The sequence below is a fragment of the uncultured Alcanivorax sp. genome, assembly GCF_947258575.1.
Lineage (GTDB): Bacteria > Pseudomonadota > Gammaproteobacteria > Pseudomonadales > Alcanivoracaceae > Alcanivorax.
This window is the reverse complement of record NZ_CAMYIV010000003.1, coordinates 113,569-171,239: the sequence shown is the minus strand read 5'-3', so window position 1 is coordinate 171,239 and position 57,671 is coordinate 113,569. Positions and strand designations below refer to the sequence as shown.

General features: G+C 57.7%; 46 protein-coding genes and 4 tRNA genes (2 of these 50 only partly in view). 26 read left to right on the top strand and 24 right to left on the bottom strand.

Annotated elements, in window-relative coordinates; all coding sequences use genetic code 11:
* Positions 1-1,940: the 3' portion of a DUF3488 and transglutaminase-like domain-containing protein gene (locus Q0Y02_RS03035; protein WP_297764232.1), read on the top strand. 103 nt of this gene lie to the left of the window's left edge; only the last 1,940 of its 2,043 coding nucleotides appear in the window; the start codon falls outside the window, past its left edge; its stop codon occupies positions 1,938-1,940.
* Between the two features lie 68 nt (positions 1,941-2,008).
* Positions 2,009-2,743: an iron-containing redox enzyme family protein gene (locus Q0Y02_RS03030; RefSeq protein WP_297764228.1), complete on the top strand. Its 735-nt coding sequence runs from the start codon at positions 2,009-2,011 to the stop codon at positions 2,741-2,743.
* A gap of 97 nt (positions 2,744-2,840) precedes the next feature.
* Here the strand turns inward: Q0Y02_RS03030 and Q0Y02_RS03025 are convergent, their stop codons facing one another.
* Complete coding sequence (locus tag Q0Y02_RS03025) at positions 2,841-3,407, bottom strand: hypothetical protein (RefSeq protein WP_297764225.1); 567 nt, start codon at positions 3,405-3,407, stop codon at positions 2,841-2,843.
* A 104-nt stretch (positions 3,408-3,511) separates the two neighbouring features.
* Here Q0Y02_RS03025 and hrpB point away from each other — a divergent pair, with 104 nt between their 5' ends.
* The gene (gene hrpB / locus Q0Y02_RS03020) at positions 3,512-5,998 is read left to right on the top strand and encodes an ATP-dependent helicase HrpB (RefSeq protein WP_297764222.1); all 2,487 of its coding nucleotides are present in this window, start codon (positions 3,512-3,514) and stop codon (positions 5,996-5,998) included.
* A gap of 89 nt (positions 5,999-6,087) precedes the next feature.
* Here the strand turns inward: hrpB and acnB are convergent, their stop codons facing one another.
* A complete protein-coding gene (gene acnB / locus Q0Y02_RS03015; protein WP_297764219.1) occupies positions 6,088-8,688 on the bottom strand; it encodes a bifunctional aconitate hydratase 2/2-methylisocitrate dehydratase in 2,601 nt (866 codons plus the stop codon).
* Positions 8,689-8,860: 172 nt separating this feature from the next.
* Complete coding sequence (locus tag Q0Y02_RS03010; RefSeq protein WP_297764216.1) at positions 8,861-9,769, bottom strand: lysophospholipid acyltransferase family protein; 909 nt, start codon at positions 9,767-9,769, stop codon at positions 8,861-8,863.
* Positions 9,770-9,898: 129 nt separating this feature from the next.
* Here Q0Y02_RS03010 and Q0Y02_RS03005 point away from each other — a divergent pair, with 129 nt between their 5' ends.
* Positions 9,899-10,519 carry a tRNA-(ms[2]io[6]A)-hydroxylase gene (locus tag Q0Y02_RS03005; RefSeq protein ID WP_297764213.1) on the top strand — a complete coding sequence of 207 codons (621 nt, stop codon included), beginning with the start codon at positions 9,899-9,901 and terminating at the stop codon, positions 10,517-10,519.
* A 122-nt stretch (positions 10,520-10,641) separates the two neighbouring features.
* On the opposite strand, the gene Q0Y02_RS03000 is transcribed toward Q0Y02_RS03005, so the two are convergent.
* Genes Q0Y02_RS03000 through Q0Y02_RS02990 form a run of 3 tightly spaced genes read right to left on the bottom strand, consistent with a single transcriptional unit; the run spans position 10,642 to position 12,474 of the window.
* Positions 10,642-11,373 carry a UDP-2,3-diacylglucosamine diphosphatase gene (locus Q0Y02_RS03000; RefSeq protein WP_297764210.1) on the bottom strand — a complete coding sequence of 244 codons (732 nt, stop codon included), beginning with the start codon at positions 11,371-11,373 and terminating at the stop codon, positions 10,642-10,644.
* 2 nt (positions 11,374-11,375) lie between these two features.
* Complete coding sequence (locus Q0Y02_RS02995; protein WP_297764208.1) at positions 11,376-11,972, bottom strand: peptidylprolyl isomerase; 597 nt, start codon at positions 11,970-11,972, stop codon at positions 11,376-11,378.
* 4 nt (positions 11,973-11,976) lie between these two features.
* A complete protein-coding gene (locus tag Q0Y02_RS02990; protein ID WP_297764205.1) occupies positions 11,977-12,474 on the bottom strand; it encodes a peptidylprolyl isomerase in 498 nt (165 codons plus the stop codon).
* A 161-nt stretch (positions 12,475-12,635) separates the two neighbouring features.
* Here Q0Y02_RS02990 and Q0Y02_RS02985 point away from each other — a divergent pair, with 161 nt between their 5' ends.
* Positions 12,636-14,318: a glutamine--tRNA ligase/YqeY domain fusion protein gene (locus Q0Y02_RS02985; protein ID WP_297764202.1), complete on the top strand. Its 1,683-nt coding sequence runs from the start codon at positions 12,636-12,638 to the stop codon at positions 14,316-14,318.
* Positions 14,319-14,559: 241 nt separating this feature from the next.
* Here the strand turns inward: Q0Y02_RS02985 and folD are convergent, their stop codons facing one another.
* The gene (folD, locus tag Q0Y02_RS02980; protein WP_297764199.1) at positions 14,560-15,405 is read right to left on the bottom strand and encodes a bifunctional methylenetetrahydrofolate dehydrogenase/methenyltetrahydrofolate cyclohydrolase FolD; all 846 of its coding nucleotides are present in this window, start codon (positions 15,403-15,405) and stop codon (positions 14,560-14,562) included.
* 243 nt (positions 15,406-15,648) lie between these two features.
* Between folD and Q0Y02_RS02975 the strand changes: the two genes are divergently transcribed.
* The 10 genes from Q0Y02_RS02975 (at position 15,649) to Q0Y02_RS02930 (ending at position 24,842) form a co-directional block, all read left to right on the top strand.
* A tRNA-Pro gene (locus Q0Y02_RS02975) sits at positions 15,649-15,725 on the top strand.
* Positions 15,726-15,751: 26 nt separating this feature from the next.
* Positions 15,752-15,828, top strand: a tRNA-Arg gene (locus tag Q0Y02_RS02970).
* A gap of 28 nt (positions 15,829-15,856) precedes the next feature.
* Positions 15,857-15,932, top strand: a tRNA-His gene (locus Q0Y02_RS02965).
* A 179-nt stretch (positions 15,933-16,111) separates the two neighbouring features.
* Positions 16,112-17,425 (top strand): trigger factor, encoded by a 1,314-nt coding sequence (tig, locus tag Q0Y02_RS02960; RefSeq protein ID WP_297764196.1) that lies wholly within the window; start codon positions 16,112-16,114, stop codon positions 17,423-17,425.
* A 280-nt stretch (positions 17,426-17,705) separates the two neighbouring features.
* On the top strand, positions 17,706-18,362 hold the full coding sequence (gene clpP, locus Q0Y02_RS02955; protein WP_297764193.1) for an ATP-dependent Clp endopeptidase proteolytic subunit ClpP: 657 nt from the start codon (positions 17,706-17,708) through the stop codon (positions 18,360-18,362).
* A 131-nt stretch (positions 18,363-18,493) separates the two neighbouring features.
* Positions 18,494-19,774, top strand: coding sequence for an ATP-dependent Clp protease ATP-binding subunit ClpX (gene clpX / locus Q0Y02_RS02950; protein WP_035244193.1), 1,281 nt, complete (start codon positions 18,494-18,496; stop codon positions 19,772-19,774).
* Between the two features lie 28 nt (positions 19,775-19,802).
* Positions 19,803-22,199, top strand: a complete 2,397-nt coding sequence (lon, locus tag Q0Y02_RS02945; RefSeq protein WP_297764187.1) for an endopeptidase La — start codon at positions 19,803-19,805, stop codon at positions 22,197-22,199.
* Between the two features lie 185 nt (positions 22,200-22,384).
* Positions 22,385-22,657 (top strand): HU family DNA-binding protein, encoded by a 273-nt coding sequence (locus Q0Y02_RS02940; RefSeq protein ID WP_035244197.1) that lies wholly within the window; start codon positions 22,385-22,387, stop codon positions 22,655-22,657.
* Between the two features lie 10 nt (positions 22,658-22,667).
* Positions 22,668-22,744, top strand: a tRNA-Asp gene (locus tag Q0Y02_RS02935).
* Positions 22,745-22,910: 166 nt separating this feature from the next.
* Complete coding sequence (locus tag Q0Y02_RS02930; RefSeq protein ID WP_297764179.1) at positions 22,911-24,842, top strand: SurA N-terminal domain-containing protein; 1,932 nt, start codon at positions 22,911-22,913, stop codon at positions 24,840-24,842.
* Positions 24,843-24,926: 84 nt separating this feature from the next.
* On the opposite strand, the gene Q0Y02_RS02925 is transcribed toward Q0Y02_RS02930, so the two are convergent.
* From Q0Y02_RS02925 to gloB, 8 genes are all read right to left on the bottom strand, one after another.
* Entirely contained in the window at positions 24,927-25,727 is an 801-nt protein-coding gene (locus Q0Y02_RS02925; RefSeq protein ID WP_366516901.1) for an enoyl-ACP reductase, read from the bottom strand.
* Positions 25,728-25,862: 135 nt separating this feature from the next.
* A complete protein-coding gene (locus Q0Y02_RS02920) occupies positions 25,863-27,437 on the bottom strand; it encodes a dipeptide ABC transporter ATP-binding protein (RefSeq protein ID WP_297764174.1) in 1,575 nt (524 codons plus the stop codon).
* On the bottom strand, positions 27,434-28,477 hold the full coding sequence (locus Q0Y02_RS02915; RefSeq protein WP_297764171.1) for an ABC transporter permease: 1,044 nt from the start codon (positions 28,475-28,477) through the stop codon (positions 27,434-27,436). Before Q0Y02_RS02915 ends, Q0Y02_RS02920 begins: the two co-directional genes overlap by 4 nt.
* Positions 28,477-29,553, bottom strand: a complete 1,077-nt coding sequence (locus tag Q0Y02_RS02910; RefSeq protein WP_366516902.1) for a microcin C ABC transporter permease YejB — start codon at positions 29,551-29,553, stop codon at positions 28,477-28,479. Before Q0Y02_RS02910 ends, Q0Y02_RS02915 begins: the two co-directional genes overlap by 1 nt.
* The gene (locus Q0Y02_RS02905; RefSeq protein WP_297764165.1) at positions 29,553-31,370 is read right to left on the bottom strand and encodes an extracellular solute-binding protein; all 1,818 of its coding nucleotides are present in this window, start codon (positions 31,368-31,370) and stop codon (positions 29,553-29,555) included. Before Q0Y02_RS02905 ends, Q0Y02_RS02910 begins: the two co-directional genes overlap by 1 nt.
* A 163-nt stretch (positions 31,371-31,533) precedes the next feature.
* Positions 31,534-33,312 carry an extracellular solute-binding protein gene (locus Q0Y02_RS02900; protein ID WP_297764163.1) on the bottom strand — a complete coding sequence of 593 codons (1,779 nt, stop codon included), beginning with the start codon at positions 33,310-33,312 and terminating at the stop codon, positions 31,534-31,536.
* A 34-nt stretch (positions 33,313-33,346) separates the two neighbouring features.
* Positions 33,347-34,948, bottom strand: a complete 1,602-nt coding sequence (locus Q0Y02_RS02895; protein WP_297764160.1) for a LysM peptidoglycan-binding domain-containing protein — start codon at positions 34,946-34,948, stop codon at positions 33,347-33,349.
* A gap of 69 nt (positions 34,949-35,017) precedes the next feature.
* The gene (gene gloB / locus Q0Y02_RS02890) at positions 35,018-35,791 is read right to left on the bottom strand and encodes a hydroxyacylglutathione hydrolase (RefSeq protein ID WP_297764157.1); all 774 of its coding nucleotides are present in this window, start codon (positions 35,789-35,791) and stop codon (positions 35,018-35,020) included.
* A gap of 57 nt (positions 35,792-35,848) precedes the next feature.
* Between gloB and Q0Y02_RS02885 the strand changes: the two genes are divergently transcribed.
* From Q0Y02_RS02885 to dnaQ, 3 genes are read left to right on the top strand one after another with little or no spacing between them, the layout of a single operon-like run.
* Positions 35,849-36,625: a methyltransferase domain-containing protein gene (locus tag Q0Y02_RS02885; protein WP_297764154.1), complete on the top strand. Its 777-nt coding sequence runs from the start codon at positions 35,849-35,851 to the stop codon at positions 36,623-36,625.
* 4 nt (positions 36,626-36,629) lie between these two features.
* The gene (gene rnhA / locus Q0Y02_RS02880; protein ID WP_297764151.1) at positions 36,630-37,085 is read left to right on the top strand and encodes a ribonuclease HI; all 456 of its coding nucleotides are present in this window, start codon (positions 36,630-36,632) and stop codon (positions 37,083-37,085) included.
* Positions 37,085-37,822: a DNA polymerase III subunit epsilon gene (gene dnaQ / locus Q0Y02_RS02875; RefSeq protein WP_297764148.1), complete on the top strand. Its 738-nt coding sequence runs from the start codon at positions 37,085-37,087 to the stop codon at positions 37,820-37,822. Before rnhA ends, dnaQ begins: the two co-directional genes overlap by 1 nt.
* Positions 37,823-37,904: 82 nt before the next feature.
* Here the strand turns inward: dnaQ and nhaB are convergent, their stop codons facing one another.
* A complete protein-coding gene (nhaB, locus tag Q0Y02_RS02870; RefSeq protein WP_297764145.1) occupies positions 37,905-39,494 on the bottom strand; it encodes a sodium/proton antiporter NhaB in 1,590 nt (529 codons plus the stop codon).
* A 515-nt stretch (positions 39,495-40,009) separates the two neighbouring features.
* Between nhaB and Q0Y02_RS02865 the strand changes: the two genes are divergently transcribed.
* The 6 genes from Q0Y02_RS02865 to Q0Y02_RS02840 all read left to right on the top strand — a co-directional run bounded on the left by Q0Y02_RS02865 (position 40,010) and on the right by Q0Y02_RS02840 (position 46,622).
* A complete protein-coding gene (locus Q0Y02_RS02865) occupies positions 40,010-41,689 on the top strand; it encodes a hypothetical protein (protein WP_297764142.1) in 1,680 nt (559 codons plus the stop codon).
* The gene (gene nudC / locus Q0Y02_RS02860) at positions 41,689-42,495 is read left to right on the top strand and encodes an NAD(+) diphosphatase (protein WP_297764139.1); all 807 of its coding nucleotides are present in this window, start codon (positions 41,689-41,691) and stop codon (positions 42,493-42,495) included. The genes Q0Y02_RS02865 and nudC overlap by 1 nt, the downstream gene beginning before the upstream one ends.
* A gap of 12 nt (positions 42,496-42,507) precedes the next feature.
* Entirely contained in the window at positions 42,508-43,155 is a 648-nt protein-coding gene (locus tag Q0Y02_RS02855) for a hypothetical protein (RefSeq protein WP_273009575.1), read from the top strand.
* Positions 43,156-43,294: 139 nt separating this feature from the next.
* Complete coding sequence (gene sohB, locus Q0Y02_RS02850; RefSeq protein ID WP_272979932.1) at positions 43,295-44,347, top strand: protease SohB; 1,053 nt, start codon at positions 43,295-43,297, stop codon at positions 44,345-44,347.
* 189 nt (positions 44,348-44,536) lie between these two features.
* Complete coding sequence (locus Q0Y02_RS02845) at positions 44,537-45,526, top strand: YhdH/YhfP family quinone oxidoreductase (protein ID WP_297764134.1); 990 nt, start codon at positions 44,537-44,539, stop codon at positions 45,524-45,526.
* A gap of 139 nt (positions 45,527-45,665) precedes the next feature.
* Entirely contained in the window at positions 45,666-46,622 is a 957-nt protein-coding gene (locus Q0Y02_RS02840; RefSeq protein WP_297764132.1) for a zinc transporter ZntB, read from the top strand.
* Between the two features lie 42 nt (positions 46,623-46,664).
* On the opposite strand, the gene Q0Y02_RS02835 is transcribed toward Q0Y02_RS02840, so the two are convergent.
* From Q0Y02_RS02835 to Q0Y02_RS02825, 3 genes are all read right to left on the bottom strand, one after another.
* Complete coding sequence (locus Q0Y02_RS02835; RefSeq protein ID WP_297764130.1) at positions 46,665-47,156, bottom strand: DUF934 domain-containing protein; 492 nt, start codon at positions 47,154-47,156, stop codon at positions 46,665-46,667.
* Positions 47,149-48,795: a nitrite/sulfite reductase gene (locus Q0Y02_RS02830; RefSeq protein WP_297764127.1), complete on the bottom strand. Its 1,647-nt coding sequence runs from the start codon at positions 48,793-48,795 to the stop codon at positions 47,149-47,151. The genes Q0Y02_RS02835 and Q0Y02_RS02830 overlap by 8 nt, the downstream gene beginning before the upstream one ends.
* Positions 48,796-48,964: 169 nt before the next feature.
* On the bottom strand, positions 48,965-49,198 hold the full coding sequence (locus Q0Y02_RS02825; RefSeq protein ID WP_297764124.1) for a DUF2970 domain-containing protein: 234 nt from the start codon (positions 49,196-49,198) through the stop codon (positions 48,965-48,967).
* A 200-nt stretch (positions 49,199-49,398) separates the two neighbouring features.
* On the opposite strand from Q0Y02_RS02825, the gene nfuA reads away from it, so the two are divergent.
* Positions 49,399-49,995, top strand: coding sequence for a Fe-S biogenesis protein NfuA (nfuA, locus tag Q0Y02_RS02820; protein WP_290538542.1), 597 nt, complete (start codon positions 49,399-49,401; stop codon positions 49,993-49,995).
* Positions 49,996-50,155: 160 nt separating this feature from the next.
* Here the strand turns inward: nfuA and Q0Y02_RS02815 are convergent, their stop codons facing one another.
* Genes Q0Y02_RS02815 through Q0Y02_RS02805 form a run of 3 tightly spaced genes read right to left on the bottom strand, consistent with a single transcriptional unit; the run spans position 50,156 to position 54,031 of the window.
* Positions 50,156-50,947, bottom strand: a complete 792-nt coding sequence (locus tag Q0Y02_RS02815) for a M48 family metallopeptidase (RefSeq protein WP_297764119.1) — start codon at positions 50,945-50,947, stop codon at positions 50,156-50,158.
* Between the two features lie 7 nt (positions 50,948-50,954).
* Positions 50,955-52,616, bottom strand: coding sequence for an AarF/UbiB family protein (locus Q0Y02_RS02810; RefSeq protein ID WP_297764117.1), 1,662 nt, complete (start codon positions 52,614-52,616; stop codon positions 50,955-50,957).
* Positions 52,613-54,031, bottom strand: a complete 1,419-nt coding sequence (locus Q0Y02_RS02805) for a haloalkane dehalogenase (RefSeq protein WP_297764114.1) — start codon at positions 54,029-54,031, stop codon at positions 52,613-52,615. Before Q0Y02_RS02805 ends, Q0Y02_RS02810 begins: the two co-directional genes overlap by 4 nt.
* A gap of 89 nt (positions 54,032-54,120) precedes the next feature.
* Between Q0Y02_RS02805 and Q0Y02_RS02800 the strand changes: the two genes are divergently transcribed.
* Positions 54,121-54,444, top strand: a complete 324-nt coding sequence (locus Q0Y02_RS02800; RefSeq protein WP_297764112.1) for an SET domain-containing protein — start codon at positions 54,121-54,123, stop codon at positions 54,442-54,444.
* A gap of 96 nt (positions 54,445-54,540) precedes the next feature.
* Here the strand turns inward: Q0Y02_RS02800 and Q0Y02_RS02795 are convergent, their stop codons facing one another.
* Together Q0Y02_RS02795 and lon (Q0Y02_RS02790) are read right to left on the bottom strand one after the other, a co-directional pair.
* On the bottom strand, positions 54,541-55,218 hold the full coding sequence (locus tag Q0Y02_RS02795; protein WP_297764109.1) for a pseudouridine synthase: 678 nt from the start codon (positions 55,216-55,218) through the stop codon (positions 54,541-54,543).
* 91 nt (positions 55,219-55,309) lie between these two features.
* A protein-coding gene (gene lon / locus Q0Y02_RS02790) for an endopeptidase La (protein ID WP_297764107.1) crosses the window boundary here: on the bottom strand, positions 55,310-57,671 show its 3' portion. Its footprint extends 11 nt past the window's final position; the window shows 2,362 of its 2,373 coding nt (coding positions 12-2,373); its start codon lies beyond the right edge, outside the window — the gene reads right to left on this strand; its stop codon occupies positions 55,310-55,312.

Here is a 57,671-nt window from a genome sequence, read left to right as displayed (position 1 = left end):
CCGGGTTATTGGTGCTGGTGATTCTGATTCGCTGGTTGGTGGAGCAGCAGCGTCTGACGTTGCCGGGTCGCATGGTTCGTTCGTTGCTGTTGATTGGCGCTGTTGCGCTGACCTTTTATAGCTTTGGTAGATTGTACGGCCCTGAAGCAGGCGTTGCCTTGCTCGTCAGCCTGTTTGCGCTCAAGTATCTGGAAGTGGTGCAGCAACGCGATGCCTATGTAGTGATTGTTCTGGGGTATTTCGTTTGTGGAACGGCGCTGCTGTTTTCCCAGACACCAGGAATGTTTCTCTATGTGGTCCTTTGCATGACGGTCCTTACTTCCTGTCTGGTGGGGATTAATCACAGTGATACCCGTGCCAGTGGCTTTCTGCATGGCAAGCGAGCGTTGGTGATTACCTTGCAGAGCATCCCCCTGATGATGGTGTTGTTCCTGTTGGTGCCTCGTGTGGCGCCGCTGTGGAATATGCAGGTAGGGGGGGACAAGGCAAGGACTGGCATGAGCGACAGTATGTCGCCGGGCCAGATTAGCGAGTTGTCAGAATCCGCAGAGCTAGCTTTTCGGGTGGACTTTCAGGGTGATGTGCCGCCTCGGGCCCAGCGCTATTGGCGGGGGCTGACACTGAGCCACTATGACGGGCGTACCTGGCAGCAGGCAGTACCTAAGGGGCAGTTGGAATCGGAATATCTGTACCGACGAGGAACCGAAAAACCGGACTGGTACCGAAAGCTTGAGAGTCGCCGCTCTTACGAGCAAGAACGTTATCTTTACGAGGTAATTGCCGAACCCTCTCAGCGACGATGGCTGTTCAGTCTGGCTGTTCCCTTCCCGCTGGATGGTGATATGGCACTGGCCAAGGATATGCGTTTGGTGGCCAATCAACCAGTATCCCAGCGCTTGGCCTATCGGGTGGAAAGTGTTCCAGCTATCAATGAAGTTATCGGTCTGACGCCGCAAGAACGGCAATTAATGCTGTCATTACCGCAAAACGCGGGGAAAAAAGCCCGTGGTTTGGCGCACCAATGGCGTAAGGAAAGCAGTTCAGCCCGCGATATTTCCCAACGGGCGTTACGATATTTTCGCGATCAGCCCTTTCATTACACCTTGCGCCCGCCCCGGCTCACAGCGGATCCGGTGGATGACTTTCTGTTTCGGACCCGGCGGGGTTTCTGCGAGCACTATGCTTCTAGCTTTACCTTCCTGATGCGTGCGGCCGGTGTGCCGGCCAGGGTTGTGGTGGGGTATCAGGGTGGTGAGCAGAATGATATGGGTACTCATTTTTTAGTGCGCCAGTATGATGCCCATGCTTGGAGTGAAATCTGGCTGGAAGGGGAGGGATGGACCCGTGTTGATCCCACCGGCGCGGTTGCTCCTGATCGTATTGAGCTTGGACTCAGAGAAGCCCTTGAGAACAGCGAAGACGGCAGAGATTTGCTGGCTGATTTGGGCTTGCGGCGCTTCTCGGATGGCGGGTTATTCGCGAAAGTAAGCCAATGGATCGACTACGTTGATTTCCGCTGGCAGACCTGGGTGCTGGGCTACGATAGAGCCTTTCAGTCCGATTTTCTAGAAAGCCTGCTCGGAGCCGTTACGCCAGCGCGCATTGCCATTGCCCTTATCATCGCCGTTGCCATTTTGATGGGGTTCTATGCTTTTTTTCTATTGTGGCAGACCGGGAATGAAAAGCTGACCCTGATGGAACGGGAATACTGGCGGCTGCATCAGCGTGCCAGTGAACGGGGGCGGCCTCTGGTGGCGGGTCTTACTCCCATGCAACTGTGTCAGGCGATCAGTGAACAGTGGCCCCAGGCGGCGGTTGCTGCCGAGAACTGGGCTAAATACTATCAGAAGCTCCACTATGATCCGCTTTCACCGCCGGATAAACAGCAAAAGCGCCATTTACGCAGCCTGAGAAATCGCTTATACAAATTATTGGACTAGTGTGCTATCACTAGATCATGGCCCACCGGCCACGAGCTGCGATAACCGGTTGTTATGGAGAACGACAAATGCGCGCCGCAAATTACAAGAAAGGGCTCGAACTCACTGACCACAGCCCCTGGGCACAGGCCTTCTGGGACGATCTGGTACCGTTGAAAAACCGGGTGGTAGAGCATCCGGTGTTTGTGGAAATGGGGGCCGGGACACTCAGCCTGCCTCGTTTTCGCAGTGCCTTGCTGAATTTCTACCCGTTGGTTGAGAATTTCCCCAAATACATGGGCCTGAATCTGGCCAAGACCCAGCCGGGCCGTTACCCGGGGCACGAAGAAAGCAAGAATTGGTTGATCAGCAATATCAAGGTCGAACAGCGTCATGCCTACTGGTACCAGGACTGGGCCATGGGCTTTGGCATCACCCTGCAAGAGCTTGAGTTCGTCGCACCGCCGGCAGCCATGGACGCGGTCAATCATTACCTCTGGCATATGGGCCGACAGGCCAGCCTGGAGGAGGGATTGGCCGCTACCAATCTGGCCATTGAATGGGCCACCGGGGAATGGAGCCAGAGTGTGGTCAAGGGCATGCAGGCCTACCAGGAAAATGGAGTGGCCACCATCAACCGCCATTCCATGGCCTGGTTGCGGGCCCACGCCTCCTACGATGATGCGCATCCCCATGAGGCCATGGAGTTGATCAAGCTCACCTGTGCTGATGAAGCAAGCCGAGAGAGGGCTTTCAAAGCAGCGGCCAAAGGGCTCGAATACTACATTTTGGCATTGGACCACTGTTACTCAGCGTCGGACTGAGGCGACGGCTCACGCCTACAAAGCCGGGGAAACAGCCTGTTTGGCCTTGGTGGCTCTTCCCGGTTGTAAACTATTCACTATTAATTATTCACTGCCTCTACATATACACCTTCAGCTTTTCGCGAATGACCCGCTGGATTGCCTTGACCTCCATGGGTGAGCGGTCTGACAGCTTGGATGGCTGGATCCTGTGCAAGTGAAGCGAGGGAGAGTCCTTACGGAAGGCCCGCAGGTCTCCTTTGGTGATGACGGGGAGAAACGGTACCTCCTCGGTTTCCTTTTTCATCAGCGCCCATAAACCCACTTTCAGAGGCACCGGCTTGATGACCTTTTCATTGCCCTTGAGCAGTCGAAGGGTCAGAAAAAGCCCCTCTTTGTTGAAAAACTCGCCGGGCAAAATATGCATGCCGGTGGGGTGTACGCTATGTTCCCCGATATTGTTAAACGTATCGTGGTAGGCATAAGGGTTGGGCAGAATCACCAGCGAGCGATCATCGTCCGGCGGTATGGAAATATCGTAGTTTGTATAGAGCTGTTCCACCGGCGCACTGTAGACGCACAGCGTATCTTGGAACTGTTTGATAAAATTGACTGCCCGTTGGTGGTTGTCAAAGTCATTCAGTTTCCAGATGAGGTGCTCAGGAATCCCCAAGTCGTTCATCATAAATCACTATATCGAGTAGTTATTAATTCTTAGTTGGTGATGTTCAGAATATAGCATAGGTACCCTCTATCACCAGCGGTATTGCCAGATCAGCATGACCAAGAGTGACTACCGTCACTCTGCCGGAGCAATGGACAGAACAAATGCAGAAAGAATTTCCCGTTGATGATGTTGTCGTGCCATTGCGTGACGCCTTGCTGGATGTGGGCTGTGCGATTCTGGAAGCGCCGCCCGGCGCCGGAAAATCCACCCGGGTGCCGCTACGGCTGCTGGACAGTTTCGGCTCTGGCCAGGGCCGTATTCTGATGTTGGAGCCACGTAGGGTGGCGGCCCGTTCCGTGGCCAGCTTTATGGCCTCCCAGCTTGGCGAGCCAGTCGGGCAAACCGTTGGTTACCGGACTCGCACGGATACCCGTGTTAGTGCCGCTACCCGGTTGGAAGTGGTCACTGAAGGGGTGCTAACACGCATGGCATTGAGTGATCCGGAGTTGCAGGGCATCACACTGGTAATCTTTGATGAGTTCCATGAACGCTCCCTGAATGCGGATCTGGGATTGGCGCTGGTCAGGGAAATCCGCGAGGCATTCCGGCCTGATCTGGGGCTGCTGGTAATGTCCGCCACCCTTGATTGCGGACCGCTGGTGACCCTGCTGGATGCTCCGGTGATTCGCAGTGAAGGGCGCAGTTTTCCGGTCGATGTGATCTATCGACCGCCGGCCCCCCGTCAGGATTGGCGTGATCACTGCGTCCAGCAAATTCGCTCTGTGGTCGGTGATGCCCAGGTGGTACTGGTGTTTCTGCCCGGCCGAGGGGATATCCAGCGGGTGGCTCGGGGTCTGTCTGAATCCGGACTCAGCTTGCCGATTGCCGAGTTGCATGGAGGTCTGCCGCTGGCCCAGCAACAGCAGGTGCTGGAGTCAGCCAGAAACGGCGATGCCCTGATTGTGCTGACCACCAATGTGGCGGAAACCAGTCTCACCATCGAGGGGGTCACCCACGTGATTGATAGTGGCCTGGCCCGGGAACCGGCCTATGATCCGGCCCGCCACCGTAGCCGGTTGGTAACGCGTCGGATCAGTGAGGCCAGCGCCCGCCAGCGCAGCGGGCGGGCGGGGCGATTAGGGCCCGGTTGCTGTCTGCGGTTATGGTCCGAGTCCGAGGTCATGGCCAGTCATCAGAAGCCGGAAATAGCCCGAGTAGCGCTGGATCAGCTGGTGCTCGATCTGGCCCGCTGGGGATGCCGAGAGCCGCAGCAGATGCACTGGCTGGACCAACCGCCAGCGCCGGCCTGGCAGAGCGCGGTGGCCAGGCTTCGCGATGGTGGGGCGCTGGATGTGCATGGCGGACTGACAGAGCATGGTGCAGCCATCGCCCGCCTGGGAATCGAGCCGGCACTGGCCATGCTGATACTGGCAGGCAGAGAGCAGGGTCTGCCGGTGGCCGCCGCGCGAGTCGCTGCCTTGTTGTCCGAGCGGGGCATCCTCAATGGTCAGGGCGTGGATTTACGTCGTCGCCTGCGGGCACTGGAAACCAACCCTGACCGTCACAGACTGCTACTGGCTGAAGCGCAGCGACTAGTGCCAGGCAAACCGCGCGATAGCACTGACTGGCGGAATGGTCTGGGTGAACTGCTGGCCCGGGTCTACCCACGACAGGTGGCTCGCCTGCGTCAGGCGCAGGGCAATCGATACCAGATGATGGATGGCCCCGGTGTACAGCTGCCACCGGGAGACAGTCTGGCTGGCACACAATGGCTGTTGATTCTGGACACGGATGGCCAGCCCCGGGATGCCCGCATCCGACTCGCCATGCCGCTGGAAGAGGCAGATCTGCAAGCAGTCATGGCACAGCAGGGACAGTGGCATGAGAAGATTGGCTGGGATAGAGAGCGCCAGCGGGTAACCGGTTGGCGCCAACATAGCCTGGGCGCCATTGTCCTGCAGAGCCAGCCCATGGAATCGTTGAGCGCGGATCAACAGATTGAGGGTCTGCTGGAGGGGTTGCGTGCGGAGGGTTTGAAGCTGTTGCCTTTGTCTGAGGGCAGGCGGCAGTGGCAGGCGAGGGTGAAAAAACTGGCGGCTGTGGACGAAGACGGCTGGCCGGATGTCAGTGATGCGGCCTTGCTTGAAAATCTGGAAAGCTGGCTGGCGCCGTTTCTGGTCGGCATGCGCACGTTGCAGGACCTGCAGAAGGTAGCAGTGCGTGACGCCCTCAATGTGTTGCTGACGGCAGACCAGCACAAGCGTCTGCAACGCTGTATGCCTGAGACTGTCGCCATTCCCACCGGGCGGCGGGTGCAACTCGATTACACGGGGGATACGGTGGTGCTGGCCGCCAAGCTTCAGGAGCTGTTCGGGCTCTCCCAACTACCGGTCATTGCTGAGGGCAGGCTGGCTATCAGTGCCCATCTGTTGACCCCGGCAGGACGGCCGGCAGCGATTACCGATAACCTGGAACGGTTCTGGCGAGAAAACTACCAGGCGGTTCGCAAGGACTTGCGTGGCCGGTACCCCAAACATCCCTGGCCAGAAGACCCTCTTGCGGCAGAGGCTACGGTGCTAACCAAGCGCCGCCTCAATGCTGGCCAGTAACGAGCTTGAGTATCGTTAACGCTTCCGCCACAACCAAAAACGCCCGGCATGAGCCGGGCGTTTTTGGTTCGTGAAGCGATCAGTCAATCTTAAACAGATTGAGCAACCGGGATCTTCACGGTATCTGCCACGTCCTGGTACTCCGCCATCTGGTCGAAGTTCAGGTAGCGGTAGATCTCGGAGGACATGGAATCGATGGTGTTCGCGTATTCCATATACTCTTCGGTGGTGGGCAGCTTGCCGAGGATAGACGCCACAGACGCCAGCTCAGCCGATGCCAGGTACACATCCGCACCCTGACCCAGACGGTTCGGGAAGTTACGGGTGGAGGTGGATACCGCAGTGGACTTCGGCGCGATGCGAGCCTGGTTCCCCATGCACAGGGAGCAGCCCGGCATCTCGGTGCGCGCACCGGCACTGCCGAAGATGTTGTAGTAGCCTTCTTCGGTGAGCTGGTGTTGATCCATCTTGGTCGGCGGAGCGATCCACAGACGGGTCGGCATGGTGCCGCTTTCCACTTTCTGCAGCAGTTTACCGGCGGCACGGAAGTGACCGATGTTGGTCATGCAGGAACCGATGAACACTTCGTCGATCTTGGCGCCAGCCACGTCGGACAGGGTCTTGGCATCGTCCGGGTCGTTCGGGCAGCACAGTACCGGTTCGTTGATCTGGTCCATGTCGATTTCGATGACGGTGTGGTACTCGGCATCGGCGTCGGCACGCATCAGGCTCGGGTTGGCCAGCCACTCTTCCATGCCCTGGATACGACGCTCAATGGTGCGGGCATCGCCGTAGCCATTGGAGATCATCCACTTGAGCATGGTGATGTTGGACTTCAGGTACTCGGTCACGCTGTCTTCCGACAGGGTGATGGTACAGCCGGCAGCGGAACGCTCGGCGGATGCATCGGACAGCTCGAATGCCTGCTCGACGGTCAGGTCGTCGAGACCTTCGATTTCCAGGACGCGACCGGAGAACACGTTGACCTTGCCGGCTTTGGCAACGGTCAGGTGGCCGTCTTTGATGGCCTGCAGTGGAATCGCGTGTACCAGGTCACGCAGGGTGATGCCCGGCTGGCGTTTGCCCTTGAAGCGAACCAGAACCGATTCCGGCATGTCCAGCGGCATAACGCCGGTAGCGGCAGCAAAGGCTACCAGGCCAGAGCCCGCGGGGAAGGAGATGCCCATGGGGAAACGGGTATGGGAGTCACCACCGGTGCCGACAGTGTCTGGCAGCAGCATGCGGTTCAGCCAGGAGTGGATGATGCCGTCGCCCGGACGCAGGGAGACACCGCCACGGTTCATGATGAAGTCGGGCAGGGTGTGCTGGGTTTCCACGTCAACCGGCTTGGGGTAAGCAGCGGTGTGACAGAAAGACTGCATCACCAGGTCTGCCTGGAAACCCAGGCAAGCGAGATCTTTCAGTTCATCACGGGTCATCGGGCCAGTGGTGTCCTGGGAACCCACGGTGGTCATCTTCGGCTCGCAGTACATGCCGGGGCGAACGCCGTCCAGGCCGCAGGCCTTGCCGACCATCTTCTGTGCCAGGGTGAAGCCCTTGTTGGAGTCGCCCGGTTGTTCCGGCTTGCGGAACAGTTCGGAAGGTGCCAGACCCAGGGCTTCGCGAGCCTTTGTGGTCAGGCCGCGGCCGATGATCAGGTTGATACGGCCGCCAGCGCGAACTTCGTCCAGCAGTACCTGGGAGCGTAGGTCGAATTCGGCAATCACTTCGCCGTTCTTTTCTACCTTGCCAGCGAACGGGTAAACGTCGATCTGGTCACCGGTTTCCATTTTGGAAACATCGCACTCGAAGGGCAGGGCGCCGGAGTCTTCCATGGTGTTGAAGAAGATGGGCGCGATCTTGCCACCGATGCAGACGCCGCCGGCGCGCTTGTTCGGTACGAACGGAATGTCGTCACCAAAGTGCCACAGCACGGAGTTGGTGGCGGACTTACGGGAGGAACCGGTACCCACAACGTCGCCCACGTAGGCAACGGGGAGGCCTTTGGCCTTCAGTTCTTCCATTTGCTTGAGCGGGCCGATTTCGCCGTCTTTTTCCGGGTGAATGCCTTCACGGGCATTCTTCAGCATGGCGTTGCCGTGCAGCGGGATATCCGGGCGGCTCCAGGCGTCCTGGGCCGGGGACAGGTCATCGGTGTTGGTTTCGCCGGTTACCTTGAAGACGGTCAGAGACATTTTCTCTGCCAGGTCTGCGCGATTGGTGAACCACTCGCCTTCAGCCCAGGACTCAATGACTTCCTTGGCCTTGGCGTTGCCGGCTTTCATCTTGTCTTCCACATCGTGGAAAGCATCGAAGACAAGCAGGGTGTGCTTGAGTTCGTCAGCAGCGATTTCTGCCAGTTCGGCATCATCCAGCGCTGAAACCAGCGTGGCCACATTATAGCCACCCTGCATGGTGCCCAGCAGCTGTACGGCACGTTTACGGTCGATCAGGGGAGAGCTGGCTTCACCGTTAACAATCGCGGTCAGGAAGGCGGCCTTCACGTAGGCGGCCTGGTCCACGCCCGGCGGTACGCGGTTAACGAACAGGTCCTGAATGAATTCTTCTTCGCCGGCCGGCGGGGTTTTCAGTAGTTCGACCAGCTCGGCAACTTGCTGCTCGTTCAACGGCTTGGGCGGCACACCGTCAGCGGCGCGCTCTTCAACATGTTTGCGATAGGCTTCTAGCACAGCGTTTCCCTCTTTACTCGAATTGGCTGATTTCTTTTGGAAATCAGTCTTTTAGGGTGTTACTGGGGGTTGGAATTGCGCGCGGAGTATAGCCGAAATGCCATCAACTGTTAAGCCAAACCGTGGTTACAGCCATTCATGTGATGAATACTCGCAATCACTGAAGGCGTGGTCAGTAGGGGGCTTTGTGGCCAGCGGGCGGTCGTCTGAAGCGTTTGTAGCTCCACAGGTACTGGGCGGGCTCTTCGTCGATCAGTCCTGCGATGGAGCGGTTCATGGCCTGGAGGGCGGTATCCAGATCTTCATCGGCGACTTGAGGGTCCGCCTGGCGCACGCGAATTTCGAAACCATGACCCTCAGGGAGTCGGCGAGCCCAGGCCATGAAGGTCACCGCGCCGGTCTGACGGATCAGCTTGCAGGCCAGTGTGCCCGTGTACGTGGGCTGGCCATAAAAGGGAGCGTGCCGGCCACTGCGGCGATCCGGCACCTGATCGGGCAGGATGGCAGTAAGCGCACCTTTCTTCATGGCGCGCACCAGACCGGCCACCCCTCGTGCAGTAGTCGGGTACATGGTGGACCCAAAGTGTTCGCGGCCGGAACGTATCAGATCATCCACTTCCGGCAGTCCCGAGGGGGCAAACATGGCATGCAGCCCGAATTCGGTGGCCAACCAGAAATTGAGTACCTCCCAGCACCCCAGATGGGGAGCCAGAATCATCACTGGTTTACCCTCCATGACAGCCTGGCGGAGGGGGGCGTCGCCATCCACTGCCACGATCCGTTTCAGTCCTTGCTCAGGGTGTCGCCAGAAAAGAGCAATCTCGAAGGTGTTGCGGGCGCTTTCAAGAAGGGACTGACGGGCCAGATGGTGTCGTTGTGTTTCATCCAGATGGGGGTAGCACAGGGCCAAATTGATTCGGGACACGCGCTGGGCCTCGCTGGGGAGTCGCGCCAGCAGTGCTCCGAACAGGCTGGCTATGCAGCGGTTCACAGCATATGGAAGACAGGCGATCAGTCGCAGCGTGGTGACTGCGGCTACACCTTTGATGCGTTGAATTGTCGGATTGGTTCGTCGGCCCATGGCGGGAGAGTATAGGACGCTGGACGCTGGATGCCAGACGCTTGAGGCTTAAAAGTCAAAACAGACGATACCAGTCGGTGTCCGGAGTGATTATGTACCGCTATAATGCGCGCCGACCCTGAGGACGCCATGCACGATATTTCCCACATCCAAGCATTTCTGCCCTGCGCCACTCCGCCAGCCTGGATCGACTGGGCGCTGCAGCACCCGGACACCTTGCTGATTGACCATGCCCATTGCGAGAAGAAGGCCGCGAGCACAGCCCTGAATCTCATGTTCCGCTATGTGGACCGACCGGAATTGCTGGACGCCCTGAGCCAGCTTGCTCGTGAGGAGTTGCTGCATTTTGAGCAAGTGCTGCAGATCATGCGCCAGCGCGGCGTCACCTATGACCACATGACGCCGGCCCGCTATGCCAAGGGCCTGCGCCAGCATGTGCGCACCAGCGAACCCGGGCGGCTCATCGACACCCTGATTGTCGGTGCCCTGATTGAAGCGAGAAGCTGCGAGCGCTTTGCTGCGCTGGCTCCCCACGTAGATGAGGAACTGGGCCGCTACTACCGCTACCTGCTGAAAAGCGAATCACGGCACTTCGAGGATTACCTGACCCTGGCCGAACAATATGCCGGCGAGCCGATCGGGGAGCGGGTGGATTTCTTCAAGGAAGTGGAACGGGAGCTGGTGGAGTCGCCGGATTCGGAGTTTCGGTTTCATTCGGGAGTACCACAGCAGTTAACAGTGAATCGTTAATAGTTAACAGCTGCGCGAGCAGAGATTGTCTGTACCCTTAAACAACGAGGCCGCGCTCATCTTATGGGCGCGGCCTGATGCCTTTGAAAATCAGAAGCACGCTTAACGCGCGCTGTTCACTGTTAACTGATTTCAAAGCTTTCCAGTCTTAAGCCCTTCTCACTGTCCGCCACAATCTGCCACCCCAGCTTGCCCCAATCACCCAACACCCAGCGTTTACCCTGGCCGTCGGCCAGCTCCACGTCGTGGACGTTGGGGCGGTGGGTATGGCCGTGGATCAAGTGTTTGACGCCGGCGTCTTCCATGACTCGGACTACTTCATCCGGGGTCACGTCCATGATGTTTTCCGCCTTGTTGGCGTTGTTGCCCTGGCTTTGCATGCGCATGCCCTGGGCGATCATGCGGCGTTCCTCCAGGGGCTTGGCGAGCATCCCCTGTTGCCACTGGGGGTTACGGGCCATGGTGCGAAACTGCTGGTAGGCCGTGTCCAGGGTGCAAAGGCTGTCGCCGTGCATCAGCAGGGCGTGGGTGCCATACAGATCCACCACGGTACCTTCGTCAAGTAAAGTACCGCCACAGGCGGCAGCGAAATCGTCACCGAGCATGAAGTCCCGGTTGCCGTGCATGAAGTAGAGCTGGCTGCCGTTGTCGCTGAAGCTGCGGAAGGCGCTGATCGCCTCCTGATTGAACGGGGTGTCATCGTCGTCGCCGATCCAGGCTTCGAACAAGTCGCCCAGTACGTAGAGCGCCTCTGCCTTACCGGCGTGGGCTTCGAGCAGCTTGCCCAGGGCTTGGAGATGTTCCGGTCGGGCCGGGTCCAGATGCAGGTCGGAAATAAACAGGGTGTAGCTCATGGTCACTGTGCGCCTTTTTCTTCTTCGCCGGCTGAATCCAGGCGGTAGGCTCGGGTAATCAGAATGGGCACTTGCGGCACGTCCCGCGCCAACATGCCGTTGAGGCGCTGGCTGGTAGTGCGTTCACGGGCAATGTTGTCCACCACCGCCATGCCGTCTGTGACCTTGCCAAAGACGGCATATCCCCAGCCACGGGCATTCTTGCCTGAAAAGTCCAGGTTGTCATTGTCGACCAGATTGATGAAGAACTGGGCGGTGGCCGAGTGCGGGTTGCCGGTGCGGGCCATGGCCAGGGTGCCACGCTCATTGCTCAGACCGTTGTCCGCTTCATTCTGGATCGGTGAGCGGGTGGCCTTGCGCTGCCCGCTCTGGTCAAAGCCGCCGCCCTGGATCATGAAACCGCGAATCACCCGGTGGAACTGGGTGCCGTCGTAGAAGCCGTCATCCACATACTTGAGGAAGTTGGCGACGGTCTGCGGGGCCTTGTCTTCGTAGAGTTCCACGGTGACCGGGCCGGCAGAGGTTTCCAGACGAACCTGCGGGTTGGCGAACAGCAGGGTCGGTAACAGGGCGAGCAGGGCAGTGACCAGAACGCGCATGGGCTCAGTCCTCGATCAGTTCAGCGGATTCGATCAGTACCGGCTCCACCGGCACATCCTGGTGGCCGCCGCTGTTACCGGTGGCTACATTGCGGATTTTTTCCACCACGTCCATGCCGTCACTGACCGCACCAAAGACCGCATAACCCCAGCCGTCCTGGCTGCGTTCCTTGTCCAGGAAGTGGTTGTCGGCCACGTTGATGAAGAACTGGGCGGAAGCGGAATGGGGGTCCGGGGTACGCGCCATGGCGATGGTGCCGGCCTTGTTGGACAGGCCATTGCCGGCCTCGTTCTGGATGGTGTCACGGGTGGGCTTCTGTTGCATATCTTCGTTGAAGCCGCCGCCCTGGATCATGAAGTTGCTGATAACACGGTGGAAGATGGTGCCGTCGAAGTGGCCATCCTTGACGTATTGAGCAAAGTTCTCGGTCGTAATCGGCGCTTTCTCTGCGTCCAGTTGCAGGGTGATTTTGCCGTAGGTTGTTGTCAGCACCACTTTCATCAGGTTTTCTCCGCAAGATGGGCCTGGTTGGGGTTTTTGTTCCCGGGCTGGCCCTGAGTCTTTGACTGTTGGGGGGCGTACAGTACACTAGCGCACCTTCATTTTCACCGTGAGAGCCTGCCCATATTCAGGCTCTCTGCCTTCCGGACTGGCCAAGACCCATGAGCGAAACGAAAGCGCCCAGCAATTTTATCAGACAGATCATCGACCGTGACCTCGCAGAAGGTAAAAACGACGGCCAGGTGGTGACCCGTTTTCCACCGGAACCCAATGGGTACCTGCATATTGGTCATGCCAAGTCTATCTGCCTGAACTTCGGGATTGCCGAAAGCTATAACGGCAGTTGCAATCTGCGCTTCGATGATACCAATCCCGAGAAGGAAGAGGATGAGTACATCCAGTCGATCAAGCAGGATGTGCAGTGGCTTGGGTTCACCTGGAATGGTCAGGAGAAGTTTGCCAGCGACTATTTCGACCGGCTTTATGAGCTGGCTGTGGAGCTGATCCACAAGGGGGTGGCCTACGTGGATAGCCTGAGTCCGGAGCAGATCGCGGAGTACCGCGGTAATTTCACCACGCCAGGCAAGCCAAGCCCCTATCGCGAGCGCAGCGTGGAAGAGAATCTGGCCCTGTTCGAGCAGATGCGCAGCGGTGAGCTGGACGAGGGGGCGGCGGTACTGCGTGCCAAAATCGACATGCAGAGCGCCAACCTGACGTTGCGCGACCCGATTCTCTATCGGATTCGCAAGAAAGTGCATCATCAGACCGGTGACAAGTGGGTGATCTACCCCATGTACGATTTTACCCATCCGTTGTCCGATGCCATTGAAGGGATCACTCACAGCCTCTGTACCCTGGAGTTCGAAGAGCACCGGCCCTTCTATGACTGGGTCATCGAGCACACCTCCGTGCCGGCGAGCCCGCGACAGTATGAGTTTGCTCGCCTCAACCTGAATTACACGGTGACCAGCAAGCGCAAGCTCAAGCAGCTGGTGGATGAGGGGCATGTGGAAGGCTGGAACGACCCGCGTATGCCGACCATCTGTGGCCTGCGCCGCCGTGGCTATACACCGGCCTCATTGCGGACTTTCTGTGAATCCGTGGGCGTCAGCCGGGCGGATTCCGTGGTGGATATGGGGATGCTGGAAGCCGCCATCCGCGATGATCTGAATCAGCATGCCCCCCGCGCCATGTGTGTGCTGAATCCCTTAAAAGTCGTCATCGAAAACTGGGAAGAGGGCAAGGAGGAATCCCTGACCGCCCCGGTGCATCCACAGAACGAGACCATGGGAACCCGCCAGGTACCCATGACCCGGGAGATCTATATTGACCGGGAAGATTTTCGCGAAGAGGCCAACAAGAAGTTCAAGCGCCTGGTGCTGGGTGATCGGGTTCGCCTGCGCTATGGCTATGTGGTCCGTGCCACCGATGTGGTGCGTGATGACAGTGGCGAGATTGTGGAAGTGCGCTGTACCTATGACCCGGACACCCTGGGCAAGAACCCGGAAAATGCGGATGACCAGGGCAAACTGCGTGGGGTGATTCACTGGGTCAGCGCCAGCAAAGGCGAGCCCTGCGAGGTACGCCTGTACGACCGCCTGTTCACCGCCGCGAACCCCAACAAGACAGAAGAAGGGCAGACATTCCTGTCTCACATCAATCCGGATTCCTTGAGTGTACTGGATGGTTGCTGGGTAGAGCCGGGTCTGCGTGGGGTTCTGGCCGAAACCCGCTACCAGTTCGAGCGTGAGGGCTACTTCTGCGTGGATCAGAGCAGCAGCGCTGACAAGCTGGTGTTCAATCAGACCGTCGGTCTGCGTGAGTCCTGGCCCAAAGAGAGTTAATAATTAACAGTGAAGAGTTAATAGCTGCGAGATGTCGCGTGTTGTTGACAGAAAGCAAAGAGGCCGCGCCTAAGGTTTGGGTGCGGCTTTTTTGTGGGAGATTACATTTGCGGAACGCGATCGCCAGTAGGGCCGGGCGCCTGTTAGTGTTGTAGTGGCGGAACCGTTAGAGGCGCGAATTAGGCAGTAGTGGCGACCCAAAAGCCGCGACCATAATGAACGCGGCTTTCGGCTTGGTTGGTTAGCCCAGTGCTTTTTCGCCGGACTGCAGGGTCTGGAAAATCAGGGTGTTGATGGTCATGGGGCCGACGCCACCGGGCACCGGGGTATAGGCGCTCACCCTGTCCACCAGCGGGGCCAGTTCGATGTCACCACATTTTTCCGGGTGGAAGCCGGCATCGACGACCACAGCGCCATCCTTGATCCAGTCTGCCTTGATGAACTCCGGCTTGCCCACGGCGCCGACAACGATGTCAGCCTGTTTGACCAGGGCTGGCAGATCCTGGGTGCGGCTGTGGCAGATGGTGACCGTGGCATTGGCCTCCAGCAGCATCATGGCCATGGGTTTGCCGAGAATGGCGCTGCGGCCCACCACAACGGCGTGCTTGCCCTCCAGCTCCACCTGGTAATGCTCCAGCAACCGCATGATGCCCTTGGGGGTGGCGCAGCCGTAGGCGGCCTCGCCCATGCTCATGCGGCCAAAGCCCAGGCAGGTGACGCCGTCCACATCCTTTTCAAGGCTGATGGCGTCGAAACAGGCGCGTTCATCAATCTGTGCCGGCACCGGATGTTGCAGCAGAATGCCGTGTACATCCGGGTTGTTGTTGAGTTCGTCAATTTTTGCCAGCAATTGTTCGGTGCTGGTGTCGTCGCCCAGCTCAATGGCGACAGATTCCATTCCGACACGCTGGCAGGCGTTGCCTTTCATCTTTACATAGGTGGCAGATGCCGGGTCGGCACCCACCAGAATGGTGGCAAGAATCGGCGTGCGGCCGTCGGCCTTGGCTTTCAGGGCGTCGACGCGCAGGCGCATCTCCTGTTCAAACTGCTGGGCCAGGGTTTTGCCATCAAGAATCTGGGCGGTCATGTGGGCGGTCTCTCTGAAATTGACTACAATAGAGGGCGGCTTGGCGCGGTTGCGGTAATTGCAGCCTGCCGGGGGTAGCCGTGAACGGCGCGATTCTCGCACGCGCAGGCACAGCGCGCAAAAGTTGACTAAAATCTGAACGTTAGACATTTTTTTGCGTCGAACCCCGTTGACGCTCATGGGGGTGCCGAGTATTATGCGCGCCTCGCTTTCGAGCTTAGTCACTGACGCAGCTTTACAAAACGGGGTGTAGCGCAGCCTGGTAGCGCGCCTGCTTTGGGAGCAGGATGTCGGGGGTTCGAATCCCTCCACCCCGACCAGTTGGCTTGATGGCGGAAATCTGCAAGCGCCTGTAGCTCAACTGGATAGAGCAACGGCCTTCTAAGCCGTAGGTTGCAGGTTCAAGTCCTGCCAGGTGCGCCAGGCAGGAAAGAAAGCAGACAGTTTTATGGTGATTGTAGCTCAGTTGGTAGAGCTCCGGATTGTGATTCCGGCGGTCGTGGGTTCGAGCCCCATCAGTCACCCCATATTAAAAGCCTCCGGGATAGATCCCCGGAGGCTTTTTCGTATGGGCTTCAGGTACTGCTGAACAGCCAGGCTGTAGGCAGCGAAGCCCCCTTTGATTATAATCTCCGCCCTTCATTAGGCCGTCTTCGCGTTATTTCGGCGGCGGGCAGAGATAAAAGTCTTTTTTAAAGAGGATGTTATGCAGGTTTCTGTTGAAACGACTTCAGGTCTTGAGCGCCGTGTGACGGTGGGTGTACCCGCGGAAAAAGTGGACGTAGCAGTAGAAGGCAAGCTGCAGGAAGCCCAGAAAACGATCCGTCTGGACGGTTTCCGCCCGGGTAAAGTGCCCATGCGTGAAGTAAAGCGTCGCTTTGGCGGGGCCGTGCGTAACGAAGTGCTGGCTGACGTCATGCGTGAAGCCTTCATCGAAGCGGTGGAGCAGGAAAAGCTGCAGCCAGCGGGTATGCCGGGCTTTGAAGCCAAGACCAATGAAGCAGGCAAGGATCTGGAATTCGTGGCCACCTTCGAGGTGTACCCGGATGTCGAGCTGGCGGCTTTTGATTCCATCGAAGTGGAAAAGCCCCAGGCTGAAGTCTCCGACGCCGACGTGGACACCATGATCGAAACCCTGCGTCAGCAGCGCGCCGAGTTTGCCGATGTGGACCGTGCCGCCGAAACCGGTGACCGCGTCAACATTGATTTCAAAGGTCTGAAAGATGGTGAAGCCTTCGAAGGCGGTAGCGCCGAAGGGCAGAACCTGGAGCTGGGCTCCGGTCAGATGATCCCGGGTTTTGAAGATGGCATCGTTGGCCTGAAAGCCGGTGACGAGAAAGATATCGACGTGACCTTCCCGGAAGACTACCAGTCCGAAGAACTGAAAGGTCAGGCTGTGGTGTTCCAGATCAAGGTCAACAAGGTTGAAGGCAAGGCGCTGCCGGAAGTGGATGCCGAGTTCATGAAAGCCTTCGGCGTTGAGGATGGCGACGAAGCCAAATTCAAGGCTGAAGTGCGCAAGAACATGGAGCGCGAGCTGAAGAATGCGGTAACTGGCAAGGTGAAAGAGCAGGCGATGGACGGCCTGGTCAACCTGCACGAGTTTGATTTGCCGGGCGCCCTGGTCACCCAGGAAATCCAGCGTATGCGTCAGCAGATGATGCAGCAGTTCGGTGGTGGTCAGCAGTTTGATGCCTCCATCCTGCCGGATGATCTGTTCAAGGAACAGGCTGAGCGTTCCGTGCGTCTGGGCCTGGTGGTTCGCGCTATCCTCGACAAGCACGAGATCAAGGCCGATGCCGACAAGGTGAAAGCTCGTGTAGAAGAAATCGCCGAGCAGTACGAGAAGCCGGAAGAAGTGGTGAGCTGGGTTTACAGCAATCCGCAGCAGCTGCAGCAGATTGAAGGCGCTGTACTGGAAGAGCAGGTGGTCGACCTGGTTCTGGATAGCGCCAAGGTGGAAGAGAAAGCCATGTCCTACCAGGACGCGGTGAAGCCACGCGAGCAAGCAGAAGGCTGATTCTTTCCGCTTTTTGACAGCAAAACGGGGCCTTCTGGCCCCGTTTTGCGTTATTTATGCACAATTTGCGCAAGTTTTGCGCATTCAGACCCCGCCAACGCCCACTTTTATAGACGCCCCCCATACACCGTCATAAGATGCTGGAAGACCTGTTCGTCCGGCCTGCCTTGTTTTTGGCTATGTTAGCCCCCATTGCAGCATTCAGGATGAGGTCGGCCACCGCCGATACCAATAAATCGCAAGAACGTCCCCGGACGATCGACGAGAAGGAAAGCGCTACATGATCGACTTGAGCCGTATCAACTCCATGACCCCGGAAATGCAGCAACTGAGCAACGACCCGACCAATCTGGGTCTGGTGCCGGTGGTGATCGAGCAGACCGCCCGTGGCGAACGTTCTTTTGACATCTACTCCCGCCTGCTCAAAGAGCGGGTGATTTTCATGATCGGCCAAGTGGAAGACCACATGGCCAACCTGATCGTGGCCCAGATGTTGTTCCTGGAGTCGGAAAACCCGGACAAGGACATTCATCTCTACATCAACAGCCCGGGTGGCTCGGTAACGGCAGGCATGTCCATTTATGACACCATGCAGTTCGTCAAGCCGGATGTGTCCACCATGTGCGTGGGGCAGGCCGCCAGCATGGGCGCCTTCCTGTTGGCCGCAGGTGCGGCAGGCAAGCGCTATGCGCTGCCCAATGCGCGGATCATGATTCACCAGCCGCTGGGCGGTTTCCAAGGCCAGGCCTCGGATATCGAGATCCATGCCAAGGAAATTCTCAAGATCAAGGGACAGCTCAACAGCCTGTTGGCCCACCACACCGGCCAACCGCTGGAAAGGCTGGAGAAAGATACCGACCGCGACAACTTCATGGGCGCGGAGCAGGCACAGGAATATGGCATCGTTGACGCGGTGTTGCGTCAGCGTCCGGTGTAATTCGGTAACCTTCGTACAAAAAGTGTCCTAACGGAAGGCCTGAGAGGCCCGGCGGGCTTGAAAAAGCCCCCGTCTCCCTGCATTTTGAAAGAGACGCAAATACTCAAATACACAGGTTTAGAGGCGATTCAATGACCGACTCCACTGGCAAGGGCGACGACGGCAAGCTGCTGTACTGCTCTTTTTGTGGCAAAAGCCAGCATGAGGTCCGCAAGCTGATTGCGGGGCCCTCGGTCTTTATCTGCGACGAATGCGTGGATCTGTGTAACGACATCATCCGCGAGGAAGTGCAGGAAGACACCGGGGACACCGGCGGAGAAGCCCTGCCCAAGCCCAATGAAATCAAGGAAACCCTTGATGAGTACGTGATTGGGCAGGAGCGAGCCAAACGCGTCCTCGCCGTGGCGGTATACAACCACTACAAGCGCCTGCGCAGCAGTAGCAAGGGCCGTGATGAGGTGGAACTGGGTAAGAGCAATATTTTGCTTATTGGTCCCACCGGTAGTGGTAAGACGCTGCTGGCCGAGACCCTGGCGCGGTTGCTCAATGTGCCCTTCACCATCGCGGATGCCACCACCCTCACCGAAGCCGGTTATGTGGGTGAGGATGTGGAAAACATCATCCAGAAACTGCTGCAGAAGTGCGATTACGATGTGGACAAGGCCCAGCGCGGTATTGTCTATATCGATGAAATCGACAAGATTTCCCGCAAGTCCGACAACCCCTCCATTACCCGTGATGTGAGCGGGGAGGGCGTGCAGCAGGCCCTGCTCAAGCTGATTGAAGGCACCGTGGCCTCTGTCCCTCCTCAGGGAGGGCGCAAGCATCCCCAGCAGGAATTCCTGCAGGTGGACACCTCCAACATGCTGTTTATCTGTGGTGGTGCCTTTGCCGGCCTGGACAAGGTGATTCGCGAGCGTTCCGAGAAGGGCGGTATCGGCTTCTCGGCAGAAGTGAAGAGCAAGGATGATGCCCGTAACCTGGGTGAATTGCTGGTAGATGTGGAACCGGAAGACCTGGTCAAGTATGGCCTGATCCCCGAGTTTATCGGTCGTCTGCCGGTGATCGCGACCCTTGAAGAGCTCAGTGAAGAGGCGCTGGTTCAGATTCTCACTGAGCCACGCAATGCCCTGACCAAACAGTACGCCCGCCTGTTCGAGATGGAAGGCGTGGAGCTGGATTTCCGCGATGATGCCCTTCGCGCCGTGGCCCACAAAGCCATGGAAAGAAAGACAGGGGCCCGCGGTCTGCGCTCCATTCTGGAAAGTGTGCTGCTCGATACCATGTACCAGGTTCCTTCCATGGACTCTGTTGCCAAGGTGGTTATCGACAGTCCCACTATCAAGGGCGAATCCGATCCGTTGTTGATTTACGAGAACAACGAGCAGTCTTCCAAGGTGGCACCGGATTAAGGTGCCACCACGGCAATAGAGGCAATACGTGCTGAAAGATATCCCGCTTTTACCACTGCGTGACGTAGTGGTGTATCCCCATATGGTGATCCCGCTGTTTGTTGGCCGGGAAAAGTCCATTGCTGCGCTTGAAACCGCCATGGCGGACGACAAACAGATCATGCTGGTCGCCCAGCGCAATGCCTCTGACGATGACCCGGGTGCGGATGACATTTACCGGGTCGGCACCGTTTCAACCATTCTTCAGTTGCTCAAACTGCCCGATGGCACCGTCAAGGTGCTGGTTGAAGGCGGTCAGCGGGCCCACGTGGTCAAGGCCGAGTTCGGCGACCAGGGTGGTATCGCTGATGTGCGTGAGTTGGAAGAGGGGCTGCCCGATGAAGGGGAGCAGGAGGCTCTGTCCCGCTCGCTGCAGTCCCAGTTCGAGGATTACGTCAAACTCTCCAAGAAAGTGGCGCCGGAAGTCACCGGCTCTGTTTCCTCCATCGATGAAGTCAGCCGCCTGGCCGACACCATTGCCGCCCACCTGCAGTTGAAACTGGAAGAAAAGCAGGACGTGCTGGAAATGGTGGACGTGCGTGAGCGGGTTGAACACCTGATTGCGCTGATGGAATCCGACATTGATGTGCTCAAGGTGGAAAAACGCATTCGTGGGCGCGTCAAAAAGCAGATGGAGAAAAGCCAGCGCGAGTACTACCTGAACGAACAGATGAAAGCCATCCAGAAAGAATTGGGTGATCTGGACGACAGTGGTAACGACCTGGAAGATCTGGAAAAGAAAATCGACGGCGTGGGTATGCCCAAGGAAGCCCGCGAAAAGTCCATGAACGAGCTGAACAAGCTCAAAATGATGTCTCCCATGTCCGCAGAGGCGACGGTAGTGCGTAGCTATCTGGACTGGATGACATCGGTGCCATGGAAGAAACGCAGCCGAGTACGTCATGATCTGGCCCATGCCAAGGAAGTACTGGATCAGGATCATTATGGTCTGGAAGAAGTAAAGGACCGTATCCTTGAATTCCTGGCCGTACAAAGCCGCGTGGGCAAGGTCAAGGGCCCGGTGTTATGTCTGGTGGGGCCTCCGGGCGTGGGGAAAACGTCCCTGGGCCAATCCATCGCCCATGCCACCAATCGAAAGTTTGTCCGCATGGCACTGGGTGGTGTGAGAGACGAAGCCGAAATTCGTGGCCACCGTCGCACCTATATCGGTTCTTTGCCGGGCAAGGTAATCCAGAAGCTGTCCAAGGTTGGTGTCCGCAACCCACTGTTCCTGTTCGACGAAGTGGACAAGATGGGTATGGATAACCGTGGTGATCCGGCGTCCGCCCTGTTGGAGGTGCTGGACCCGGAACAGAATGACACGTTCAGTGATCATTATCTGGAGGTGGACTACAACCTGTCCGAGACGCTGTTTATCTGTACCTCCAACTCCATGAATATTCCGGCACCCTTGCTGGACCGTATGGAAGTCATTCGTCTGCCAGGCTACACCGAGGACGAGAAGGTCAACATCGCCCTCCAGTATCTGGTTCCCAAGCAGATCAAGAATAACGGTCTGAAAAAGGATGAAGTGGTTTTCGACGAAACCGTGCTACGTTACGTGGTCCGGCACTACACCCGTGAAGCGGGGGTCCGTGGACTTGAGCGTGAAGTCAGCAAGATTTGTCGCAAGGTAGTCAAGGAACACCTGTTGGCCGGAGAGAGCACCAGTGTCGTGCTGACCGAGGACCTGGTGGAACAATACCTGGGTGTGCGCAAGTTCAGCTTCGGCCGTGCGGAAGAAAAGGATCAGGTCGGGCAGGTTACCGGACTGGCGTGGACCTCCGTTGGTGGTGAGTTGCTGACTATCGAAAGTGTTTCCACTCCGGGCAAAGGCCGCGTAATCTCTACCGGCTCCCTGGGCGATGTGATGCAGGAATCCATTCAGGCGGCCTGGACGGTTGTGAAAAGCCGTGCTGGCACTCTTGGTATCCGTCGCCGCACCCTGGACCGTAACGACCTGCACATGCATGTGCCGGAAGGCGCCACGCCAAAAGACGGCCCCAGTGCGGGCATTGGCATGTGCACTGCCATGGTGTCGGTACTCACAGGTATCCCGGTGCGTGCCGATGTGGCCATGACCGGTGAAATTACCCTGCGTGGCCAGGTTCTGCCCATTGGTGGGCTGAAAGAGAAATTACTGGCTGCTCACCGTGGTGGCATCAAGACGGTATTGATACCGGAAGAAAACGAGCGGGATCTCAAAGAGATCCCGGACAATATCAAGTCGTCCCTGGATATCCGTCCTGTTAAATGGATTGACCAGGTGCTTGATGTGGCGCTGACTCATCAACCCAGCCCGCTGAGTGAAGCGGAACTGGAAGAGGATTTGGCGCTCGCAGAAGAGAAAAACCAGGAAGGCGCAAAGCGGCCCAGTACACACTAATGAGCCGGAATTGAAGCTTTTTAAATTATTGATCTATATGGTTTTTCATTTTTTTTAACTTGGGTGCGATGATACCTTTCCTTTCTTGACGCTCCTTATACCCGTTGGTATAAAGGCGGCTTGCTCAGGAGGAGAGTACATCACGCCTCGACCATAAAACCGGGAAAAACAGAAAGGGGAACTTTGTGAATAAGTCAGAGTTGATTGATGCGATTGCCGCTAGCGCGGATATTTCCAAAGCCGACGCAGGTCGTGCACTGGATGCTACTTTGGAAGCGGTTACTGGCGCCCTGAAAAAAGGTGACAGCGTTTCTCTGGTAGGTTTTGGTACTTTTGCTGTGAAAGAGCGCGCTGCTCGCGAAGGCCGCAACCCGCAAACTGGCCAGACCATTCAGATCGCCGCTGCCAAAGTACCGGGCTTCAAAGCCGGTAAGGCACTGAAAGACGCGGTGAACTAAACTGTTTGCTGGAGCGGTAGTTCAGCTGGTTAGAATACCGGCCTGTCACGCCGGGGGTCGCGGGTTCGAGTCCCGTCCGCTCCGCCAGTTTGAGGAAGCGCAGCCGTAAGCGGGTGCGCTTTTTTCCGTTTAGGGGAACCTGTGGTAAAAATTGCGGTTCTCACATAACAATATCGAATTCGACAGTTTTCACCTGAAGCCATGCTGAAGTCACGGTTCCAGGTTTTAATAAGAGTCCCTACGGAGTATTTTCATGCAGGAGTTCAGACGGTTTGTCCGCGGTCCCGTGGGCAAGGTCCTGCTTGCCGCGATTATCCTTCCTTTTGTCATTTCCGGTTTCTATGGCTATTTCACCGGTGGTGGAAGCGGGGATGTGGTTGCCGAAGTAGAAGGCAACAAAATCACCCGCAGTGTGGTCAATCAGCGCGTGGAGCGCGTTCGTGACATGCTGCGCCAGCAGAGTCCGAATATGGACCCGTCCATGCTGGATTCCTTTGTTCGCCCCGAAATGGTGCTGGAAGGACTGATTAACGAGCAGCTGATTCTTGCTGCAGCGCAGAATGCCAAACTGGCATTCAGCGAAAAGCAGGCCGCCCGCGATATTTATCAGGTCCCCCTTTTCCAGGAGGATGGCAAATTTTCCGAGACCCGGTTCGAACGGGAGCTGCGTAGCCGCGGCTTGACGCCACAGGGTTATATCCAGGGCCTGCGTCAGGACATGCTCAAAGAGCAGTATCGCTCCGGTTTCATGGCAACCAATTTTGCGTTGCCGGCGGAACTGCAAGAGCAGCGTCGGCTGGGTGAACAGGTTCGTGACATTCGCTATGTGACGCTGGACCTGAACGGTCTGCGTAGCGATTTTGTCGTCAGTGATGAAGACATCAAGGCTTACTACGATGAAAACCAGGCGGAGTTCATGCGTCCGGAAGAATTCCGGGTCGCCTATGTGAAGCTGACAGCGCAGGACTACACCGACCAGGTATCCGTGAGCGAGGACGACGTGGCTGCGGAGTACGAAGTGCGCCGCTCCATCATGGAAGAATCGGGTGCTACTACGGCGCGCAAAGTGGCCCATATTCTCGTCGAGATCAATGGCGACAGAGATCTTGAACAGGCTCAGACCCGAGCTACTGAAGCCGCACAGGCAATTGCCGCCGGTGAGTCCTTTGCCGAGGTGGCTGAGCAGTATTCCGACGACCCTGGCTCAGCCGGTGCCGGTGGCGATCTTGGTGTGGTATCCAAGGGCGCATTGCCTGAAGAGATGGAAGAGGCGATTGCCAGCCTGGAGCCCGGTATGGTTTCCGATCCGGTTGTGACCGATGCCGGTGTGCATCTGATCAAGGTATCTGATGTTGTCCGTGAGCAGGATTTGCCAACACTGGAGGAACTGGCCGAGCAGATTCGTGCAGATCTCAAGCAGGGCCGCGCGGAAACGCTGCTAAATGAAGATGTGGCACGTCTGGAAGAGCTTCTCTACGAACACAGTGACATGACTGTTCCCGCCGAGCAGGTTGGCATCGATGTAGTCACCACCGACTGGGTCTCCCTGGCGTCGCTGCCTCAGCCACTGTCTGCGCGTCAGGTGCAGCAAGCGCTCAACAGTGACCAGGTTCGCAAGGATCGCCACAACAGCGATCTGATCGAGACGGCTCCTGGTGAGTACCTGGCCGTCAGTATCCTCGATGACAAACCGGCGGAGCCGTTACCGCTGGAAGATGTCTCCTTCGCAATTCGCGAACGCCTGAAGGGCGAGCGAGCTGCTGACAAGGTGCAGGAACTGTCTGCGCAGGCCGAAGAGAAATTGCAGCAGGGCGCAACCCTGGATGAGATCGCCGCCTTGTTTGAGGCCGGGATTGAAGAGCAGGAAGGTCTTCAGCGTGGCGGGGCTGAGCCGTCCATGGAAGTGGTCAACGGCGCCTTTGCACTGCCGAAGACGGCGGAAGGGGAAAGCTCTGCCATTGAGCTGACTCGAGTGGGTGACGGTTCCCTGGTTGCCTATCAGGTAACCCGTGTGGAAGACGGTAATGCCGAACCCCTTTCCGATGCGCAGCAACAAGCCGCGCTCCTGGAGCTGGGAAATATCGAAGGGCAACGTAACTTCCGTCAGGTGGTTGCCTTGTTGCGTGACGAAGGCGATGTGGATCTCAATCCGGAACGCCTGAGTAGCAGTTCTGCCGATCAGTAATCAGCGGCAGAAACAAAAAAAGCTCACCATTGCTGGTGAGCTTTTTTTTTGCCGCAATTCCGGTTGCGGGATCGTCTTCTGGTTTTACTCGTTTTCAAGCTCAAAGGGCATGGATACCGTGCTGGCACCGGCATCCACATAGGTGATTTCGCCGGTGATACCGGATGCCAGGTCAGAGCACAGGAAAGCAGCAACATTCCCCACTTCCTCAATGGTCACATTCCGGCGTAACGGTGCCTTGGCGGCGTTGTAGTCAAGCATGCTGCGGAATTTCTTGATGCCGGATGCCGCCAGGGTGCGGATGGGCCCGGCGGAAATCCCGTTCACACGAATGCCGTCAGGCCCCATGCTGGAAGCCAGATAACGGACAGAGGCTTCCAGGCTGGCCTTGGCCAGGCCCATTACGTTGTAGTTGGGCACGGTCTGACGCGCGGCATGGTATGTGAGTGTCAACAGAGAGCCATTGCGGTTGGCCATCATCTGACGCCCGGCCTTGGCCAGGGCAACGAAGCTGTAGCTGGAAATGTCATGGGCGATGCGGAAGCCTTCGCGTGTTGCCACTTCCGCAAAGCTGCCATCCAGTTCATTGCCGGGAGCAAACCCCACAGCGTGGATAATCCCATCGAGTCCGTCCCATTGATCGCCCAGCGCTGTAAATACTGCCTCGATCTCTTCATCACTGACGACATCGCAGGGGTAGCACAGTGTTTCGTTGCTGCCATAGCGTTCCGCCGCTTTCACGACACGGCTTTTCAGTTTTTCGTTCTGATAGGTAAAGGCCAGCTCGGCGCCTTCACGGTGCATGGCTTCGGCAATACCGGTAGCAATGGAGCGGTCACTGGCGACGCCGACAATCAGGTAGCGTTTGCCTGCTAGAAATCCCATGGTCATCCCTCGTGGTTCTGGTTATTCCGATTGGTGGCCAACATAACGACTGGGCTAAGTATAGGCAAATAAACCGGGTTTGACGCCTTTTCACAGACTGACAAATGCAACGGTGTGTTTCCCTGCGGCTTCTGTTCAGGCAAAGGCGGCAGACATCAGCTTATGCGTGTAGCTGTGTTGTGGCTGGTCGAAAATAGCGCCTGTATCGCCTTGCTCAACCACCTTGCCATCCTTCATGACCATCACCCGGTGACAGATGGATCGTATGACTTTCAGATCATGGCTGATAAACAGATAGCTGAGATCATGTTTCTTTTGCAGGGATTTCAGCAGTTCCAGAATCTGGTATTGCACACTGCGGTCCAGGGCTGAAGTGGGCTCGTCCAGGATAAGCAGCTCAGGTTCCATGATCAGGGCACGAGCAATGGCGATACGCTGTCGCTGACCGCCGGAAAACTCATGGGGGTAACGATGTCGTGCTTCCGCTGGCAGGTCGACTTCTTCGAGCATCTGGGTAACTTTGGCATCCCTTTCCTGTGGAGTCAGACTGCCCGCATGCACGGCGAGACCTTCCGCCACGATCTGGCCCACGGTCATGCGCGGATTGAGACTGCCGAACGGGTCCTGGAAGACCACCTGCAGTCGGCTACGCCAGCCACGCAGCTGCCGGTGGTTCAGTTGTCGCAGATCGGTGCCATCCATGAGGATCTGGCCCTGGCTTTTTACCAGGCGTAACAATGCCAGCGCCAGGGTGGATTTCCCCGATCCGGATTCGCCGACAATGCCCAGGGTCTCGCCGCGCCTGACGCATAGATCAATCTCATCCACGGCGCGCATCAAGGGGGCAGGGGAGAACAGGCTCTGACGCTTTTCCTTGAAGGTCACTGCCATGGCGTTGGCTTCCAGCAGCAGCGGTGCATTCTCCGCCAGTGGTGGCATCTGGCCACGGGGCTCCGAACCGATCAGGTGGCGGGTGTAGGCTTCCTTGGGCTCTGCCAGCACCTGTGCGGTGGGGCCGGCTTCCACCTTCTTGCCGTGGTGCATGACCAGGATGTCATCGGCAAAGCGGCTGACCACCGCCAGATCATGGCTGATCAGCAGGATCGACAGGTTCAGTTCGTTCTGCAATCGCTTGATCAGTGTGAGAATGGTCTCCTGAACGGTCACGTCGAGAGCGGTGGTGGGCTCGTCGGCGATCAGGATCTGCGGATCGTTGGCCAGGGCCATGGCAATCATTACCCGCTGGCGCTGGCCGCCACTGAGCTGGTGTGGATAGCGCCCCAGCATTTCCTTGGTGGCAGGCAGTTCCACCTGGCCGAGTAACTCCAGGCAGCGCGCACGGGCCTTTGCTCGGCTCATACCCTGATGAACAAACAGGCTTTCGCTGATCTGTTTTTCCACCGTATGCAGAGGATTCAGGGCCGTCAGCGGCTCCTGGAAAATGGTGCCGATACGGCCGCCGCGCAGGGCGCGCTTGCGGTTTTCCGTGAGCCCGAGCAGGTTTTCACCATCCAGGGTCAGGGTGTCAGCGTGCCAGCTGGCACTATCCGGCAACAGATCAAGCATCGACAGGGCGGTCAGAGACTTGCCGGAGCCGGACTCACCGACCAGCGCCAGCATGTGGCCGGGTTCCAGATCCAGGGACAGGTTATCTACGGCCACATCCTGGCCTAATCGAATGGTCAGACCACGCAGGGATAGGAGGCTCATTGCAGAAACTTCCTCGTGTCGAAGGCATCACGGACGGCTTCGCCGATAAACACCAGCAGGGTCAGCATGACCGTGAGCGTGGCAAAGACGCTGATTCCCAGCCAGGGAGCGTGCAGATTGGCCTTCCCTTGACCCACCAGGCGGCCCAGGGATGGCGCATCCGGCGGTAGACCGAAACCAATAAAGTCCAGGGAGGTGAGCGTCACCACGGCACCGTTGAGAATGAAAGGCAGGAAGGTGATGGTGGCAACCATGGCATTGGGCAGCATATGGCGGAACATGATCACCGGTGTGCGCACGCCCATGGCGTGGGCAGCGCGCACATAATCCATATTGCGACAACGGAGAAATTCGGCTCGCACCAGATCCACCAGTGTCATCCAGGAAAACAGCAGCATGATGATCAGCAGGGTCCAGAAACTGGGTACCACGAAGCTGGAAATAATGATGATCAGGAACAGGATCGGCATGCTGGACCAGATTTCCAGAAAGCGTTGTCCGGCCAGATCCAGCCAGCCACCGTAGTAGCCCTGAATGGCACCAATAATAATGCCGACGATGCTCGAAAACAGCGTCAACATCAGCCCGAACAGCACGGAAATCCGAAAGCCATATATCAAGCCCGCCGCTACATCGCGGCCCTGATCATCGGTGCCTAACCAGTTATCCGAGGAGGGCGGCGCTGGTGCAGGCTCACTCAGGTCGTAGTTGATAGTGTTGAAGCTGTAGCGAATCGGTGGCCAGAGAATCCAGCCTTTGTCTTCGATCAGGTCTTTTACCACGGGGTCACGGTAATTGGCTTCTGACTCGAAAAAACCGCCAAAGGTGGTTTCCGGATAGGCATTGAATACCGGGGTGTAGAGGTCGCCGTCATAGTGGACCAGCAGGGGCTTGTCGTTGGCGATGAATTCCGCACCCAGGCTGAGGATAAACAGCACCAGGAAAATCCATAACGACCAGTAGCCCCGCCGGTTGCTGCGAAAAGCCTGCCACTGGCGGGCCGAGACCGGATTGCTGAAACGCAGGGAGGATAAAGCCATTAGTTGTCCCTCCGCTCAAAGTCGATACGCGGGTCCACCCACATATAAGTCAGATCACTGACCAGTTTCAGCAGCAGGCCGATCAGGGTGAAGATGAACAGGGTGCCGAACACCACCGGGTAGTCACGATTGATCACTGATTCAAAGCCCAGCAGCCCGAGGCCATCCAGGGAAAAGATGAATTCAATCAGCAGTACACCGGTAAAGAACATACTGATAAAGGCGGCGGGAAAGCCGGCGATGATGATCAGCATGGCGTTGCGGAACACATGGCCGTAGAGCACCTGTTTCTCACTCAGCCCCTTGGCCCGGGCGGTTTGCACATACTGCTTGCGAATTTCGTCCATGAAGGAGTTTTTGGTCAGCATGGACAAGGTGGCGAAGTTGCCGACCACGATGGCGATGGTGGGCAGGGTAATATGCCAAGCGTAATCGATAATCTTGCCGAACAGGGTCAGTTCATCAAAATTGTCCGAGGTGAGGCCGCGAAGCGGGAACCACTCGAAATAGGAGCCCCCGGCAAAGAGTACGATCAACAGTATGCCCAGCAGAAAGCTGGGAATGGCAAAACCGATAATGATGGCGGTGCTCGACCAGACATCGAAACGCGAGCCATCTCTCACTGCCTTGTGAATGCCCAGAGGAATGGAAATCATGTAGGCGATCAGGGTGCTCCACAGGCCCAGAGAGATGGACACCGGCAGGCGCTCTACAATCAGTTCGGTGACGGAGCGGTCCCGGTAATAGGATTCACCGAAATCAAAGCTGAAATAGTTTTTGATCATCAGCCAGAAACGTTCGTGGGCGGGCTTGTCGAAGCCGTACATCTTTTCGATGCGCTCCACCAGCTCCGGGGGCAGGCCCCGGGAGCCACGGTATTCACCGCCACTGACGGTGTCCGCACTGCCGCCGGCAAAACTGCTGCCGGTGCCGCCGCCACCGATGCCCTGCAGCTCCGCCAGGGTCTTTTCCACTGGCCCGCCAGGCGCTGCCTGTATCACCAGAAAGTTCAGCAGCAGGATGCCGAACAGGGTAGGGAGAACCAGCAGCAGCCGTTTGGCAATGTAGTAGCGCATCATTTCGCTGTGCTATCCCACCAGGTATCCAGGGCCGCATCCATGCCAACGTAATTGCCAAGTTCCGGGTGCCGCAGGCGGGACTGGTAGGCGAGGCGGTATTGGTCCGAATACCAGTTGAAGACACTGTAATGCTGCCACTGCAGCACCCGGTCCAGGGCCCGGCAGCGGGTGATCAGTTCTTCACGGCTCTGGGCTGCGACGATCTTGTCCACCAGCGCATCCACAACCGGATTCTTGATGCCGATCAGGTTGCGGCTACCGGGCTGGTCGGCAGCCTGGGAAGACCAGTATTCCTGCTGTTCATTACCCGGTGAGCTGGATTGCCCCATGCGATAGACAATCATGTCGAAGTCGAAATTCTGGATACGCTCCACCCACAGGGACGAATCAACCTTGGACACGTTGGCCACAATGCCCAGTGCCTTCAGGTTACGGGAGAAAGGCAGAACGATGCGTTCAAAAGCCGGAGAGCTGAGTAGAAACTCGAAGCGAACCGGTTTGTTGTCCGGGGTGTAAAGCTGGCCGTCACGGAGCTGATAGCCGGCTTCCTTGAGCATGATGGATGCTTTACGCAGGTTCTCACGGGGTCGACCGGAGCCATCGGTTTTGGGGGGCTGGTATTCCTTGTTGAAAACCGCTTCCGGCAGTTGCTCCCGGTAGGGTTCCAGCAATGCCAGCTCCGCTTTGGAAGGTAAGCCAGTGGCGGCCATTTCGGAATTATCAAAGTAGCTACGATTCTGTTTGTACTGTCCGTAGAACAGATTGTCATTGGACCATTGGAAGTCAAACGCGTATCCAATCGCTTCTCTCAGGGTCTCATCCTGGAATAATTCCTTGCGCAGATTGAAGATGAAGGCCTGTGCCCCCCAGGGGTTTCCATGGCTGACTTCATCGGTAACAATCTTGCCGTTTTCAAAGGCCGGGCCCCGGTAAGCGGTGGCCCAGAGCTTGGAATTGTTTTCATGGCGCCAGTCATAACGGCCACTTTTGAAGGCTTCCAGCGCGGCGGTTTCATCAAGATAGTAATCATAGATGATGCGATCGAAGTTGTTTCGTCCCTTCATCACAGGTAACGATTGCGCCCAGTAATCCTTGCGGCGCTGGTAAACCACTTTCTTGCCGGGTTTCGCTTCGGCCAGGGTGTAAGGGCCTGACCCTAGGGGAGGCAGCATGCCATCCTTGTCGAATTCCCGGTCTTGCCAGTGGTGCTTTGGCAAAATGGGGAGCTGGCCGATGATCAGCGGCAATTCCCGGTTGTCACTGGCCTTGAAATGAAAGGTCACGGTGCGCGGATCGTTGATTTCCACGCGTTCAACAGCTGCGTAGTAGTAGCTGTAGAAGGGTTTGCCTTTCTTCATCAGGGTGTCAAAAGTCCAGGCCACATCGTCAGCCTGCACCGGTTCGCCATCGGCGAAACGCGCCTTCTCGCGCAAATGGAAGCGCACCCAGCTGCGGTCATCCGGCCATTCAATGCTTTGCGCCAGCAATCCGTACTGGGTGAACGGTTCGTCTTCACCACGCACGGTGAGTGAATCGTACAGGTAGGAGTTGTCCAGATACGCCATGCCGGCAGCGGCGCGACCCTTGGAGACAAAGGGGTTGAGTGAGTCGAAGCCGCCAATCACATGAAGGCGTAGTTCGCCGCCTTTGGGCGCGTCGGGATTGGTGTAATCAAAGTGCGAGAAGCCAGCGGAATACATGGGCTCGCCATGCATGGCAATGGCGTGGCTCTTGTGGATTTCGGCATGTGCCAATGCTGTGAACGCACACAGCCCAACAAACAGCCCACGCAGCACAGTGCTGTGAATGGCCATAATGACTCCTTTTTTCATGCGGCACGCTCACTGGCAACATGCACGGCCTGTAGCAACAACGTCTGTTGTTGCTCCCGTTATCGTCGCGTAATCGGTGCTGGCACACCAAGGATAAGCGAAGCGTGGCCAGGCTTGTTACATGCCAGCGTGGAGCGTGCGCGCGTTATTTATTTTTCATCCACCAGGTATCCAGACCCAACCCGAACGGAATCGGTTCCGAAGGACGGGAAAATCTGTCCCACCAGGCAACCCGGTGATGGCGGATATGGTAATTCAGGACGCCGTAATGCTGGTAGCGCAACATCCGGTCCAGCGCTTGTAGACTGAGTACATACTCGGCTTCTGTCTCAGCAGACAGGGCTGTGCGGACCAGAAAATCGACAACCGGGTGGCTGATGCCAGCCAGATTCTTGCTGCCAGGGATATCTGCACTGCTTGAAGCGAAATAATCGGTCAGCTCCGGCCCGGGATAGTCGCGTACGGGCAGCACAAACAGCACCACGTCATAGTCGAAGTTGTCCAGCCGTTCCTTGTAGGCAGCGGGCTCTACTTCCCGGTAGTCGGCTTCAATGCCCAGGCGCTGCAGGTTGCGGAACCAGGGGGCGAGAATGCGGTAAATGCCGGGGTTGTGATAATTGAGAACGGTAAACCGAAGGGGCTTGCCTTCCTCGTTAACCAGTTTTTGATCCTGCAGGCGCCAACCGCTGGCCTGTAGCAGTGACAGCGCCTCGCGCATGCGATTGCGGATCTGGCCACTGCCATCATTGACTGGAGGGTGGATATCAGCGTTGAAGAAATTGTCCGGCAGGTGCCCGGCCTGATCCTTCAGAAGCTCCTGCTCTTCAGCAGTTGCAGGAACCGGGGCAGAGTAGGGGCTGTTGGGAAACCAGCTGACAGTGCGGCTATAGGCATTACTGAACAGATTGCGATTGGACCATTCAAAGTCAAACAGCAGGCTGGCGGCCTTGCGCACGTTGAGGTCATTAAAGGGGGCCTTGCGGGTATTGAAAAAGAAAGCCTGCACCGGACGAGGCATCTGGTGAGGGATTTCCTGTTTGATGATCTGGCCCTGTTCAACGGCAGCAAAGTCGTAGGCGGTGGCCCAATGCTTGGAACTGTAGTCGTAATGCAGATCATAATCGCCGGACTTGAAGGCTTCAAAACCCACGTCAGCATCGCGGAAAAATTCGAAAATAACCTGATCAAAGTTGTAACGGCCACGGTTGACCGGCAGGTCGGCGGCCCAGTAGTCCTTGACCCGTTGGAAAACCACCTGCTTACCCGGTTTGACTGAGCTGACCTGATAAGGGCCACTGGACAGTGACGGGGTCAGGGTGGCTCGCTCGAAATCGTGCTCCTGCCAGTAATGTTTGGGCAGGATGGGGATCGAGCCGACCACCTGGGGCAAATCCTTGCGGCCTTCCTTGAAGGTGAATTTCACGGTGAGCGGGTCCACCGCCTCCACATCGGCCAGGTCTGCCAGCTGCAAGGTATACTCGGGTTTTCCCTTGCTGAGCAGAACATCAAAGCTGAACACTACGTCTTCGGCGCGGATCGGGTGGCCGTCATGGAAGCGGGCCTGTTCGCGAATACGGAACGTGGCCCAGCTGCGGTCATCAGGGTATTCCACCCATTCGGCGATCAGGCCATAGGCGGCGCCGGCTTCATCGCCGAGGCGATTATGGGACTGGTTGCCCATCAGCAAACTGTCGGCCAGTTCGGTGACACCGTACATCTGCATGCCGGGAGTATCAGCCGGGCTGATGCCCTTGAGAATATATGGGTTCAGGCTATCGAAGGTGCCCTGGCCATAGAGGCGCAGGGTGCCGCCTTTGGGGGCGTCCGGGTTGACGTAATCAAGGTGCTGAAAGTCGGCAGAGTATTTGAGATTGCCGAAGGGATGATAGCCGTGGCTGCGGGTTACCTCGGCGTGGCTGGCCACGCCGAGGAGCAGGGCCGCAAGGGCCAGAAAGGGTCTAGAACGTTTTGCGAATATCAACGTAGAGTGTCAGCCGTTGCCCAGGTTTAATGTAACGATTGCTGGCTACACGGTCGTTCCAGCTCTTGATGTCGTTCACCGATACATTAAAGCGGTCTGCAATGGCATACAAGGAGTCTCCGTTGCGTACGGCATAGCGTAGCTTGCGGACCATCTTGTCATTTTCCGGCGGGACTGCGCTGCTGGTCTGAGCGGATTCACTCCATACGGCCAGGGACTGGCCGATACTCAGGCTGTCGCCGGGCGCCATGTTGTTCCATTTGGCCAGCTCCTTCACGCCCACACTGTAGCGACGGGAAATTTCCCACAGGGTGTCGCCGGATTGCACGGTGTAATTGACCCGTTGCTTGCCTTTGCGCTCCCGGGACTGATTGGCGGCCAGGCGAGAATCTTCGCTCAGGCTGTAGTCGCCTTTCCCGGACGATGGCCCCGGAATCAGCAGGGTGCGACCGGCGATGATGGTATTGCCGTTCAGCTTGTTGATGCTGCGCAGGACCTGCGGCGTGGTGCGATGCTTACGGGCAATGGCGCCCAGGCTGTCGCCGGGGCGGATTTCGTAGCGGGCCCACCGCATGCGCTGATCCTGGGGCAATTCGGCCAGCCCGTTACGGAAGCGCTCTTCCCGATCAACCGGAACCAGAAGGCGGTGAGGGCCATCTGGTGAGGTGGCCCAGCGGTTGAAGGATGGATTCAGCAGATAGAGTTCTTCCACGGAAATATCCGCCAGTCGGGCGGCCTGGGTCAGGTCAATCTGGCCGCCAATGTCCACGCTGCTGAAATAGGCTTCGTTACGGATCGGGTGCAGGGTAACCCCGTAGTTTTCCGGCTCCTGCACGATCTGGGCAATGGCCAACAGCTTGGGAACGTAGGCGGTGGTCTCCCGCGGTAGATTCAGGTTCCAGAAATCTGTCGGTTTACCCGCTTCTTCGTTGCGGCGGATCGCCCGCGATACGGTGCCGCCGCCGGCATTGTAGGAAGCCAGCGCCAGTAGCCAGTCGCCGTCAAATCGGTTGGAGAGCTTTTGCAGGTAATCCAGCGCTGCATTGGTGGATTTGAGAATGTCCCGTCTCTGATCCTGCCACCAGGTGCGCTCCATGCCGAAGTAATCACCGGTAGAGGGAATGAACTGCCAGGGGCCGGCGGCTCGGCCGTGGGAGTAGGCGAAGGGGTCAAAGGCGCTTTCCACGATGGGCAGTAGTGCCAGCTCCAATGGCATGTTGCGCGCTTCTGCCTGCTCGATGATGTAGTGAAGGTAGCGCTCGGAGCGGGTGGTGACACGGGTGAAGTATTGCGGGTGGCGGGCGTACCAGTCGCGCTGGACGCGAATGCGGTCATTTTCCACTGTCAGGTCAAGGCCATAACCCTGACGTAGCCTTACCCATAAATCGTTGTTTTCTTTTTCTTGATCCGGGCTGCTTTCCAGGGGCGTCGGCTCGTCCATGCCGTTGGCGAGATTGACATCGTCTACCGACGGTTCGGCGGCGGGCATGGGAGGAAGCTCATCCAGGGACTGATTCGAGGCACAGCCTCCCAGGACTCCCAGGCCCAGACACAGGGCGAGAGTAGTGATTTTTTTCATAATAATAACGACAGCAAAATATTTCAGTCATTTTAGGGGCATGCAAAGGGGCCCCACAAGCAGTGTCAGCTAAAAGTTGTCTTTCCAGCGACGCAAGGCGGCAAAACACTGCATATCAGAGCCGGCTGTTCCAGCTTCCCGGGCTTCGCAGGCGTGCTTGAGCGCCGGCTCATGGGCGCGCAGGAAGGGGTTGCTGCGTGTCTCTTCTTCCAGTGTGGAGGGCAGGGTGATCTGGCCCGTCTCGCGGGCCTGGCGAACAGCGTTGAGACGTTGTGCCACAGCATCATCATCCGGGGTGACTGCCGCAGCAAAGGTCAGGTTGGCCAGGGTATATTCATGGGTACAGAATACCTGCGTTTTGGCAGGCAGGCTGGCCAGCCGCTGCAGTGAGTCAAACATCTGCGCCGGGGTACCCTCGAACAGTCGGCCGCAACCGCCGGCAAACAAGGTGTCACCGCAGAACAGCCAGCAGTGGTTGGCGTCGTGGAAGGCGATATGCCCAAGGGTATGGCCGGGGACTTCCATTACTGTCAGGGACATGTCCACCCCCGCTGGCTGAATGGTGTCGCCCTCGGCAAGCGGGTGCGTCATCCCGGGGATGGTTTCCCTGGCAGGCCCATAAACGGGAATATCCCTTTCCCGTAGCAGAGCGGGAATGCCGCCGACATGATCCGGATGATGGTGAGTTACCAGAATGCTGGTAAGTCGCAGCCCGTTCTCCTTCAGGAACTGCTCGACGGGTGCGGCATCGCCTGGGTCAACCACTACGCAGCGGTCCTCCTGGCGGATGGCCCAGATGTAATTGTCGCGAAATGCGGGGATGGCGGTGGGGCTTGGCAACATGTCGTGCTACGCTCCTGAGAAACGGCAATCTTTTATGATCAAGGGCCATTGTCCGTCATGCAACTGCCTCCGCTCAACCGTATTTCCTATCATGCCTCCTCACCGGAGCTGGGCCGCAATTTTGATAACTGGCTGGACAGCGAGCCAGGGCAGGCGCTGTTGGCCGCAGAGCGAGCAATGCTTGGCGAATGGCTGCGCAGCCAGGCCGGCCAGCGTGCGGTGGCCCTGTATAGTGGCAGCGGCCGGGATATGCTGGCCGAGAGCCCGCTACCCTGGCAGACCAGTATCTCTACCCAAGGCTTCGGCGGTACCCGGGTGCGGGCCAGGCTCGAGTTGTTGCCCCTGGCCAAGGCCAGTGTGGATCTTCTCCTGCTTCACCATGTCATGGACTTCAGTCATGACCCCCACCAGGTGTTGCGTGAAGCCACTCGAAGTATCGCGCCGGGAGGCAAGGTGGCCATTATCGGCTTCCACCCGATCAGCCTGATGGGGTTGGCTCGCTGGTTCTTCTGGCGCAAGCGGCCGGGCTGGTCCGGGCGCTTTTACCGGCCCAACCGGCTTACTGACTGGTTGCAAGTATTGGGATTTGAGGTCGATGGCATGGCCAGTGGCTTCTATACTATGCCGCTTTCCGACCGTGGCCGGGAACGGCTTGGGCTGCTTGAGTGGCTGGGTAGTTTGCTGTGGCCCCGCCACGGCAATGCCTATCTACTGGTAGCTCGCAAACGGGCCGGTATGGCCAAGTTGTTGCCCAGCCGGCAACACAAGGTGCCGCGCAATACTGTGGTACCCGTACCGGTTGCCCGCTGGGGGCAGCAAAACAAGGAGTCCTGATTCATTGAAGCAAGTGATTATTTTCACCGACGGCGCCTGCCGCGGTAACCCCGGCCCGGGTGGCTGGGGAGCGCTACTGCGTTATGGCGCCACCGAGAAGACCCTGTTCGGTGGCGAACCTGACACCACCAATAACCGCATGGAACTGATGGCCGCGATCATGGCCCTGGAAGCCCTGACAGCACCCTGTCAGGTAGTGCTGACAACGGACTCGCGTTATGTCATGGATGGCATCACCAAATGGATGGTCAACTGGAAGAAGCGGGGCTGGAAAACGGCGTCCAAGCAGCCGGTGAAGAATGCGGATCTGTGGCGGCGGCTGGATGCCGCCCGCGAGAAACACACTATTGAATGGCAGTGGGTCAAGGGCCACAGCGGACACCCCGAGAACGACAAGGCCGATGCACTTGCCAATCGTGGCATTGATGAACTTCTTCAGAAAAAAGGAATGCCTAGCTAATGCGTCAGGTAGTACTGGATACGGAAACCACCGGCCTTGAGCCCAATGATGGCCACCGGGTGATTGAGATTGGCTGTGTCGAAGTCATTAACCGGCGGCTCACCGGAAACAGCCTGCATTTGTATCTCAATCCGCAGCGCGAGATCGATGAAGGGGCGCTGGCCGTACACGGCATCAGCACCGAGTTCCTGGCGGACAAACCCACTTTTGACAAGGTGGCGGATGAATTCCTCGCCTTTGTGGATGGTGCAGAACTGGTGATCCATAACGCCCCGTTCGATGTAGGGTTCCTCAACCATGAGCTACGTCGCCTTGGCAGTCGTTATGGGACCATGGAGCAGCGCTGCGGCGTGCTCGACACCCTGGTAATGGCGCGCCAGAAACACCCGGGGCAGAAGAACAATCTGGATGCACTGTGCCGCCGTTATGGGGTGGAAAACGGCCACCGGGAGCTGCATGGGGCCTTGCTGGATGCGGAGATCCTTGCCGACGTCTACCTGGCCATGACCGGCGGGCAGACGCGGTTGTCTCTCGACGGCAATAACAGCGCAGAGCAGGGCGGAGAGATGGCGGCTGAGGCGATTCGCCGGCTGGATGGTCAGCGCCCCGGACTCACCGTGGTGCGGGCCTCAGATCAGGAATTGCAGCGCCACCGCGACAAGTTGTCAGCCATCGCCGACAGTAATGGTGAGCCCACCCTCTGGGATCGCCAGGAAGAAGACAGCCCGCTGCATTGATGAACGCCTGACGCAAAGAAGGGGATGGGTTTGACGCCCATTTCCGCCCTACGACCCTGCCGGGCGTAGGGCGTCAGGATACTCAGTGCCCCTTTTCGGGTGATACCTGGAACTCACTGACATCGTGGTGTTCGATCCAGCCATTCTCGTAGAGATACTCCGTTGCCGGCCCCAATGCCATCATCGACATGAGCAGGCCGGTAATGGACATGACGATGGTATAGGGCAGGGCCATGACTACCATGCGTCCGTAGGACAACCGCACCAGCGGTGCCAGCGCCGAGGTCAGCAGGAACAGGAAGGCTGCCTGGCCATTGGGGGTGGCAACCGAGGGGATATTGGTGCCGGTGTTGATGGCTACCGCCAGCAAATCGAATGTGTCCCGGTCGATTTCGCCCTTGAGTAGCGCCTGCCCGACTTCATCCACATAGACCGTCGCCACAAAGACATTATCGGACACCGCCGACAGTACCCCGTTGGCCACATAGAAGGCCGGTCCCTGGATCTGTTTTTCCAGGCTCAGTACGTATTCAATGATCGGAGCGAAAAGTTGCTGGTCCGCAATCACAGCCACCACCGCAAAAAATACTGTCAGCAGAGCGGTAAAAGGCAAGGCTTCTTCGAACGCGGCACCCAGGCGATGTTCCTCGATGATGCCGGTAAAAGAGGTGGCCAGAATAATCACCGTCAGACCCACCAGGCCCACGGACGCGGCGTGGGTGGCCAGCCCGACCACCAGCCAGACGGCAGTCAGCGCCTGTACTACCAGGGCGGCCCGGTTCTGCATGGTCCGCTTGCGGTCCTGCTCCAGGGCGTATTGACGCATGATGCCACGGACCTTTTCCGGAATGTCTTCGCCGTATCCAAAGCTGCCGCTGATTTCCAGGAATACGCAGGTCAACAAGCCCATTACCAGCACTGGCAGGGTGATCGGCGCCATGCGCAGGAAGAATTCGCCGAATTCCCAGCCCGCCTTGTTAGCGATCAGCAGGTTCTGAGGCTCGCCCACTAGCGTGCAGACCCCGCCCAGGGCAGTGCCCACCGCTGCATGCATGAGCAGGCTACGCAGGAAGGAGCGGAAGCGGCGCAGGTCCTCGCGATGCAGGTCTTCAACGCTGGTGTCATCGCCGTGATCGTGCTTCTGCTGAAAGGTCTTGCCGGAGGCCACCTTGTGGTAGATGCCGAAGAAGCCGGTACACACCGCGATGACCACGGCGGTAACGGTGAGCGCATCCAGAAACGCAGAGAGAATTGCCGCCGCGACACAGAACAGTAAGCTCAGGCGTACCTTGGATTTCACCCCCAGCAGGATGCGCGTAAACAGGAACAGCAGCAGATCCTTGAGAAAGAAAATCCCCGCCACCATGAAGATCAGCAGCAGCATCACCTCCAGATTGCTCTCAACCTTGTGCAGAACAGTCTCCGCGGAGGTTAGCCCGATCAGTACCGCTTCAATGGCGAGCAGGCCACCCGGCTGGAGCGGATAGCACTTTAGCGCCATGGCAAGAGTAAAGATGAACTGGGCCAGCAGCAGCCACCCAGCGACGACCGGACCCAGAGTCAGGTGGATCAGCGGGTTCACGGCCAGGAAGGCAATGATGGTGTACTTGTACCAGGCGGGAGCTTGCCCAAGAAAGTTGTGCAAAAAGGCACGGCCAGGCGTGGCTGACATGGCGGAATCCTGCGCGAGGGATGAACGGGGTTTTTGCGGCCGCAATCATACGGCCTTGCCTTGCCCCAGTACAGTGCAGATAGCGGGTAGCGGGACCGGACGATGGTAGGGGTTGACACTCCCGCAACCGGTTTAAGGTTGGCGATGCTTAAAACACCGTTGTCAGAGTGTGGCCAGGTTAACAAATGGCCAATAAATCAGTTGCTTACAAATGAAAGTTGACGCATTGTTTGATGACGTGCAAAAGTTGATGCGCCTTTCTCGGTCGGCGCTTAAAAGGACAGCAAAGCCCTTTTCTTGCCGCCTGGACGGCAGGCTGCCGCCAAGGTAGATACAGTAAACCATGCGCTCTGCGTGTTTGAGGTGACAGCAATGCTGTCCCGGTGTGTTTGCCCGGCTTGCATTTTGATGGCCTGCCGACACTTCTATCATGAGAATTGCGGCGTATCCGGGGGTTTGTACGGCTTTACGGATCGGACCGATGATAATAACAGTTGGGTGCTTGCGGAGAGTCCATGGTCGCCATAACGAATACCACCTCCCTGACTTTTCTCAAGGAAGCGATTGACGCCACCCTGACGGAAGCGGAAAACAGTCTGGAGGCGTTCTCCGACGATCCCTCCCGTCAGGAGGAGCTGGCACGCTGTGCCGATGACTTCCAGCAATTGCGGGGCATCTGCCAGGTGGTGGAACTGCCTGCTGCTGCTCTGATGAGTGAAGAGATGTCACTTGCCGCCCGGGAGCTGCGAGAAAAGCAGTCCGATGCCCGGGTACAGGCGTTGAGCAATGCCATTGTGCTGCTCACCCGCTATTTCGATTATGTCCAGCTGAAGAACCGCACTCTGCCGGCCCTGCTGATCGGTGGGATTAATGAACTGCGTCGTGCCGGTGGCAAGGCGCTGATTCAGGAAAGCCATTTTTTCAGTGCCGAGTTGTCCCGGCCCCGAAACCCGGCAGCGCCTGAAAGTGAGCTGCCACGCGCAGAGTTGTCGGCCCTGGCCCGGCGCTTGCGTCACATGTATCAGACCGGCCTGCTGGGTGTGTTGCGAGACCTGAACCCGTCGGTAAATCTCCGCCTGATGGGGAGGGCCCTGGTGCGCCTGGATCGCGCCGCCGGTGACTGTGGGCTCAGCCGCTTCCTGTGGATCGGGCAGGCCGTCATCACGGCCATGGTGGCCGATGACATGGCGATCACCCCGGCCCGCAAGGCGCTGTTGTCCCAGTACGACCGACAATTGAAAAAGCTGGTCTATGGTGGGGATCAGGCGCTCAGTGAAGAAGCGCCGTTGTTGATGATCAAGGAAAGTCTCTATCTGGTGTCCCTGTCCTCCCTGGACACGGGAGTGGTTGCGGAAGTGAAGCAGGCGTTTGCTCTGAACAATGATGTGTCCGACGCCATCCTGCAGCGCGAGCTGGCACTAATGACCGGTGCCAGCGGCTCAGTGATCCGCTCTGTTGCCAGCGCCATGCGAGATGAAATCAGTGAGCTGAAAGAAAGCCTGGATATGGCCTCCCAGGGAGTGGCCGACACGAATTATCAGTCCGTGGCCGCCAGCCTCAATCGTCTGGGTAGCACCCTGGCCATGATTGGTAAGGACGATGAGGCCGGGGTTATCAAACAGCGGGCCGCACAGGTAAACGAGTGGCGTGCTGACCAAAATGTGGAAAGCGAGGCATTTCATGCGCTAGTGGATGATTTGCTGATGGTAGAGAACGTGGCGGCGAATCTGGAGCGCAGCATTGCGCCTGAAGACGACATCCACCGTGGCAGCAACAACAGTGGTATTTCCCTGTACCAGCTGGATGATGCCCGCATGACCGTGGTCGGGGAGTGCCGTGCCGGATTGGCTCTGGCCAAGCGCTCTATCAGTTCCTTTATGGATAACAACTGGGATGCCATGCACCTTTCCAACCTGCCCGGAACCTTTGCCTCCATTGCCGGTGGCTTGATGTTCCTGGAGCTGCAGCGGGCCCGTGGTGTAACTGAGTCATGTCACAAATATATCGTTCATCAGCTGATCGAGGCTCCTACGACTCCCACCAAGGAACATATGGAAACCCTGGCCGACGCCCTCACCGGCGTGGATTACTACCTGGAAAGCATGGAAGAGCAGAAGCCCATCGGTGACGGTGTGCTTGAGGTGGCGGAAGAAAGCATGAAAGCGCTGGGTTACCCGGTGTCCAGAGTGGCTTGATGACCATGATTGATCTCTCCAGCCCCGAACCCAAGGACGCTGAACTCGCCCGTTGCTATGTGATCCATGAGCAAAATATCCTGATTGCCGCCGATCGATGGCAGTTGCCGGTACTACCGGCTTACATGCTTCGCCAGCACCCGCATTACCATTACCTGGGCTTGTTGAACGGTGAGCCCTGTTACGTCTGCGAACTGAGCAACCACGAACTGGATGATGGTTCCTTGCAACCAGTGCCGTTGCGGCAATTGATTTCCGGGGGGCTGGATGAGCCTGGCTTCTCGATGGTCAGCCGGGCCTTGCAGTTTCTCAGCTGGCAAAAGAACCATCGTTTCTGCAGCCGTTGTGGCTCACCCACTGAAGCGCACCATCGGGATCTGGCAATGACCTGTCAGGCCTGTGGCTATTTTCAGTACCCGAGAATCACTCCCTGCATCATTGCTCTGGTTACCCGCGGCGAGCATGCACTGCTGGGGCGCTCAACCCGTTTTCCGGAAGGAATGTATTCCTGTCTGGCGGGTTTCATGGAGGCAGGGGAGTCGGCGGAGCAGGCCCTGGCCCGTGAAGTGCGTGAAGAAAGTGGCATCGAAGTGACCAATCTTCAATATCTCACCAGCCAGTCATGGCCGTTTCCCCACTCGTTGATGCTGGGCTTCCACGCAGATTACGCCGGTGGGGATATCTGTATTGATGATGACGAGATAGTAGCGGCGGACTGGTTTCACTACCGGTCGCTGCCCATGATACCGCCACCGGGCAGTATCGCCCGAACCCTGATTGACCATTGGGTAGCGCGTTTCCAATAAAGGACAGAAGCAATGAATTACACACTCGCGCCTTTGGTGATTTTTATTTTCAGCCTGCTTTTTGTCTTGCTGGGCGCCTGGGTGCTGCTGCGCCAGCAATGGTTGATGCAATGGCTGAAAGGCACAGCAGGGCTGCTGATGGTAGGGCTGGCTATCTATCTGAGCCTGTTCGCACTGAATATCTATGGCTACCGTGAATACGCTCAGGAAGTGTCCGTGGCCACGGTCAGCTTCCGTCAGTCCGGTGACCAATCCTTCATTGCCACCGTCACCCGCACCGATGGCACCACCGAAGACTTCCGTCTGAAAGGGGACCAATGGCAGCTGGATGCCCGTATTATCAAATGGAAAATGCCTTTCAGCCTGCTGGGCCTGCAACCAGGCTACCAGTTGGACCGCATCTCCGGTCGCTATTACGCGCTTGAAGATGAGCGATCCCGGGACCGCACTGTCTACAGTCTGCACCGTGATCCGGTCGGTATTGATGTCTGGAAGATGGCTCGGGACGGCTGGAGTCTGCTGGTGGATGCCAGCTATGGCAGTGCCGCCTATTTGCCAATGGCAGAAGGTGCCCTGTTTGAGGTGAATGCCGGTGCTACCGGTCTGGTCGCCCGCCCCATGAATGGCAGTGCCCAGCAGGCCATCTCCGGCTGGGATTGAGGTCGTCTTGAGGTGCCCATCACCGTGTTACTGTGGTGGGCGCCATACCCCATTGCCGCTCGGTTAGGTAGAATCCCCTCACTCCTTTTCATCTGCCGACCACGGGCAGGTACCAATCCTACGGACAAGCAGGTAAACAGTGATCGCGTTTTTATCCGAATATGGCATGTTTCTGGCCAAGGTCGTTACTCTGGTGGTAGCAATCTTGTTTGTGATCGGCGGCATCGCCGCTACCGCTTCCCGCGGCCGTAACAAGGCGGGCCAGGACGGAGAACTGAGAGTTCGCCACCTCAATGAAGAATTTGATGACCTCAAGGACTCTCTGGAGGCGGAAATCCTGCCCGAGGCACAGCGCAAGAAAGCCCATAAAGCGAAGCGCAAGCAGGAAAAACTGGAAGCCAAGCAAAAGAAAAAAGCTGGGACCGAAGACAAGGTCGAGCCACGCCTGTTCGTGCTGGATTTCGATGGTGATGTGCAGGCCAGCGCAGTGGATCATCTGCGCCGGGAAATCAGTGCCGTGCTGCAGGTGGCTACCCAGAATGATGAAGTGCTGGTGCGTTTGCAGAGCCCTGGTGGTTTGGTGCACAGCTATGGCCTGGCTGCCTCCCAGCTGCGCCGTATCCGCAATAGCGGCATCAAGTTGACGGTGACTGTGGACGAAGTGGCCGCCAGTGGCGGTTACATGATGGCCTGCATTGCTGACCGTATTGTGGCGGCGCCTTTCGCGGTGATTGGCTCCATTGGTGTGGTTGCACAGATTCCCAACTTCCATCGTCTGCTGAAAAAGAACGATATCGACGTGGAGCTGATGACCGCCGGTGAATACAAACGCACCATGACCATGCTGGGCGAGAACACCGAAAAAGGGCGCGCCAAATTCCAGGAAGAACTGGAAGAAACCCACCAACTGTTCAAAACCTTTGTTCGTGACAATCGTCGTGGCCTGGACCTGGACAAAGTCGCCACTGGCGAGCACTGGTTTGGCAGCCAGGCCAAGGAATTGGGTCTGGTTGACGAGATCATGACCAGTGACGAACTGTTGCAACTGCGCCAGGGTACCCATTCACTCTATCAGGTACAGTGGGAAGCCAAACGTAAGCTGGGCGAACGGCTGGGGTTCTCCCTGGAAACGAGCCTGCACCGTGCCGTAGAAAAATTCTGGCACCGTGGTAGCCAGCGACAGATTCATTAAATAAGCTGCGAGCTATGAGCTGCTAGCTTTGAGACGCGGGAAAGCGTGCTGCTATTCGAGAGAGTATTGTCACCGCGCCCAAGGCTGTAACACCATTGTTTCGCGGGCAGGGTTTTTCTGTTTAAGAAGACCTTTATCCGCGTCTCACAGCTAGCAGCTAGCGGCTCGTAGCTTTAGAGGAGTTCGATCATGAGTTTCCAAGCCCTGTTGACCCGTGAAACCGAGAACGGCTACCAAACCGCACTGGAAGAACGTGAGCTGACCGATCTGGGGGAAGAGGGTGTATTGGTGCGCGTGCACTGGTCATCCCTGAACTACAAGGATGCGCTTTCTGCCAGCGGCAACAAGGGTGTTACCCGCCAGTTTCCCCATACGCCAGGTATTGATGCGGTGGGAGTGGTAGAGGAAACCACAGACGGTCCTTTCAGTGTTGGCGATACCGTGATCTGCACCGGTTATGATCTGGGTATGAATACGGATGGTGGCTACGGTCAGTACATCCGGGTGCCTGCAGAATGGCTGGTTCCGTTGCCGGATGGTCTGGCTCCCCGAGATGCCATGGTGCTGGGTACCGCTGGGCTAACCGCTGCATTGTGCGTAGAGTCACTGCTCGATACCGGTCTTAATCCGGATCAGGGCCCGGTGTTGGTAACCGGCGCCACTGGTGGAGTCGGTAGCATCACCGTCACCATTCTCTCCAAGCTGGGCTTTTCTGTCACCGCTGTAAGCGGCAAGTCGCAATCCCATCCGTGGCTCAAGTCGCTGGGCGCCAGTGAAGTGATCAGCCGTGACAGTTTTCTTGAGAACGCGGGCAAACCCATGCTCAAGGAGCAATGGGCCGGGGCGGTGGATTGTGCCGGTGGTGATATGCTGACGACGGCATTGAAGAGCCTTAAATATGGTGGCTGTGCCGCCTGTTGTGGATTGGCGGCATCTCCCAAGCTGGAAATGACGGTATTGCCCTTTATTCTGCGCGGTGTGAACCTGTTGGGTGTGGACAGTGTTGAGTTGCCCTGCGAAATCAAACAGCAGATGTGGCAGTTGCTTGCGGACGAGTGGATGCCTGTGGATCTGTCCCTGCTGGAAGCGGATGAGGTTGAACTGGACGGTGTTAATGCCTGGGTAGATAAAATTCTCCAGGGTGGCGTACAGGGGCGTGTGGTCGTGCGCTTGCCCTGATGCCCGAAGCATTCAATCTCTATAAAAAAGCGCGGCTATGCCGCGCTTTTTTATTTGTCTGAAGAAAGTCACTCACGCATTCTATAGTCATGCGATATTTCGATGAAATCCAGGCGGGACAACAAGGGCATGAGCCACAATGACTGACAGCAATTGGCTGAAAATTGCATTGCAACTGAATGGGCGGGGTGGCGCAACTGAATTGGCTGCCGAGCAGCCTCTGGCGGAAACGACCGCTTACTGGGTGCATCTGGACTATACACGCGAAGAAAGTGAGCAGTGGCTGCGCCGGCAGTCGATACCGCAGGCGGTGATTGATTCGCTGACCGCAGCGGAAACCCGCCCCCGTGCCTCGGAAGTGGCCGGTGGCGTACTGGTGTATTTGCGCGGCGTTAACCTGAATCCCGGTGCACGCCCTGAAGACATGATCGCCCTGCGTATGTGGGTTGGACCAAGGGGGTTGGTGAGCAGCCAGAAGCGGAGCTTGCTCAGTGTTGATGCGGTGAAGGGCTCCCTGGACAGTGAGCAGGGTCCGGCATCCATCAGCGCTCTGGTGGCCGAACTGGTGGATCAGCTGATCTGGCGTATGGAAGAGGTGATCGAGAATCTGGAATCGGAAGTGGAGAGCTGTGCGCTGCAGCTGGAAGAAGCCCCCAGATCCAGTCTGACGCCACAATTGAGCCTGCTACGCCGGCGAGCGATTACGCTGCGACGGTATCTTGCTCCCCAGCGTGAAGCATTGATCAAGCTGCAGAATGAAGCGCTGTTTGCGGCAGAGGATACCATGCTGATCCGCGAGGCAACGGATCGTTTGCAACGTCTGCTGGAAGATCTGGATGCAGCAAGGGAGCATGCCACCTTGTTGCAGGAAGAGGTCTTTTCGGTGCAGAACGAAGCGATCAACGATCGTATGTATCTGCTGGCGATCATTTCGGCATTGTTCCTGCCGCTGGGGTTTCTGACCGGTCTGTTCGGTATCAATGTGGGCGGGTTGCCGGGCGTCGATGATCCGCATGCTTTCTGGTGGTTCTGTTCCGGCGTGGGGGTGATTGCCCTTGGCGTCGCCATCTGGATGCGAAAACGCCGCTGGTTGTAGCCAGCGGCGTTTTCGGAGATCTGCCGTTGAAGGGCTTGTCGTTCAGGCCCGGCGGTAGATCGGTTTGGGGTCGTTCACATCGCCCTGGTAGGTAATGCTGAAATCCTTGAGGCCCTGCAGTGCTTCTTCAATATTACGATCCGCACGGACTTCAAAGGCATTGAATCCGCAGCGAGTCATATAGAAAAGCTGGTCACGCAGCACATCACCGGTAGCGCGAACTTCACCCTTGAAGCCATAGCGAGTACGTAGCTCACGGGCATAGGAGTAGCCGCGACCATCCTTGAAGGCCGGGAAGTGGATTGCTACCAGAGGCAGGCTGTCCAGATCGTCTTCCAGGTCCTTGGGCTCTTCGCCGGGGGCCAGCCATACGGCCACATCGCCACGGGCGATCAGGGTATCGCGGTTTTCCTGCCAGTAGGCCAGCGGCACAATGATTTTGCCTTGTGCTGGCACGCCGCTTTCCAGAGCATCGCTTTCCAGTCGTTGCCACTGGTTGTCCGCGATGGCGCCATCAATGATTACCTTACCCATAGATGCGCTCCTTGAACGGGTCCATGCCAATGCGCTCGTAGGTGTCGATAAACGGCTCGTTTTCGAGGCGTTTTTCCACGTAGAGCTTGATGATATTTTCCACTACATCGGTGATCTGATCAGACTCGAACGACGGGCCCAGTTTCTCGCCGACACGGGATTCCCGGTCACCACGGCCGCCCAGGGTGACCTGGTAGAACTCCTTGCCTTTCTTGTCCACGCCGAGAATGCCGATGTGGCCAATGTGGTGGTGGCCACAGGCGTTCATGCAGCCGGAAATATTCAGGTCGATGAGTCCCAGGTCGTGCACGTAATCCATGTTGTCGAAGCGGCGCTGGATGGATTCCGCCACCGGAATGGATTTGGCGTTGGCCAGGGCGCACAGATCGCCACCGGGGCAGGCCACGATATCGGTGATCAGGCCCAGGTTGGGAGTGGCGAAACCGAGGGCGTCCAGGGCTTTCCACAGGTCGTAGAGATCCGAGGCGGCCACGTCAGCCAGTACCATGTTCTGCTGGTGGCTGTTGCGCAGCACGCCGAAGCTGTACTGGTCCGCCAGATCGGCAACGGCTTCCAGCTGCTCGTCGCTGATGTCGCCCGGTACCCGACCGGTTTTCTTCAGGGTCAGGGTAACCGCACGATAGCCGGCCTGTTTGTGGGCGCGGGTATTGGTGTGATACCAGCGGCTGAACGCCTTGTCTTCGGCCAGTTTGGCTTCCAGGGCGGCCGTATCCTCGGTCTGGTAGGCCGGGGCAGAGAAGCAGGACTGGATGCGTTCCACTTCTTCTTTGGTCAGGGTCATGGGGCCGTCTTTCAGCTCGGCAAATTCCTGTTCCACCAGCTCGCGGTACTTGTCGGCACCCAGGGCCTTGACCAGGATCTTGATGCGGGCCTTGTACTTGTTGTCCCGGTTACCGTACTTGTTGTACACCCGCAGGATGGACTCCAGGTAGGGCAGCAGGTCCTGCCAGGGAACAAACTCGCCAATCACTGAACCGGTCATGGGGGTACGGCCCAGGCCGCCACCGGCCCACACCTGGAAACCGGTCTCGCCGTTGGCACCGTGAACCAGCTGTACGCCGATATCGTGGACGCCGATCAGGGCCGGGTCTGCATCGGGGACGGCATTGACGGCAATCTTGAATTTACGCGGCAGGTAGGCGAATTCCGGGTTGAAGGTGGACCACTGGCGAATGATTTCGCACCAGGGACGCGGATCTTCAATTTCCTTCGGATTCACACCAGCGAATTCATCGGTGGTGATGTTTCGGATACAGTTGCCGCTGGTCTGAATGGCGTGCATCTGCACGTCAGCCAGCTCGGCAAGAATATCCGGCACCTCTTCCACGGACGGCCAGTTCAGCTGAATATTCTGGCGAGTGCTGACGTGGCAGAAGCCCTTGTCATAGGTGCGCACAATATGAGCCAGACGGCGCAGCTGACGGCTCGCCAGTAAGCCATAAGGAACGGAAATACGCAGCATCGGCGCATAACGTTGAATATAGAGGCCGTTCTGGAGACGCAGGGCGAGAAACTCGTCTTCGCTCAATTCTCCAGCCAGATAACGGCGGGTCTGGTCGCGATACTGCGCAACCCGCTCTTCCAGCAGCTGCTGGTCATGTTCCTGATAGACGTACATGGGACCGATTCACCGTCCTTTATGCTTGAACCTAAATCCATGTCAAATCATAGATTCGGGTTAGAATTCAACAGGTAAGCGTCGCCCTCGGGGGAGGGAGAGCGGCACTCTAACAAAGCGCCCTTATAGTGAAAAGAAATATCTTGGCATATCGCTATAACGGGTGGGCTTATTTCGCGGCCGCGTCCAGCACCATATTCACGGTGACGATCATGCCGATGACCAGTGCGAGAACCAGCACCACATAGACACCGATGTAGTTACCGGCATCGCCCTTGGTGAAGTCGCGCTCGCGGTTTTTCGAGCTCTGGACCCCGAATAAAGCGGCCAGAATGCTGCTGATCGTCTGGATCAGCGTCGGTTTTTTACCCTGGTCGGAGGGGGTGTGATGCTGCTCGGACATGGAAAATCCTGCGTTTTGGCGATTGGCTAAACAATATAACTACCCTCAATATTGTACGCTTGCCGGGCGCTGGGTAACAGCGCAGAAGGGCAGGGTTGAATTCACTTCACCACGGCACCATTGCAACTGGGGAGTACCTGACTAAAATAGTCAGGAAAGCATTACCACCCCCAGGTGGCCATTCATCCCGAACAGGAATCATGATGGCAGAGCAGTTGATCGACATTACCGAAACCGCCCAGGATTACTTGCGTGACCTGTTGGGCAAGCAGGATCAGGGCGATATCGGCGTGCGCATTTTTGTAGAGCGTCCCGGTACCCCCCATGCGGAGTGCTGCATGGCCTATTGCCCGGATGGCGAGCAGGAAGACAGCGACGTCCGCTACGACTACGAGGGCTTTCATGCCTGGGTGGAAGGCAAGAGCGTGCGCTACCTGGAAGATGCGGTGATCGACTACAAGAAGGACAGCATGGGCGGTCAGCTCACTTTCCGCGCCCCGAAATCCCGGGTGCCGGACATCAGTGAAGACGCCAGCATCGAAGAGAAGATCAATTACGTGCTGTATGCCGAGATCAATCCCAACCTGGCGGCCCACGGCGGCAGCGTCCAGTTGCTGGAGCTGACCGAGGATAACGTGGCCGTCTTGGAATTCGGCGGCGGCTGCCAGGGCTGCTCCGTGGTGGATGTGACCCTGCGCGACGGCGTGGAGAAAACCCTCAAGGAGCGCGTGCCGGACCTGACCGGTGTGCGCGACAAGACCGATCACACTGTCACGGATAACGCTTACTACAGCTAAAAGTGGCAAGTTCAACGTTGTAACACGAGTAAGGCTACTAAATAGCCCGAAAGCAAAAAGGCCGCGCCCATACTTTGGACGCGGCCTTTTGCATTTCAGGACAGAGTTAACCGGTCCCGCGCGCTATTAACTATTCACTGTAAACTGTTCATTGCCTTTCTCATCCGCACTGCGGCTTGCGTCCCGCCGCCTGTGCCTGCTGATAGAGCGGCATCACTTCCGGGATACGGGCTCGCAGCCCTTCAATCCGGGTGGAATTGGAAGGGTGAGTGGACATGAATTCCGGTGGCTCGTTACCACCATTGGCCGCTGCCATGTTCTGCCACAGATTCACGCTTTCGCGGGGATCGAACCCGGCCTGAGCCATCAGCTGAAGGCCGATGATATCGGCTTCGGCTTCATGCTTGCGGCTGAAGGGCAGGGCGAGACCATATTCTGCACCCACCCCCAGTGCTGCCATGACTCCCTGTTTGGCTGCACTGTCCTGGCCGGCGAGAGCGCCCAACAACTGCATGCCGCTTTGCGTGGCGTACTGCAGGGACATGCGCTCGTTGGAGTGCTGAGCTTGCACATGACCGATCTCATGGCCGATCACCGCGGCAAGTTGGCTCTGGTTCTTGGCCACACCCAACAGACCGGTGTGGACACCGATCTTGCCGCCGGGCAGGGCAAACGCGTTGGCGCTGTCTTCCTGGAACACGGTCACTTCCCATTGCTGGTTGCCACCCACCGTGTTGGTAATGGCATTGCTGACGCAGAGGACGTAGTTCACTTCGCGGCTATTCTTGCTTTGTGGTTTTTCTTCCTTCATTTGCGCATAGGCGGTGGCGCCCATTTGGTCCATCTCACCGGCGGGCATCAGCAGGAACTGATTGCGGCCCAGTGGCGAGGTAGCACAGGCCACCAGCCCGGCGGTAAGGGCGGAAACCATAATCAGACGTCGAAATTTCATTGTTCTGTTACTCCCATTCCCGCAGAAAACGGCGGGACACAAACATAAGCCAGCTTGCCCAGCCGGCACTTCCGAGGAAGATGATAAGGCCAAACAGGGAAATTTCCCATGGTGCCGGGGGCACACGGCCAGCCAGCATCAGTGAACCGCCGATGAAACCGGCTGCCACCAATAATGCTTGGACCTGCCGATACTGGCCGCGTTCCAGCCGTGCCACCAGTCTTTCCAGGTGGCGAGGATCAATGCTGCCCTCCTGTTGCGGCGGCAAATTGCTGGCGTGGGGCGGCGCATAGACCTTGTCCACCACGTCCAGTGCGCGCAGGCTCAGACTTTTGGCCAGGCGCACCGGGGAATAACGGGTACGGATCATGCGTTTGAGCAGTGGCTCCGCCTCGGTCATCAGATCGAAATCCGGGTTGAGCAGACGCCCGAACCCTTCCAGCGTGATAATCGCCTTGATGAACAGGGCGATATCACTGGGCAGCACCAGGTTATGGTTGCGAACCAGCGCGGTGATATCGGTGAGCAGGGCACTGATATCCAGCTGTGACAGGGAGATACCGTGATACTGACTGATCACGTCCTCCACGTCAGACACCAGCTGATCGAAGCGGACCGGTTGGCCATCGGACCAGTTGGAGAGCACCGCTGCGCATTGCTCGGCCTCGCGTAACACCACCGAGCGGGTGATCTGTAGAATCTGCTCGCGGCGGCTATGGCTGAGCTTTCCCACCATGCCGAAATCCAGCATGGCAATGCGGTTGCTGCTCTGGATGATGAAGTTGCCCGGGTGCGGGTCGGCATGGAAAAAGCCGTCCTCCAGAGCCATCTTCCAGGCGGCCAGGGCACCGCGCCGGGCAATCAGAACCCGGTCGAGGCCTTCTGCATCCAATTGGTCCGTGGCACGGGCGGGAATGCCCTGTATATGCTCCTGCACTTGCAGGGTCTGTGATGACAGCTCCCAATACACCCGGGGAACTGTCAGCCACTTCAGAGAGCGCATGTTCTTGCGAATGCGATCAGCGTTGCGCGCTTCGATAGTGAAATCCAGCTCCCGGGTCAAAGACCGTTTGAACTCGCGCACCAGTTCCACGGGGCGGTAGCGGCGCAGCTCCACCGAGTTGTCCGCCGCCAGTTTGGCGAGCTGGTCCAACAGGCGCAGATCGGATTCGATTTTGGCGCGGATGCCGGGTTTCTGGATCTTCAGCACCACTTTCTGGCCACGGCGGGTAAGGCCGCTGTGCACCTGGCCGATGGAGGCGACCCCGATGGGTTTCGAGTCGATGCGGGCAAACGCGGATTCCAGAGGCTTGCCCAGGGCCGCTTCGATATGGGGGACCAGCTCCTCATAGGGGATGGCGGTGGCCTGATCCTGAAGCTTCTCGAACTCGGCAATCCAGTCCAGCGGGAACAGGTCAACCCGGGTGGCCAGCACCTGCCCCAGTTTCACGAAGGTGGGGCCCATCTCTTCCATGGCATGGCGCAGCCGTTCGGCGGTGCCCATGCGGAGCATGTCTGGGCGCATGGAACTGCGTACCAGCTTGCCGGCATGTTCCACTGGCGTGGACAAGCCCAGTCGACGAATCACGTCGGCAAAGCCGTATTTGAGCAGAATGGTGGCCAGCTCATTCATGCGCAACAGATCTTTGCCGGTGTGGAGAATACTCACGGGGAATTTCCTTTTGTCGTACCCTCTTGTTCCAGCAGCCGCTGTTTCAGCGCTGTGCCCCAGTAGAAACCGCCGTGCCCCCCATCGGCACGGGTGACCCGGTGGCAGGGCACCAGGATCGCCAGGCGGTTCTTGCCCACCGCCTGGCCAACGGCCCGGGCCTGGCTGCCAATTTGCCGGGCAATCTCACCATAGGCGCGGGTGCTGCCTGGGGGGATGTGTAATAGCGAGTGCCACACCTGTCGCTGAAACGGCGTACCGCAAAGATGTAGCGGAGTCGGTGCGCAATCGGGGTGGTCCAGAGTGGCCAGTAATGTCGCTGTGGGTTGCTCGGTAAGGCTCGCGGCGGGGAAGCGCTGTGACAATCTGACCAGCGCATCGTCCCTGTTGTCGCAGAAATCAAAGTGGATCAGGCCATGAGCAGACTCGGCGACCAGAGCATGACCATAACGGCTTTCGCCGTAGTACCAGGTCAGTGGCTCTGCATACTCGTCGGATTCGTACAGACGCGGATTTGCGGGGGGAATCTGCTCTGCGATGGTTTCCGCCAGGGGATGCAGCCAGTGCTGGATGGCATCAGCGATAGCCTCGGGGTTATCTTCCTGCACATAGTGCAGACCCCGACCGCAATCGGAAATATCCAGATTGGGGATCTGTTCCAGCAACCAGCGAATGCGCGCCGGGCCGAGCACGGCCCCGGGGCGAAACCGCAGTAGCAGCATGGGCTGGGGCATACTGCCCAGTCCCTTTTCAATCTCCTCAATGGCCTGCCAGGTTTCATCCTGCCGATCATTGATCGGTAGCTGGTTGGGCCAGACATACACCGGGTAGCGGGACGCCCGCTGACGAAAAGGCTTCTGGTAGATACGTCGTACACTGCGCGGCAAGTGACGGATAACCCCGAAAGGCAGCACCATCCTGACAAACAGATTGCGGTTGATAATCAGAAACCGGCCCAGGCGTTCCTGTCGAAAGGCGAAGAAAAGCGGGCGCAGGGGCAGGGGGAACTCATCCCAGTCGCAGGTGAACGGGAAGGTTTCCATAAAGCACAGGCGGCTGACTATCTGGGGTTGTTGCTGCGCCAGTCGAAAACCCAGTGGGCCGCCCCAGTCGTGCAGTACCAGGGTAATATCGGTGAGTGCCAGTGCGGCAACAAAGTCTTCCAGATAGCGGTAATGGGTCAGGAAGCGGTAATCGATATCGGGCTGGTCGCTGTTGCCGAAACCGATCAGGTCCACAGCGATACATCGATACTGACCACGAAGCGGTTTGATCACGTTGCGCCACAGGTAACTGGAGGTGGGATTGCCATGGATGAACAGCAGTACCGGTCCTTCACCTTCATCGATATAGTGAAGGCGGTGGCCATTCACCGTGACGTAACGTGACTCAAACGGAAAATCGGCAAAACCCATGACATGCATCCCTTGCATCGAATTTTTCAACTGTTACCGCTTTTCTGGCAAGATGCCATGGCTGTGTCAGTAACGTAAAGTGCGAAAAAATGTCAAAACCCTATCTCCGTGACGATTTACTGGAAGTGCGCCATAGCGCCGTCCATGGTCGTGGTCTGTTTGCCACCCAGCGCATAAAGAAAGATACCGAGCTGGGGTTGTGTAAAACCAAGGTAGCCAAGAAAGATGGCCCTTATGTGTTATCGCTGGATGACGAAGGCAACGAGCGCTACCGGGTGCTCTGCGATCTACGTTTCATCAACCACGGCAAGAAGCCCAACGTGGCTTACTATGACGACCTGACCGTGGTGGCCCTGAAGTCCATCAAGGCCGGGGAAGAGCTGCTGCACGACTACGGTGATGATTGGGACTGAAAAGGCAGTTAATAGTTAACAGTGAATAGTTAATAGCTACTAAAACCTGGATTAGCGGCTATCTGTAGGAGCACCGCTTGAGGTGCGAAGCCGGCCCTAAAACGGGCAGGGTGAGGTGAATTCCTGCCAGAGCCCGGTTATCGGGTGGTTGAAGGCTAGCCACTCCGCGTGTAATAGCAGTCTCGGGCTCAATGCCTCGATCTCCGCTGGCGCGTACATATCGCAGCCGATGATCGGGTGGCCCAGCTCCCGACAGTGAATGCGTAGTTGGTGGCTGCGGCCGGTAACCGGGCTGAGTGCCAGTCGGGTGCGATTGCCGACAATGTCTCGCTCCAGTACCTGGTAATGCGTGAGGGCGGCTTTGCCGGTGTCGTAACAGACCTTCTGCAGTGGCCGGTTGGGCCAGTCCGGAATCAGCGGCAGTTCGATGCTGCCACGCTCCCTTTCCACCAGACCATGAACCACAGCCTGGTAGCGTTTTTTCACGGTACGTTGCTGGAACAGGCGGCTGAGCTGGCTTTGCGCTGGCCGGGTCAGGGCGAACACCATGATGCCGGAGGTATCCAGATCCAGCCGGTGGACCAGGCGTATGTCTGGATCCTTGCGGGCCAGGCGTCGCACGGCGCAGTCCTGATTTTCCGGTGCGCGCCCCGGCACACTGAGCAGATAGGCCGGTTTGTTGACCAGCAAAATATGCTCGTCCCTGTACACCGTGCCCACCCGCTCATGGCAGGTGGGCACGATATAGTAGGGTTTGTCGGCCGGTGAATTCATCGGGCAATTCGTCGTTGAGATCGCAGAGATACTGACTCCGGGACCTCAGTCCGTTTTTGCCTTTCGCTACGCATCACTCGTTTCTCTCAACTCATTTACCCCAGAGTACCTGAAAGACATCATCATACTGCTTGGCAAAATGCACGGTGAGTCCGTCTTTCAGGTACCCCGGCAGTTCATCGAAATCCCGCTGGCAGGCGTCCGGCAAAATCACCTCACGAATACCCACTCGCCGGGCGGCGATGATTTTTTCGCGGATGCCGCCCACCGCCAGTACCTGGCCGGTGAGGGTCAGCTCGCCGGTCATGGCCACTTTGCGCGGCAGACGCTTTTTCAGCAGTAGCGACAGCAGGGCGCTTGCCATGGTGATGCCGGCACTGGGGCCATCCTTGGGGGTTGCCCCTTCCGGCACATGGAGATGGAGAAAGGCTTCATCCAGGCGCTCCTCTCTCAGCCCGTAATCGCGCAGATGGCTGGCTACATAGCTGTAGGCAATCTCCGCGGACTCTTTCATGACATCGCCAAGCTGGCCGGTGAGCTTGAAGCCCCGTTGCTTGCTGTGCACCTGGCTGGCTTCCACGGAGAGCGTGGCGCCCCCCATGGATGTCCATGCCAGGCCGGTTACCACGCCCACGCCTCGCTGGGTCTTCTCGGTCTGGAAGTAAGGTTGGCCGAGAAAATCCGCCAGGTTCTTGCCGGACACGCTCAGTTTCTTTTCCCCGGCCAGCAGCTTCACCGCCGCTTTGCGGATGATTTTGTTGAGCTGTTTTTCCAGATTACGGACCCCGGCTTCACGGGCATAACCTTCGACGATCTGGCGCAGGGCGCTGTCGCTGATGCGCAACTGGCCGCGTTTTACGCCGGCACGTTCCAGAGCTCGGGGCCACAAATGCTGGCGCGCGATCTGCACTTTCTCTTCGGTGATATAACCGGACAGTCGGATCACTTCCATGCGGTCCAGCAAGGGCCCGGGAATGCTGTCCATGGTGTTGGCGGTGCAGATGAACAGGGCGTGGCTCAGGTCCAGCCGTTCGTCCAGGTAGTGGTCGAGAAAATCCTGGTTCTGTTCCGGGTCCAGCACTTCCAGCAGGGCCGATGCCGGATCACCCTGGAAAGACTGCCCGAGCTTGTCCACCTCGTCGAGCATGATCACCGGATTGGCGGTGCCGGTTTCCTTGAGAGCCTGCACCAGCTTGCCGGGCATAGCGCCGATGTAAGTGCGCCGATGGCCCTTGATCTCGGCTTCGTCGCGCATGCCGCCCAGGCTGAATCGATAGAATTTGCGGTCCAGGGCATCGGCGACGGATTTACCGATGCTGGTCTTGCCCACACCCGGTGGACCCACCAGCAGGATAATGGACCCTTTGACCTCGCCACGCAGGGCGCCCACGGCCAGGAATTCCACCATCCGGTCCTTCACATCATCCAGGCCGCTGTGGTGGGCTTCCAGGATCTGCCGGGCATGTTTCAGATCCAGATTATCGTCGCTGTATTGGCCCCAGGGTACGCTGGTGAGCCAGTCCAGATAGTTGCGGGTAACGCCATATTCCGGTGAGCCGGTTTCCAGCACCGATAGCTTTTGCAGCTCGTCGTCAAAACGTTTCTGTACAGATTCTGGCGGCGACAGGGCGCTCATGCGTTCGCGGAATTCCTCTGCTTCGGCGGTCTTGTCATCCTTGCTCAGGCCGAGCTCGCGCTGGATGATCTTGAGTTGCTCGCGGAGGAAAAAATCGCGCTGATGCTGGCTGACCTTCTCGTTGACCTCTTCGGAAATCTGGCTCTGCAGCCGGGCCACCTCCAGTTCTTTCTTGACCAGGGTGAGGACTTTCTCCATGCGCGGTTTCAGCGGCACGGTTTCCAGAATGGCCTGCAGTTCCACGCCGTTGGCGCTGGTCAGCGCCGCTGCGAAGTCAGTCAGCGGAGAAGGGTCGCTGGGGGAGAAATTCTGTAGATAGTGACGCAGCCCTTCATTGTAAAGCGGATTCAGAGGCAACAGCTCGCGGATGGTATTGATAATGGCCATGCCGAAGGCGCGGATGGTTTCATCCGCTTCGGTTCGGGGCTCCGGGTAGCTGACTTCGGTCATGAAGGGCCGCTTGCGGGTCAGCCAGTTTTCAATACGAAATCGCGTGGTGCCCTGGGCCACCAGCTGGAACTGGTCGTTTTCTTCATTAAGGGCATGGACCTTGACCAGGCAGCCGTATTCCGGGAAATCTTCGGGCGTCACCGAATCCGGGTCGTTCTCGCCGACATAGACCAGCCCGAGCGACTGGTGTGGGGTCTGACTGACTCGTTCCAGGGTGGCCTGCCAGCGTTCCTTGTCCAGCATCACCGGTTGTACCAGCCCCGGCATGAAAGGCCGGTGCTGGACGGGAATCAGGTAGATGCGTTGGGGTTTCAGCTGGTCAGGCAGTGCCAGGCTGCTAGAGGGTTGCTCAACAGTATTGCTATCG

Bases quoted from the DNA above. Each gene is read 5' to 3' on its own strand.
- Q0Y02_RS03030 (WP_297764228.1), top strand. From the start codon at position 2,009: ATGCGCGCCGCAAATTACAAGAAAGGGCTCGAACTCACTGACCACAGC.
- Q0Y02_RS03025 (WP_297764225.1), bottom strand. From the start codon at position 3,407: ATGATGAACGACTTGGGGATTCCTGAGCACCTCATCTGGAAACTGAAT.
- Q0Y02_RS03010 (WP_297764216.1), bottom strand. From the start codon at position 9,769: ATGGGCCGACGAACCAATCCGACAATTCAACGCATCAAAGGTGTAGCC.
- Q0Y02_RS03005 (WP_297764213.1), top strand. From the start codon at position 9,899: ATGCACGATATTTCCCACATCCAAGCATTTCTGCCCTGCGCCACTCCG.
- Q0Y02_RS03000 (WP_297764210.1), bottom strand. From the start codon at position 11,373: ATGAGCTACACCCTGTTTATTTCCGACCTGCATCTGGACCCGGCCCGA.
- Q0Y02_RS02995 (WP_297764208.1), bottom strand. From the start codon at position 11,972: ATGCGCGTTCTGGTCACTGCCCTGCTCGCCCTGTTACCGACCCTGCTG.
- Q0Y02_RS02990 (WP_297764205.1), bottom strand. From the start codon at position 12,474: ATGAAAGTGGTGCTGACAACAACCTACGGCAAAATCACCCTGCAACTG.
- Q0Y02_RS02985 (WP_297764202.1), top strand. From the start codon at position 12,636: ATGAGCGAAACGAAAGCGCCCAGCAATTTTATCAGACAGATCATCGAC.
- folD (WP_297764199.1), bottom strand. From the start codon at position 15,405: ATGACCGCCCAGATTCTTGATGGCAAAACCCTGGCCCAGCAGTTTGAA.
- tig (WP_297764196.1), top strand. From the start codon at position 16,112: ATGCAGGTTTCTGTTGAAACGACTTCAGGTCTTGAGCGCCGTGTGACG.
- clpP (WP_297764193.1), top strand. From the start codon at position 17,706: ATGATCGACTTGAGCCGTATCAACTCCATGACCCCGGAAATGCAGCAA.
- clpX (WP_035244193.1), top strand. From the start codon at position 18,494: ATGACCGACTCCACTGGCAAGGGCGACGACGGCAAGCTGCTGTACTGC.
- Q0Y02_RS02930 (WP_297764179.1), top strand. From the start codon at position 22,911: ATGCAGGAGTTCAGACGGTTTGTCCGCGGTCCCGTGGGCAAGGTCCTG.
- Q0Y02_RS02925 (WP_366516901.1), bottom strand. From the start codon at position 25,727: ATGGGATTTCTAGCAGGCAAACGCTACCTGATTGTCGGCGTCGCCAGT.
- Q0Y02_RS02920 (WP_297764174.1), bottom strand. From the start codon at position 27,437: ATGAGCCTCCTATCCCTGCGTGGTCTGACCATTCGATTAGGCCAGGAT.
- Q0Y02_RS02915 (WP_297764171.1), bottom strand. From the start codon at position 28,477: ATGGCTTTATCCTCCCTGCGTTTCAGCAATCCGGTCTCGGCCCGCCAG.
- Q0Y02_RS02910 (WP_366516902.1), bottom strand. From the start codon at position 29,553: ATGCGCTACTACATTGCCAAACGGCTGCTGCTGGTTCTCCCTACCCTG.
- Q0Y02_RS02905 (WP_297764165.1), bottom strand. From the start codon at position 31,370: ATGGCCATTCACAGCACTGTGCTGCGTGGGCTGTTTGTTGGGCTGTGT.
- Q0Y02_RS02895 (WP_297764160.1), bottom strand. From the start codon at position 34,948: ATGAAAAAAATCACTACTCTCGCCCTGTGTCTGGGCCTGGGAGTCCTG.
- gloB (WP_297764157.1), bottom strand. From the start codon at position 35,791: ATGTTGCCAAGCCCCACCGCCATCCCCGCATTTCGCGACAATTACATC.
- Q0Y02_RS02885 (WP_297764154.1), top strand. From the start codon at position 35,849: ATGCAACTGCCTCCGCTCAACCGTATTTCCTATCATGCCTCCTCACCG.
- dnaQ (WP_297764148.1), top strand. From the start codon at position 37,085: ATGCGTCAGGTAGTACTGGATACGGAAACCACCGGCCTTGAGCCCAAT.
- nhaB (WP_297764145.1), bottom strand. From the start codon at position 39,494: ATGTCAGCCACGCCTGGCCGTGCCTTTTTGCACAACTTTCTTGGGCAA.
- Q0Y02_RS02865 (WP_297764142.1), top strand. From the start codon at position 40,010: ATGGTCGCCATAACGAATACCACCTCCCTGACTTTTCTCAAGGAAGCG.
- nudC (WP_297764139.1), top strand. From the start codon at position 41,689: ATGACCATGATTGATCTCTCCAGCCCCGAACCCAAGGACGCTGAACTC.
- Q0Y02_RS02855 (WP_273009575.1), top strand. From the start codon at position 42,508: ATGAATTACACACTCGCGCCTTTGGTGATTTTTATTTTCAGCCTGCTT.
- Q0Y02_RS02845 (WP_297764134.1), top strand. From the start codon at position 44,537: ATGAGTTTCCAAGCCCTGTTGACCCGTGAAACCGAGAACGGCTACCAA.
- Q0Y02_RS02840 (WP_297764132.1), top strand. From the start codon at position 45,666: ATGACTGACAGCAATTGGCTGAAAATTGCATTGCAACTGAATGGGCGG.
- Q0Y02_RS02835 (WP_297764130.1), bottom strand. From the start codon at position 47,156: ATGGGTAAGGTAATCATTGATGGCGCCATCGCGGACAACCAGTGGCAA.
- Q0Y02_RS02830 (WP_297764127.1), bottom strand. From the start codon at position 48,795: ATGTACGTCTATCAGGAACATGACCAGCAGCTGCTGGAAGAGCGGGTT.
- Q0Y02_RS02825 (WP_297764124.1), bottom strand. From the start codon at position 49,198: ATGTCCGAGCAGCATCACACCCCCTCCGACCAGGGTAAAAAACCGACG.
- nfuA (WP_290538542.1), top strand. From the start codon at position 49,399: ATGATGGCAGAGCAGTTGATCGACATTACCGAAACCGCCCAGGATTAC.
- Q0Y02_RS02815 (WP_297764119.1), bottom strand. From the start codon at position 50,947: ATGAAATTTCGACGTCTGATTATGGTTTCCGCCCTTACCGCCGGGCTG.
- Q0Y02_RS02805 (WP_297764114.1), bottom strand. From the start codon at position 54,031: ATGGGTTTTGCCGATTTTCCGTTTGAGTCACGTTACGTCACGGTGAAT.
- Q0Y02_RS02800 (WP_297764112.1), top strand. From the start codon at position 54,121: ATGTCAAAACCCTATCTCCGTGACGATTTACTGGAAGTGCGCCATAGC.
- Q0Y02_RS02795 (WP_297764109.1), bottom strand. From the start codon at position 55,218: ATGAATTCACCGGCCGACAAACCCTACTATATCGTGCCCACCTGCCAT.